The organism is Blastococcus sp. MG754426 (genome assembly GCF_021699055.1).
Lineage (GTDB): Bacteria > Actinomycetota > Actinomycetes > Mycobacteriales > Geodermatophilaceae > Blastococcus.
On the sequence record NZ_SSXC01000023.1, the window covers coordinates 1 to 51,458 of the forward strand.

Here is a 51,458-nt window from a genome sequence, read left to right on the forward strand (position 1 = left end):
GTCCGGCGCCCACCCCCGCCCCCGACCCGGCCGACCCGGTGGTGCCGCCGCCGTCCGGGCCGCAGCCGGTCTGAGGACGGTCGCCGTGCCCGGGGCCAGGTACGCCGACCGGCGCGCAGCAGGCCGGGCGCTGGCGACCGCCCTGGCCGACCGGGTGGACGCCGGCGCCCTGGTGCTCGGGCTGCCCCGCGGCGGTGCCGTCGTCGCCGCGGAGGTGGCCGTGGCCCTGGGCGCGGAGCTGGACGTCCTCGTCGTCCGCAAGCTGGGCGCACCCGGGCACCCGGAGTTGGCGATGGGGGCGCTGGCCGCGGTCGGCGACCGCGTGGAGACCGTCTGGGTGGCCTCGGTGCGCGAGCGCATCGACCCGGCGCCGGACGCGGTCGACGCGGTGCGGGACCGCGAGCTCGCCGAGCTCCGCCGCCGGAGCGAGGCCTACCGCGGCCGCCGTCCGGCCCCCGTGGTGGCCGGGCGCCACGTCGTGCTCGTCGACGACGGCCTGGCCACGGGCGCCAGCATGCGGGTCGCCGTCGCCGCCGTGCGGGCGAGCGGGCCGGCGCGGCTCACCGTCGCCGTCCCGGTGGCGCCGCGGTCGGCCCTCGCCGAGCTCTCCGGCGTCGTCGACGACCTCGAGTGCCCCTTCGTCCCGGCGGGCTTCCGTTCGGTCGGGCAGGCCTACGAGGACTTCTCGGAGACCTCCGACGAGGAGGTGCTCGAGGCGCTGCGCCGAGGGGGGACTGTCGGCTAGATCACAGCACCGCCTAGACTCGGGACCGACCACCTTGTGAACCTTTTCACAAGGTGCGCTGGACTCGGCGACGGACCGGAGGGGCGAGATGGCGCGGACCGCAGCGGCGCACGCCGCCGACGTCGTGGTCGTCGGCGCGGGTCCGGCCGGCTCCAGCGCCGCGTGGCACCTGGCCTCGGCCGGGCTCGACGTCGCGCTGCTGGAGAAGGCCGAGTTCCCCCGGGAGAAGGTCTGCGGCGACGGGCTGACCCCCCGCGGCGTGCAGGCGCTGCACGACATGGGCGTCGGCACCGACGGGCCCGGCTGGGTGCGTCGCCGCGGGCTCCGGGTGCACGGCGGCGGGCGCGTCGCCGAGGTCGACTGGCCCCGCCTGGACTCCTGGCCCGACCACGGCCTGGTCCGCACGCGCCGCGAGCTCGACGCGCTGCTGGCCGAGCACGCCCGGTCAGCCGGCGCCCGGCTGGTCACGGGGACCACCGTCACCGAGCCGCTGCTGGACGACGACGGCCGGGTGGCCGGCGTCCGGGGCGAGGCCGGGGACGGCGAGCCGGTCACCTGGCGGGCGCCGCTGGTCGTCTCCGCGGAGGGGCTCTCCGGCCGGCTGGCGAAGGCGCTCGGGCTGCTCCGGCGGACCGACCGCCCGCTCGGGGTCGCCCTGCGGGGGTACGTGCGGAGCCGGCGCAGCGACGACGAGTACCTCGACATCGCCTTCGACCTGACCCCCGACGGCCCGTCCCGGGAGACCATGCCCGGCTACGGCTGGATCTTCGGCATGGGCGACGGGACGGCGAACGTCGGCTACGGGCTGCTCGACACCCGGCGCGGCACGGGGGCGGACCGCCGCTCGGTGCTCCGCCGCTGGCTGGACCTCTTCCCCGCCGAGGAGGGGCTGGGCGAGCGGGACGCCGTCGGTCCGCTCCGGGGCGCCGGCCTGCCCATGGCGCTGAGCCGCGGCCCGGCCTACACCCGCGGGCTGCTGCTGGCCGGGGACGCCGCCGGCACGGTCAACCCCTGCAACGGCGAGGGGATCAGCGCCGCGATCGAGAGCGGCCGGATGGCCGCCGAGTCCGCCGCGGCCGCGCTCGCCCGGCCGGCGGGTGCGGCGCGGGAGGCGGTCCTGCAGCGCTACCCCGACCGGTTGCGCGCGGAGCTGGGCCGCCACCACCGGCTGGGCCTCGGCTTCCTGGCGCTGCTGGCCCGCCCGGCCGTGGTGCGGGTGGCGATGGCCCGCGGGCTGCGCCGGCCGGCCGTCACCGACGCCATGCTGCGGGTGATGGGCAACCTGTCCGACGGCCGCGACGGCGACCTCGTCGACCGCGCGCTCGCCGTGCTCCTGCGACTCACCCCGGCGACCTGAGTGGCTGCCGTGACGTCCCGCCCCGACACCGACGCCCCGTCGCCGGACCGTGACCCGTACGTGACCTCCCTCACCCTAGGGTGCCGCTGATGCTCTCGACCTACGCCCCGATCGTCGGGCTCTTCGTGCTCGCCGCGGCGTTCGCGCTGTTCTCGGTCGCCGTCGCCCCCTTCGTGGGACCGCGGCGCCACAACCGCGCCAAGCTCGCCGCCTACGAGTGCGGCATCGAGCCGGTCGACCAGCCGCTCACCGGGGGCCGGTTCCCGGTGAAGTACTACCTGACGGCGATGTTGTTCATCGTCTTCGACATCGAGATCGTCTTCCTCTACCCGTGGGCCGTCGCCAACGACGCGCTCGGCGTGTGGGGGCTGGTCGCGATGGTCCTGTTCATCGGCACCGTCTTCCTCGCCTTCGCCTACGAGTGGCGGCGCGGCGGGCTCGAGTGGGACTGACGGGGGAGGACTGATGGGACTCGAGGAGAAGCTGCCCAGCGGCGTCCTGCTGACCAGCGTCGAGAAGCTGGTCAACTGGACCCGCAAGTCGTCGCTGTGGCCGGCGACGTTCGGCCTGGCCTGCTGCGCGATCGAGATGATGGCCTCGGGCGCCGGCCGCTACGACCTGGCCCGCTTCGGCATGGAGGTCTTCCGGGCCTCGCCCCGGCAGGCCGACCTGATGATCGTCGCCGGGCGGGTCAGCCAGAAGATGGCCCCGGTCCTGCGGCAGATCTACGACCAGATGCCCGAGCCGCGCTGGGTGCTGGCGATGGGCGTGTGCGCCAGCTCCGGCGGCATGTTCAACAACTACGCGATCGTCCAGGGCGTCGACCACGTCGTCCCGGTGGACATGTACCTGCCCGGCTGCCCGCCGCGGCCGGAGATGCTCATGGACGCCATCCTCAAGCTGCACCACAAGATCCAGCACGAGCCGCTGGGCCCCAAGCGGGCGCGGGAGCTCGAGCGGGCCCGCGAGGAGGGCACCGCGCGCGACCTGCTCGTCGAGATGCCCTCGACCGTGCGCGTGGACAAGCAGCAGCGCCGCGCCTACGAGGAGGCGGCCGCCCAGGGCCGCACCGGCCAGTTCGCCATCGAGCAGCGCGGCGGCAACGCCGTCCTGCTGCCCGGGGAGAGGGGTGCCCGGTGAGCAACGACGGCGGGGCGGTCGTCCCCGGTCGCGAGGAGGCCGGGTACGACGCCAGCACGGCGCCCGCGGGGGGCTTCCGGAAGGGCGCGTTCGGCGTCACCGGCAGCGGCGACACCTCCGGTTTCGGCGGCCTCGTCCGCGTCGAGCCGGGCGGTGCGGTCGTGCTGCACTCGACCGACCGCCCCTACGGCGGCTGGTTCGACGAGGTCACCGACGCGCTGATCGACGCCGTCGGCGAGGGCACCTACGCGGCCGCGGTGCAGCGCGTGCTGGTCGACCGCGGTGAGATCACCTACTTCGTGGCGCGCGAGCACCTGCTCACCCTGGTGCAGGCGCTGCGCGACGACGAGGCGCTGCGCTTCGAGCTGTGCAGCAGCGTCTCCGGCGTCGACTACCTCGACAGCGGCGGCCCCGCCGTCGCGCCCGGCCGGCCCCGGCTGCACGTCGTCTACCACCTGACGTCGATGACCTACCGGCGCCGCATCCGGCTGGAGGTGGCGGTGAGCGCCGAGGACCCGCACGTCCCGTCGGTCACCGGGGTCTACCCGACGGCGGACTGGCACGAGCGGGAGGCCTACGACATGTTCGGCGTCGTCTTCGACGGCCACCCGGCGCTGACCCGGATCCTCATGCCCGACGACTGGGACGGCTTCCCGCAGCGCAAGGACTACCCGCTCGGCGGGATCCCGGTGGAGTACCACGACGCGACGATCCCGCCGCCGGACACGCGACGGGCCTACCGGTGACCGAGGAGGGGCGTCGATGAGCACCACCTACGACCCCGCCGACCCGTACGCGGGTTCGCGGGAGACCACCGAGGGCCGCGTCTACACCGTCACCGGCGGGGACTGGGACGTCACCCTCGGGGCCGATCCGCACGGCGAGGAGCGCCTCGTCGTCAACATGGGCCCGCAGCACCCGTCCACCCACGGCGTGCTCCGGCTGGTCCTCGACCTCGAGGGCGAGACCGTCACCAAGGCGCGGGTCGTCATCGGCTACCTGCACACCGGCATCGAGAAGAACACCGAGTACCGCAACTGGGTGCAGGGCACGACCTTCGTGACCCGCATGGACTACCTCTCGCCGCTGTTCAACGAGGCCGGCTACTGCCTCGCGGTGGAGAAGCTGCTCGGCGTCGAGGCCCCGCCGCGCGCCCAGACCATCCGCGTGCTGGTCATGGAGCTCAACCGGATCGCCTCGCACCTGGTCGCCCTGGCCACCTTCGGCATGGAGATGGGCGCCCTGACCGGCATGACGAACGGCTTCCGCGAGCGGGAGCTCGTCCTCGACCTGCTCGAGGAGATCACCGGCCTGCGGATGAACCACGCCTACATCCGCCCCGGCGGGCTGGCGCAGGACCTGCCCGAGGGCGCCGTCGAGCACATCCGCGAGTTCCTCGAGTTCTTCCCGAAGCGGGTCGCCGACTTCCACCGGCTGCTGACCGGCCAGCCGATCTGGCAGCGCCGGCTCAAGGACGTCGGCTACCTCGACGTCACCGGCTGCGTCGCGCTCGGCGTCACCGGGCCGGTGCTGCGTGCCGCCGGGCTGCCCTGGGACCTGCGGAAGGTCGAGCCCTACCTGGGCTACCAGACCTACGACTTCGAGGTGCCGACCGCGGACACCTGCGACGCCTGGGGCCGCTACCTCGTCCGCATGGCCGAGGTCAACGAGTCGCTGCGGATCATCGAGCAGGCGCTCGACCGGCTGGAGCCGGGCCCGGTGATGGTGGAGGACAGGAAGATCGCCTGGCCGGCGCAGCTCTCCCTCGGCCCCGACGGCATGGGCAACTCCCACGAGCACGTCGCGCACATCATGGGCCAGTCGATGGAGGCCCTGATCCACCACTTCAAGCTGGTCACCGAGGGCTTCCGGGTGCCGGCGGGCCAGGTGTACGTGCCGGTCGAGTCCCCGCGCGGCGAGCTCGGCTACCACGTCGTCAGCGACGGGAGCACCCGCCCGTGGCGCGTCCACGTGCGCGACCCCAGCTTCGTGAACCTGCAGGCCACGGCGGCGATGAGCGAGGGCGGCATGATCGCCGACGTCATCGCCGCGATCGCCTCGATCGACCCCGTGATGGGGGGAGTGGACAGGTGAACGAGCGTGCGAGTTCGCCCAGGAGCACGGCAGCGCCGCGAGCGGTGTCGACGAGCGCCAGCGAGGAGATGACGTGAGCGCACTGCCAGGCAGCCCCGAGGGGACGGCGGTGACCGGGCTGGACTCCAGCCCGGTCGACGCCGGCTCCCTCGCCGAGGTGCCGCCGCTGCCCGAGCGCGCCCGCCTCGAGGCGCGGGACATCATCGCCCGCTACCCGGTGGCCCGGTCGGCGCTGCTGCCGATGCTGCACCTGGTGCAGAGCTACCAGGGCTACGTGACGCCCGAGGGCGTCGCCCTGTGCGCCGAGGAGCTGCGGCTGACCAAGGCCGAGGTCGGCGCGGTCGCGACGTTCTACACGATGTACAAGCGCCGCCCGACCGGACGGCACCTGGTCAGCGTCTGCACCAACACGCTGTGCGCCGTACTGGGCGGGCAGCGGATCATGGACGCGCTCTCGGCCGACCTCGGCGTGCACCACGACGAGACCGCCGCCGACGGCTCGATCACCCTCGAGCACGCCGAGTGCCTCGCGGCCTGCGACTACGCGCCCGTGGTCACCGTCGACTACGAGTTCTACGACCAGCAGGACGTCGAGAGCGCCCGCGCCCTGGTCGCCGCGCTGCGCCGGGGCGAGAAGCCGCTACCCACCCGCGGCGCCCCGCTGACCGACTTCCGCGGTGTCTCCCGCCAGCTCGCCGGGTTCTCCCAGCACGCCGACGAGGCCGCCGCGGCCGCCGCCGTCGACGCCCCCGGCGAGTACGGGCCCACCCTGCGCGGGCTGCGGCTGGCCGCCGAGCGGGGCGAGTCCGCGCCCCCGATGCAGGGGCCGGAGCCCCGGCCGGCGGACGCGGTCGAGCCGCGCGAGACCGTCCGCCCGTCGGGGACCACCGGCGAGACCCCCGGGCAGGAGGCCGCGGACGCGCGCGTCGCCGCCGCGGACACCCCGGCGGAGGAGGCCGGCGCCGCCGGCTCCCACCCCGACGCCCCCGAGCCCGCCGGCCGGCGGCTCCCCGACGGCCGCACCGGGACCGAGACGCCCGCGGGCGCGGAGCCCGGCACCGGCGACCAGGCGCCCGACGTCCCGCCGCCGGCCGGTGAGGGCTCCGACGGGCCCTCCCGCACCATCCAGGGCCGAGCACCGAAGCGGAGGCGCTGACCGATGCCCCTCACCCCCGTCCTCACCTCCCGCTGGGGCGCCGAGAACTCGTGGCGGCTGTCGACCTACGAGCGGCTCGACGGCTACTCGGCGCTGCGCACGGCGCTGTCGATGGCGCCCGACGAGCTGGTGACCATGGTCAAGGAGTCGGGGCTGCGCGGCCGCGGCGGCGCCGGCTTCCCGACCGGCATGAAGTGGAGCTTCATCCCGCAGCCGAAGCCGGGGGAGGAGCCGACCGGCCCGGCGGCGATGCCCAAGTACCTGGTGGTCAACGCCGACGAGGGGGAGCCCGGCACCTGCAAGGACCTCCCGCTGATGATGGCCGACCCGCACTCGCTCATCGAGGGCGTCATCATCTCCGCCTACGCCATCCGCTCGGCGTTCGCCGTCATCTACGTCCGCGGCGAGGCCGTGCACGCCCACCGGCGGTTGCTCAACGCCGTCGGCGAGGCCTACGCGGCCGGCTACCTCGGCACCGACATCCTCGGCTCGGGCTACGACCTGGAGCTGGTGGTGCACGCCGGCGCCGGCGCCTACATCTGCGGCGAGGAGACGGCGCTGCTGGACTCGCTGGAGGGCTACCGCGGCCAGCCCCGGCTCAAGCCGCCGTTCCCCGCCGTCGCCGGCCTCTACGGCGCCCCGACGGTGATCAACAACGTCGAGACGCTGGCCAGCGTGCCGTTCGTCGTCCGCGGCGGCGCCGAGTGGTTCAAGGCGTTCGGGCCGGAGAAGTCACCCGGACCGAAGATCTACTCGCTGTCGGGCCGCGTGGTGCGGCCGGGCCAGTACGAGGCCCCCATGGGGACGACGATGCGCGAGCTCCTGGAGATGGCCGGCGGCGTCCGCCCCGGGCACGAGCTGAAGTTCTGGACGCCGGGCGGCTCGTCGACGCCGTACTTCACCGCCGAGCACCTCGACGTGCCGCTGGACTTCGACTCGGTGGCGGCTGCGGGCTCCATGCTCGGCACCACCGCGCTCATGGTGTTCGACGAGACCGACTCGATCGTCGAGGCCACCCTGCGGTTCACCGAGTTCTACGCGCACGAGAGCTGCGGCAAGTGCACGCCCTGCCGGGAGGGCACCTACTGGCTGGTGCAGGTCCTGGAGCGGATCGCGCACGGCCGCGGCCGCGCGGAGGACCTGGAGATCCTGCTGGACACCTGCGACAACATCCTCGGTCGTTCGTTCTGCGCGCTCGGTGACGGCGCCACGAGCTGCATCACCAGCTCGCTGAAGTACTTCAGGGACGACTACGTCGCGCTGCTGCCCCCCGAGGAGCAGGCCCGGCTCGGCCGGACCCGCCTGCCGATCGAGCCCGTCACGGCCGGAGCCGCCTGATGTCCCTCACCCCCACCAGCCCCCAGCCCGCGCCGGCCGTCCCGCCGGGCGCACCCGGCCCGCACACCCCGCCGGACGCGGTGCACTGCACGATCGACGGGTTCGACGTCGCGGTCCCGAAGGGGACGTTGATCATCCGCGCCGCCGAGATGGTCGGGATCCAGATCCCGCGGTTCTGCGACCACCCGCTGCTCGAGCCCGTCGGCGCCTGCCGGCAGTGCCTCGTCGAGGTGGAGGGCCAGCGCAAGCCCGCCGCCTCCTGCACGATGCCCGTCACCGACGGCATGGTCGTGAAGACCCAGCTCTCCAGCCCGGTCGCCGACAAGGCGCAGCAGGGCACCATGGAGCTGCTGCTGATCAACCACCCGCTGGACTGCCCGGTCTGCGACAAGGGCGGCGAGTGCCCGCTGCAGAACCAGGCGATGAGCAACGGCCGGGCCGAGAGCCGGTTCGTCGACGAGAAGCGCACCTACCCCAAGCCGCTGCCGATCAGCAGCGAGATCCTGCTCGACCGCGAGCGCTGCGTGCTCTGTGCGCGGTGCACCCGGTTCTCCCAGCAGATCGCCGGTGACCCGTTCATCGAGCTGTTCGAGCGCGGTGCGCTGGAGCAGGTGGCGATCTACGAGGACGAGCCCTTCTCCTCCTACTTCTCCGGGAACACCACCCAGATCTGCCCGGTCGGGGCGCTCACCAGCGCGCAGTACCGGTTCCGCGCCCGCCCGTTCGACCTGCGCAGCGAGCCCAGCGTCTGCGAGCACTGCGCCTCCGGCTGCGCGATGCGCACCGACTACCGGCGCGGCAAGGTCACCCGCCGGCTGGCCGGGGACGACCCGGCGGTCAACGAGGAGTGGACCTGCGACAAGGGCCGCTACGCCTTCCGCTACGCCACGGCCAACGAGCGGCTGATGACGCCCATGGTGCGGCGCGACGGTGTGCTCGAGCCGGCGTCCTGGCCCGAGGCGTGGGCGGTGGCGGCCGACGGACTGCGGCGGGCCCGCGCCGAGGGCGGCGTCGGCGTGCTGCCCGGCGGCCGGCTCACGGTCGAGGACGCCTACGCCTGGGCCACCTTCGCCCGGGTGGCGCTGGGCACCAACGACGTCGACGCCCGGGCCCGCGCGCACTCGCCCGAGGAGCTCGCCTTCCTCGCCGCGGTCGTGGCCGGCACCGGTCCCGCGACGGGAGCGGTGACTTACGAGGACCTCGGGTCCGCCCCGGCGGTGCTGCTCGCCGGGCTGGAGCCCGAGGAGGAGTCGCCGATCCTCTTCCTCCGCCTGCGGCGGGCCGTGCGCACCGGCGGCCTCGCCGTGTTCGACCTCGCGCCCTTCGCCACCCGCGCGGCCGAGAAGCTGCAGGCCACGGTGCTCACCACCCTGCCGGGCGCCGAGGCCCGCTCGCTGCACGCGCTCGCCGAGGGGAGCTGGGGCGGGCCCGCGGTCGACGCCCTCCGGCAGCCCGGGGCGGTGCTGCTCGCCGGCGAGCGCCTCGCCGAGGCCCCCGGTGCCCTGACCGCGCTGCTGGCGCTGGCCCGGGCGACCGGTGCCCGCGTGGCCTGGGTGCCCCGCCGGGCCGGGGAGCGGGGCGCCGTGGAGGTCGGCGCCCTGCCCACGCTGCTGCCCGGTGGTCGCGCCGTCGACGACCCCGCCGCGCGCGCGGAGGTGGCCGCGGTGTGGGGCGTGGACCCCGACGCGGTGCCCGCCGCGCCCGGCCGCGACCTCACCGGCATCCTCGCCGCCGCCCGCGCCGGCCGGCTGCCCGGCCTGCTCGTCGGCGGCGTCGACCCCGCGGACCTGCCCGACCCCGCGCTGGCGCTGGCGGCGCTGGACGCCGCTTCGTTCGTGGTGAGCCTGGAGATGTTCCCGACGGAGGTGACCGAGCGCGCCGACGTCGTCCTGCCGGTGGCGGCGGCGCCGGAGAAGGCCGGGAGCTACCTGGACTGGGAGGGCCGGCGACGGTCCTTCGACGCCACGCTGCACGGCACCGGGCAGCTCGGCGACGGCCGGGTGCTGCACGGGCTCGCCGACGCGATGGGCGTGGACCTGCGCCTCCCCGCGCCCGAGGTCGCACGGGCCGCGCTCGCGAGCCTGGGCGTCCGCCGCTCGGCCGCCGGCGGCGAGCTCCCCGACGTCGCCGCGCCGGGCGCACCGGCGCTGCGGGAGGACGAGGCGGTGCTCGCCTCCTGGCGCCAGCTGCTCGACGTCGGCACGCTGCAGCGCGACGAGCCGGAGCTCGCCGGCACCGCCCGGCCCCCGGTGGCCCGCGTCGGCGCCGGCACCGCCGCCCGCCTGGGCCTCACCGACGGCGACCGGCTGACCGTGAGCGGGGCGACCGGCTCGATCAGCCTCCCGGTGGCGGTCACCGAGATGCCCGACCAGGTGGTGTGGCTGCCCATGCGCTCACCCGGCAGCGAGGTGCGGACGACGCTGGGCACCGGGCCCGGCGGCGTCGTCCGGCTGTCGGCCGCCCCGGTGCCGGCCGGCGCCACGACGCACCCGCTGGGGGACGCGCGATGACTCCGTGGGCCTCGCCCGAGCAGCCGACGCTGGCCGAGTTCGGCCAGGACGTCTGGTGGATCGTGCTGATCAAGGTGGTCGGCGTCTTCGCCGTCCTGGTGCTGATGACGCTGTTCGCCATCGTCCTCGAGCGCAAGGTCGTCGCCCGCATGCAGCAGCGGGTCGGCCCCAACCGCGTCGGGCCGCGCGGCTCCCTGCAGAGCCTCGCCGACGGGCTGAAGCTGGCGTTCAAGGAAGACATCATGCCGGCGCTGGCGGACAAGCCGGTCTACTTCCTGGCCCCGGTGATCGCGACCATCCCGGCGTTCGTCGCCTTCTCGGTCATCCCGATGGGGCCGGTGGTGAGCATCTTCGGCGAGCAGACGCCGTTGCAGCTGACCGACGCCCCGATCGGCGTGCTGATCATCCTGGCCATGTCGGCCATGGGCATCTACGGCATCGTGCTCGGCGGCTGGGCCTCGGGCTCGACCTACCCGCTGCTGGGCAGCATGCGCAGCGCCGCCCAGATGATCAGCTACGAGATCGCGATGGGGCTCTCGATCGTCGCGGTCTTCCTCTACGCCGGGTCGATGTCGACCTCGGAGATCGTGGCGGCCCAGGCCGACGGCAACGAGGTCTCCCTCTTCGGGTGGGAGTTCACCGGCCCCAGCTGGTACGCCGTCCTGCTGCCGGTCTCCTTCGTCATCTACGCGATCGCGGTCGTCGGCGAGACCAACCGCGCGCCCTTCGACCTCCCCGAGGCCGAGAGCGAGCTCGTCGGCGGTTTCCACACCGAGTACTCGTCGCTGAAGTTCGCGCTGTTCTTCCTCGCCGAGTACATCAACATGGTCACGGTCTCCGCGCTGGCGGCGACCCTCTTCCTCGGGGGCTGGCGGGCGCCCTGGCCGATCTCGATCTGGGACGGCGCCAACAGCGGCTGGTGGCCGCTGCTGTGGTTCTTCCTCAAGGTCGTGGCCGCGCTGTTCGTCTTCATCTGGCTGCGCGGCACCCTGCCCCGGCTGCGCTACGACCAGTTCATGCGGTTCGGGTGGAAGGTGCTGGTCCCGGTCGCGCTGGTGTGGATCCTCGTCGTCGCCACGATGCGGACCCTCTCCCGCGAGGCGGACCTCTCCACCGGCCAGGTGGCGCTGTTCGTCGGCGTCCCCGTCGCGGTCCTGGTGCTGCTCGGCCTGGCGTTCGCCGGCCGCTCGGCCAACCGGGACACCCGGCTCATGGCCGAGGACGCCGCGGCCGGGGGCGTGCACGCCGCCGACCCCGAGCCCGAGGTGCTGCCGCCGGCCGGCGGGGGGCGGCGCCCGGCCGGCACCCCCAGCCGGTCCGAGGGCGGCTTCCCCGTCCCGCCGATGGACCTCGTGGTGCCGCCCTCCCCGAGGCTGCGCCGCGAGCCGGTCGCCACCGACGGCGCGGTCGTCGGCACCGGGCGGCGCACGAGCCCGACCACTTCCCAGGAGGACGGCGATGAGTGACGACCGCAGCGGCGAGCGGGCCCCCGCCCCGCGGGTGGGCGCCGAGGTGGACCGCCCCGCGGGTGCGACGCCCGCGCGCCACGTCGACCGGCCCGGGCTGCGCGACAAGCTGGTGCCGGCGCCCGCCCAGGGCTTCGGGGTCACGTTCGCGCAGATGTTCCGGACGGTGACCACCGAGCAGTACCCGTTCGAGCCGAAGGTGACCAAGCCGCGCTACCACGGGCGGCACGTGCTCAACCGGCACCCCGACGGGCTGGAGAAGTGCGTCGGCTGCGAGCTGTGCGCCTGGGCCTGCCCCGCCGACGCCATCTACGTGGAGGGCGGCGACAACACCGAGGACGCCCGCTACTCGCCCGGTGAGCGGTATGGCGCGGTCTACCAGATCAACTACCTGCGCTGCATCTTCTGCGGGTTGTGCGTCGAGGCCTGCCCGACCCGCTCGCTGACCATGAGCAACGACTTCGAGCTGGCCGACGACAACCGCCGCGACCTGATCTACACCAAGGAGCAGCTCATGGCCCCGCTCCTGCCCGGCATGGAGGCGCCCCCGCACGCGATGCGGCTCGGCGACGACGAGAAGGACTACTACGTGCGCGAACCGGAGGTCCGGTCGTGACGCCGGATGCCGCGGTCGTCATCGGCACCGGGGAGGCGGTCGTCTTCTGGATCCTCGGCCCGGTCGCGCTGGCCGGCGCGCTGGGCATGGTGCTCAGCCGCAACGCCGTGCACTCCGCGCTCTGGCTGGTGCTGACGATGCTCTCGCTGGGCGTCTTCTACGTCGTCCAGTCCGCGCCCTTCCTCGGTGCCGTCCAGATCATCGTCTACACCGGCGCGATCATGATCCTGTTCCTCTTCGTGCTGATGCTCGTCGGCCGGGACTCCTCGGACTCGGTGGTCGAGACCCTCCGTGGGCAGCGCGTGGCGGCGACGCTGCTGGGCATCGGGTTCGCCGCGCTCGTCGGTGCCGGCATCGCCCGGGCGACCCAGGACCTGCCCGTGGTGGGGCTGGAGGCGGTGCAGGCCGGACCGGGCGGGCCGGCGGCCGGCAACGTCGAGGCGATCGCTGCCCTGCTCTACACCCGCTACCTGCTCGCCTTCGAGGTCACCGGGGCGCTGCTGATCGTCGCCGCCGTCGGCGCGCTCGTCTTCACGCAGGTCGAGCGGGCGCCCGGCAGCCGCAGCGGTCAGAAGGAGCTGTCGCGGGCGCGCTTCCTCACCGACCGGCCGCAGACCCTCCCGGGCCCCGGCGTCTACGCGCGGGCGACGTCGGTGGCCGCGCCCGGCGCGCTGCCCGACGGCAGCATCGCGGAGGACAGCCTCGCCACCGGGATCGAGCCCCAGCAGGTGGAGCGGCTCCCACGGGGCGCCGGCCGGCACCAGCTCGGCTCCCCGGACGCCGCGCTGGGTGCGCTGGACCCCACGCTCAGCGACACCCCGGGCGGCCGCGAGGTCGGTGAGCACCGGTGAACCTCTCCTACTACCTGGTGCTCGCGGCGATCCTGTTCACCATCGGCGCCGTCGGCGTCCTGGTGCGGCGCAACGCGATCGTGGTGTTCATGTGCGTCGAGCTGATGCTCAACGCCGTCAACCTGACGCTGATCACCTTCGCGCGGTCCACCGGCACCATCGACGGGCAGATCATCGCGCTCTTCGTCATGGTCGTCGCCGCCGCCGAGGTGGTCGTCGGTCTCGCGATCATCATGTCGATCTACCGGACCCGCAGGTCCGCCTCGATCGACGACGCCAACCTGCTGAAGTACTGACGGCGAGACGGGGACACCTGTGTCTGAGACGCTGCCCGCGGACGGGCTGCTCGGCTGGTCCTGGTTGCTCATCGCGCTGCCGCTGGCCGGCGCCGCGGTGCTGCTGCTGGGCGGCCGCCGCACGGACCGCTGGGGCCACCTGCTGGGGACGGCCACGGTCGCCACCGCCTTCGTGCTGGCCGTCCTGTGCACGCTGCAGCTGGCCGGCCAGGACGGGGCGCCGGCCGACGTCGAGCTGTTCACCTTCGTCGCCACCGGCGAGCTCGACGTCACCGCCGGGCTGCTCTTCGACCCGCTGTCGGCCGTCTTCGTCCTGCTGATCACCGGGGTCGGCTCGCTGATCCACGTCTACTCGATCGGCTACATGGCGCACGACCCGGGCCGCCGCCGGTTCTTCGCCTACCTGAACCTCTTCGTCGCGGCGATGCTGCTGCTCGTCCTCGGCAACAGCTTCGTCGCCCTCTACGTCGGGTGGGAGGGCGTCGGCCTGGCGTCCTACCTGCTGATCGCCTTCTGGTACACCCGCCCCGGCGCGGCGACCGCGGCCAAGAAGGCGTTCATCATGAACCGGGTCGGCGACGTCGGCCTGGCCCTGGCGATCTTCATCATGTTCGCCCAGCTGGGGACGACCTCCTACGCGGGCGTCTTCGGCACGGTGGGCACCCTCGCCGGGGGGACGATCACCGCGATCGGGCTCCTGCTGCTGCTCGGGGCCTGCGGCAAGTCGGGCCAGTTCCCGCTGCAGGCGTGGCTGCCCGACGCCATGGAGGGCCCCACCCCGGTCTCGGCGCTTATCCACGCGGCCACCATGGTCACCGCCGGCGTCTACCTCATCGCCCGCTCGGCGCCGATCTACGACCTGACGCCGACCGCGCGGGCGGTGGTGCTGGCCGTCGGTGCGCTGACCCTGCTGATCGGGGCGATCGCCGGCTGCGCGTACGACGACATCAAGAAGGTGCTGGCCTACTCGACGGTGAGCCAGATCGGCTACATGTTCCTCGCCGTCGGCCTGGGGCCGGCCGGCTACGTCGCGGGGCTCGCCCACCTGCTCGCCCACGGCTTCTTCAAGGCCGGGCTGTTCCTCGGCGCCGGGTCGGTCATGCACGCGATGGACGACTCCGTGGACATGCGCCGGTTCGGGGCGCTGTGGAACAGGCTGCCGATCACCTTCGCGACGTTCGGCCTGGGCTACCTGGCGCTGATCGGCTTCCCGTTCCTCTCCGGCTACTACACCAAGGACGCCATCATCGAGGCGGCGCTGGACCGCGACGACGTCTGGGGCTGGGTGCTCGGCGGCGTGGCGGTGCTCGGTGCCGGGCTGACCGCCTTCTACATGACCCGGCTCATGCTGATGACCTTCTTCGGCCGCGCCCGGTGGGAGGAGGGTGTCCACCCGCACGAGGCGCCGCCGGTGATGACCGCGCCCATGGTGGTGCTGGCCGTCGGGTCGGTCGCCTCGGGTGCGCTGCTGGTCTCGGCCGCCCCGCTGTCGGGCTGGCTGGAGCCGGTGTTCGGCGAGCCGGCCGAGGCCGAGCACGTGGTCGCCCCCGCCGTGATCGGCCTGGTCGTCACCCTGGTGATGCTGCTCGGCGTGCTCGCCGCCTGGCTGTTCGTCGGCCGCCGCGAGGTGCCGGTCACCGCGCCGGTCCGGGTCTCGCCGGTTACCCGCGCGGCCCGCAACGCGCTCTACGCCGACGCGGTCAACGAGTCGCTGTTCATGCGCCCCGGCCAGTGGCTCACCCGCGCGCTGGTGTGGGTGGACAACCGCGGTGTCGACGGCGCGGTCAACGGCCTGGCCGCGGGGCTGGGTGGCTCCTCGTCGCGGCTGGGCCGGGCCCAGACCGGCTTCGTGCGCAGCTACGCCCTGGGCATGCTCGGCGGCGCGGTCGTCGTGGCCGGGGCCCTGCTGGCGGTGACCGCGGGATGAGCGCGCTGGTGGTCGGGAGCGCCGACGGGTACTTCGGAGAGGACGTGCTGCGGTGAGCGACTTCCCCTGGCTGCTGGCGATGATCGCCGTGCCGGCGATCGGGGCGGCGGTGGTCGCGGCCCTGCCCCGCGAGCGGGCGCTGCTGGCCAAGCAGGTGGCCCTGGGCGTGAGCCTGGTGGTGCTGCTCCTGGCCGTGCTGACGACGCTGGCCTTCGACGCGGGCGGGCCGCGGTTCCAGCTCACCACCTCGGTGCCCTGGATCCCCGACTTCGGCTCCGACTTCGCCCTCGGCGTCGACGGCATCGCGCTGGTGATGGTGCTGCTGGTCGGTGTCCTCGTGCCGCTGGTCGTGGCGGCCTCCTGGCACGAGGCCGACGGCGGGCACCGCCCGGTGCGGGTGTTCTTCGCCTGGCTGCTGCTGCTCGAGGCGATGATGGTGGGCGTCTTCGTCGCCACCGACGTGCTGGTGTTCTACGTGTTCTTCGAGGCGATGCTCGTCCCGATGTACTTCCTGATCGGCAGCTTCGGCGGGCCGCGCCGGCAGTACGCGGCGGTCAAGTTCTTCGTCTACAGCCTGGTCGGCGGGCTGGTCATGCTGGCCTCGGTGATCGGCCTCTACGTGGTGAGCGCCGCCGTCCTCGGCGAGGGCACCTTCGCCTTCGACACCCTGACGCGGCTGGACATCGACCCCGACGTCCAGCGGCTGCTGTTCCTCGGCTTCTTCATCGCGTTCGCGATCAAGGCGCCGCTGGTGCCCTTCCACACCTGGCTGCCCGACTCCGGGGCCGAGGCCCCGGTCGGCGGCGCGGTGCTGCTGGTGGGCGTGCTGGACAAGGTGGGCACCTTCGGCTTCCTGCGCTACTGCCTGCCGCTGTTCCCCGACGCGTCCCGCTTCTACGCCCCCTTCGTGCTGGTGCTGGCGGTGGTCGGCATCCTCTACGCCGCGCTGCTGGCGATGGGGCAGAGCGACATGAAGCGGCTGGTCTCCTACACCTCGATCTCGCACTTCGGCTTCATCGCGCTGGGCATCTTCGCCTTCACGACCGAGGCCGGCACCGGTGCGGTGCTCTACATGGTCAACCACGGCCTGGCGACCGGCCTGCTGTTCCTGGTGGTCGGCATGCTCATCGCCCGCGGCGGCTCCCGCCGGATCGCCGACTACGGCGGGGTGGCGGCGAAGGCACCGCTGCTGGCCGGCGCCTTCCTGGTGGCCGGCCTCGCCTCGCTGGCCCTGCCGGGTACCAACAGCTTCGTCAGCGAGTTCCTCGTGCTGATCGGCTCGTTCCCCGAGCGCCCGGTGTTCACGGTGCTGGCGACGCTCGGCATCATCCTGGCCGCCCTCTACGTGCTGCTGATGTACCAGCGGACCATGCACGGGCCGGCCCGCGGCGTGCTGCTGCAGGAGGACCCGGCCGAGCCCCTGCCCGCCGGTGGTGGTGGCGCGACCGCGACCGCCACGCGCACCGCCCCGCACCGCTCGCTGCGCGTCGCCGACCTCGGCCGGCGCGAGCTGGCCGTGGTCGCGCCCCTGGTGGCGCTGATCCTCGTGCTCGGCTTCTACCCGCAGCCGCTGATCGACCTGATCGAACCGGCCGTCGTCGCCACCCTCGACGACATGGGCGCCTCCGGAGGGACCGACTGATGATCGAGGCACCCGACATCTCCTGGGGGGCGCTGTCCCCCCTGCTGCTGGTGTTCGGCGCGGCCTGCGCCGGGATCCTGGTCGAGGCCTTCGTGCCGCGGTCGGTGCGGCACCCGGTCCAGGTGGGGCTCGCGCTGGTGGGCACCCTCGGCGCGCTGGCCGCGACGGTGCTGCTCGCGGGCGCCCGCGAGGTGACCGCGGTCGGGGCCCTCGCCGTCGACGGCGCCGCCCTGTTCCTGCAGGCGACGATCGCCGGGCTGGGCGCGCTGTCCCTCCTGCTGTTCGCCGAGCGGTCGCTGGACCCGGCGCGCTCGGCGTTCGTGGTGAGCGCGGCCGTCCCCGCCGGCAGCCCGCGCGACCGGGAGCTGGCCACCGTGCCGCGGGTGCAGACCGAGGTCTACCCGCTGGCGACCTTCGCCATCGGCGGCATGATGCTGTTCGTCGCGGCCAACGACCTGCTGGTCATGTTCGTGGCCCTCGAGGTGCTGAGCCTCCCGCTGTACCTGATCAGCGGCATGGCCCGCCGGCGCCGGCTGCTGTCCCAGGAGGCGGCCGTCAAGTACTTCCTGCTGGGCGCCTTCGCCTCGGCCTTCTTCCTCTACGGCCTGGCCCTGGTCTACGGGGCCGCAGGCAGCGTCCGCCTGAGCGAGGTCCGCGAGGCGGTGGGCACCGACGGCGGGGGAGTGCTGCTGGTCCTCGGGCTGGCGCTGCTCGTCGTCGGGCTGCTCTTCAAGGCCAGCGTGGCCCCGTTCCACACCTGGACCCCCGACGTCTACCAGGGCGCCCCGACCGCGGTGACGGCGTTCATGGCCGCCTGCACCAAGGTCGCGGCCTTCGGCGCGATCCTCCGCCTGCTGTACGTCGCCTTCGGCACCGCGGAGTGGACCTGGCGACCGCTGGTCTACGCCGCCGCGATCGTGTCCATGGTCGTGGGCGCGGTCCTCGGGCTCACCCAGACCGACCTCAAGCGCATGCTGGCCTACTCGTCGGTCGCGCACGCCGGTTTCCTGCTCACCGGCGTCATCGGCCTGGGCGCGGCCGGCACCGGCTCGGGGCTCGCGGCGACGATGTTCTACCTGCTCGCCTACGGCATCACCACGCTCGGGGCCTTCGCCGTCCTCACGCTGGTGCGCGACGGCGACGGCGAGGCGAGCCACCTGTCGCAGTGGGCGGGGCTCGGCGCGCGCTCGCCGATCACCGCCGCCGTGATGACGCTGTTCCTGCTGGCGCTGGCGGGGATCCCGCTCACCGCGGGCTTCACCGGGAAGTTCGCGGTGTTCCGGGCGGCGATCGAGCAGGGGGCCTGGCCGCTGGCCGTCGTCGCGCTGCTGGCCAGCGCCGTGGCCGCCTTCTTCTACCTCCGCGTCGTCGTGCTCATGTACTTCTCCGAGCCGGTCGCCGACGGGCCGACGGTGGGCGTGCCCGGCGTGCCCACCACCCTGGTGCTCGCGGTGACCGCGGCGGCGACCCTCGCGCTCGGGGTCGTCCCCGGGGCGGTGCTCGACCTCGCCGGGCGGGCGGCTATCTTCGTCGGTTGATGACCGGAGCCCGTGCCGCAGTCGACGGCACTCCCCCCGAGGTCTGGCACCGGATCTCCACCCCGGCGTCGACCATCGGCCCCTGGCTGCCCGACGGCGACCTCGGGGAGGCGCTGGCGGCGGGGCTGGCCCGGGTGGAGGCCGAGCTGGCCCTCGCCGTGGGCAGCGAGCACCCGTTCGTGCGGGAGGCGGCCGGGCACCTGATGGCCGCCGGGGGCAAGCGGTTCCGGCCGATGCTGGCGCTCCTGGCCGCGCAGCTGGGCGACGCCTCCGCCGCGGAGGTCACCCAGGGCGCCGTGGTCTGCGAGCTGACCCACCTGGCAACGCTCTACCACGACGACGTCATGGACGAGGCCGCCGTGCGCCGGGGGGCGCCCAGCGCCAACAGCCGGTGGAGCAACAGCATCGCCATCCTGACCGGCGACCTGCTCTTCGCCCGGGCCTCCGACATCCTGGCCGACCTCGGTCCGGAGGCGGTGCGCATCCAGGCGCGGACCTTCGAGCGGCTGGTCACCGGGCAGATCAAGGAGACCGTCGGTGCCCAGCCGGGCGAGGACCCGGTCGCCCACTACCTGCAGGTGCTCGCCGACAAGACCGGCTCGCTGGTCGCCACCTCGGCCCGGTTCGGCGCCTCCTTCGCCGGGGTCGACGCCGCGCTCGTCGCCGCGCTCACCGAGTTCGGCGAGGAGGTCGGCGTCGCCTTCCAGATCTCCGACGACCTCATCGACATCGTCAGCACCGACGGCGTCTCGGGGAAGGCCCCCGGGACCGACCTCCGCGAGGGGATCGCCACCCTGCCGGTGCTGTTCGCCCTGGCCGGCGACGACCCGGACGAGGCCCGGCTGCGCGAGCTCGTGGCCGGCCCGGTCACCGACGACGCGCAGCACGCCGAGGCGCTGGCGCTGCTGCGCTCCTCGCGCTCGCTGGCGCGCGCCACCGGCGTCCTGCGCGAGTACGCCGACCGGGCGCGGACCCGGCTGGACGGGGTGCCGCCCGGCGACGTCCGCGACGCCCTGTCGGCGCTCTGCGACTACGTGGTCACGCGTACCAGCTAGCGGTGCTGGGCACCGGAGGGGCATGCGTGGTGCCTCGCTCGCCGGTCCGCTCGCGCTGACCCTCCTCGTCACCGCCTGCTCGGGCGGGTCGGAGGAGGACGCCGGCTCGGTCGCCGCGCCACCGCCCACCGAGGCCCCCGCCGGCGCCCCGTCGCTGGACGTCGAGGTGGTCGCCGAGGGGTTCGACCACCCCTGGGACGTCGCCCAGGCCGAGGACGGCACGCTGCTGGTGGACGAGCGCGCGGGCGGCTTCACCGCCGTCCTCCCCGACGGCACGGTCCGGGAGGTGCAGGCCGACCTCGGCGACCTGTTCGCCACCGGCGAGACGGGCCTGATGGGGCTGGCGCTGGAACCGGGCTTCGAGGAGAACCGGCGGTTCTACACCTGCCAGGGCGTGACCGGCGGCGAGGGTGCCTCGATCGAGGTGATCGCCTGGGCCGCCGCGGACGACTGGAGCGCCGCCACCCGGGTCGAGGACCCGCTGATCGGCGGGATCCCGGTCAACCAGGGCTCCGGGCGGCACGGCGGGTGCCGGCTGGCGTTCGGGCCGGACGGGGCGCTGCTCGTCGGCACGGGCGACAACGCCGTCGGCACGACCCCGCAGGACCTCGGGACGCTGGCCGGCAAGGTGCTCCGTGCCGATCCGGCGACCGGTGAGCCGCTGCCGGACAACCCCTTCGCCGCCCCGGACGACGGCGCGGAGGACCTCATCTGGACCTACGGGCACCGGAACGTGCAGGGGCTGGCCGTCCGGCCGGGCACGGACCAGACGTACTCCGTCGAGCACGGCCCCGATCGCAACGACGAGGTCAACCTCCTGCAGCCGGGTGGCAACTACGGCTGGGACCCCGACGGTGGCGGCAGCTACGACGAGAGCGTGCCGATGACCGACCCGGCGATCGAGGGCGCGGTGCCCGCGGTGTGGGACTCGGGCGCCCCGCCGATCGCGCCCAGCGGCGGCACCTTCCTCGACGGCGACCAGTGGGGCGACTACGACGGGCTGCTCCTGCTGGGGGCGCTGCGCGGGCAGCACGTGCTGGCGCTCCGGCTGGACGACCAGGGGCAGGTGGTCGAGCAGTTCCGGCTGCCCGAGCTGGACGGGACGCACGGGCGCATCCGTGCCCTGGAGCAGGGCACCGACGGCGCGCTCTACGTCACCACCGACAACGGCGACGACCGGGACCAGCTGCTGCGCGTCACCCCGCAGGGCTGAGCGCCCGGTCCGCCACCCGCGGCGGCACCGCGGCGCCCGGCGGCAGGAGCGGGCACGGCTCCGGCTCGCCCAGCACCGTGCGCACCGGGAGCACGCCGGCCCACACCGGGCCGGCCAGGTCGCGCTCGTCGTCGCCCGGCGGGCCGGTGCGGATCTTCACGCTCGCCTCGGCGAGGTCCAGGGCGAGCACCGCGGTGGCGGCCAGCTCCTTGCGGTCGGGCCGGCGGGTCGCCGCCCACGAGCCGGGCGCCAGGTGCTCGGTCAGCACCTCCAGGGCGAGCAGCCGCTCGTCCGGGTCGGTCACGGGCCGTGCCGCGCCGTGCACCACCGCGCAGCGGTAGTTGACCGAGTGGTGGAAGGCCGAGCGCGCGTAGACGATCCCGTCCAGGTGGGTGACGGTGAAGCAGACCGGCGCCCCCGCCGCGGCTGCCCGCAGCGTGGCCGCGCCCGTCGAGCCGTGCAGGTAGAGGGTGTCGCCGCGCCGGCCGTAACCGGTCGGCAGCACCACGGGCGCCTGGCCGAGCAGCACGCCGAGGTGGCCGACCAACCCGGCGTCCAGGACGGCGTGCAGGTCGGTCCGGTCCGTGCGGGCGCGCTTCGCGCCCCGGCGCACGGTGCTGCGGGCGGTCGGGGAGAGGGGGGCGGCGGAGTCCACGACGTCGATCCTGGGCGACACGGGTGGACCGCTGGAACGGCCAATCCGCTAGATTCCGGCCAGTCCACTTCGCCTCGTCGGCAGGAGCGCCGTGATCGACGTCCCGCCGGTCCTGCTGGACCGCGGCTCGGGGAGGCCGCTGTCGGTGCAGCTGGCCGACGCGCTGCGCTCCGCGGCCGCCGACGGCAGGCTGCGCCCGGGCGACCGGCTGCCCTCGACGCGCGCGTTCGCCGCCGCCCTCGGGGTGAGCCGCACCGTTCCCGTCGCCGCCTACGACCAGCTGCTCGCCGAGGGGTGGCTCGGCGGGCGCCGCGGTGCGGGCACCTACGTCCTCGGCGCGGTGACGGCGGCCCCGGCGGCGGCCCCGGTCCCCGCCACCCGGCCGCCGGAGGCCGCGGCGCTGGTCGACCTGCACGCCGGGTCGCCGTGCCTGGAGGTGCTGGACCGGGCGGCCTGGCGCCGGGCCTGGCGGGCCGCCGGCGACGGCGCACCCGACGCCCACCCGGAGCCGGCCGGGGACCCGGCCTTCCGGTCGGCGGTCGTGGCGCACCTGCTGCGCCACCGCGGGCTGGCCGCGGGGCCCGACGACGTGCTGGCCACGGCGGGCACCTCCGCCGCGGTGGGCGAGGTGGCCGGGACCCTGCCGCCCGGCAGCCGGGTCGCGGTGGAGGACCCGGGCTACCAGCGGGTCGTCGGCGCGCTGCGCGATGCCGGGCTCGAGGTCGTGCCGGCCGCCGTGGACGACGACGGGCTGGTCGTCGAGGCGCTGCCGCCGGACCTGGCCGCCGTCTACTGCACGCCGGCCCACCAGTACCCGCTGGGCCGGCGGATGTCCGCCGCGCGCCGGCTGGCCCTGGTGGCACGGGCCCGCGCCGAGGGCTGGTGGGTGCTGGAGGACGACTACGACGGCGAGCTCCGCTACGACGTCGCGCCGCTGCCGCTGCTGGGCGCGCTGGGGCCCGACGTCGTGGTGCACCTGGGGACGACCGGGAAGATCCTCAGCCCCACGCTCGGGGTCGGCTGGGTCGTCGCCCCCGGCCCGCTGCGGGCGGCGCTGCTGGCCCGCCGCACGGCCACGGGCACCCGGCCGGCGCGGGCCGGGCAGCGGGTGTTCGCGGCGTTCGCGGCCTCGGGGGACCTCGCCCGCCACCTCCGCCGGCTGCGGCGCGAGCTGGTCGCGCGGGCGGACGAGGTGCGGGCCGCGGTCGCGGCCGCCGGCTGCCGGGCCGAGGGGGACGCCGCGGGGGCCCACGTCCTCGTGCCGCTGCCGGATCCCGCGGCGGAGGAGGAGGTGCGGGCGGCCGCCGCGGCGCGGGGCGTCGCGCTGGACGGGCTGGGCCGGCACACGGTGCACGGGGCCGGCCGCCGGTCGGGCCTGGTCGTCGGTTTCGCCGCCCCCGCGCGGGAGGAGCTGCGCCGGGCACTGCCGGTGCTCACCGCGGTGCTGCGCGAGCACGCCCGGCCCTGAGCCACCCGCCGCCCTCGACGGCCCCGACCACCCGGGGACGCCACCGGCCCGCCTCCTGGACGGAAGCGGGCCGGTAGGGCGTCCGGGCGCACCCCGGGGCCCGCGGGCCCCGGGGTGCGCCCCGTCGATCTAGTCCACGGTCCAGGTGTCGCCGCCGGCGAGCAGCGCGTCGAGGTCGCCGGGGCCCTGCAGCCGGGCCTCGTGCAGCTGCTCGGCCATCATCGCCTCGTAGCTGGGCTTCTCGACCTTCCGGAACACGCCCATGGGGGTGTAGCGGAGGTCCTGCGTGGACAGCCGCGACAGCGCGAACGCGTACGACGGGTCCTGGCGGGTGGCGTCGTGCACGACGATCTCGCCCGCGTCGACCTGGTTGGTCTCGGCCACCCGGAGGCCACCGAAGTCGTCGCGGACCACGCAGGAGGCGCCGTCCGGCCCGAACACCAGCGGCTCGCCGTGCCGCAGCGGGATCGTCCACATCGGGCCGGTGGCCGGGTCCTTCAGCAGCTCGAAGGCGCCGTCGTTGAAGATGTTGCAGTTCTGGTAGATCTCCACCAGCGACGTGCCCTTGTGCTCCGCGGCCTGGCGCAGCACGTCGGTGAGGCCCTTCCGGTCGGAGTCCATCGCCCGGCCGACGAAGGTGGCGTCCGCGCCGATCGCGAGGGACACCGGGTTGAACGGGTGGTCCAGCGACCCCATCGGCGTCGACTTGGTGACCTTGCCGACCTCGGAGGTGGGCGAGTACTGGCCCTTGGTGAGGCCGTAGATCCGGTTGTTGAACAGCAGGATCGTCATGTCGACGTTGCGGCGGAGCGCGTGGATCAGGTGGTTGCCGCCGATGGACAGCGCGTCACCGTCACCGGTGACCACCCAGACCGACAGGTCGGGGCGCGCGGCGGCCAGGCCGGTCGCGATCGCCGGGGCGCGCCCGTGGATCGAGTGCATCCCGTAGGTGTTCATGTAGTACGGGAAGCGCGACGAGCACCCGATGCCCGACACGATGACCATGTCCTCGCGGGCGATGCCCAGGCTCGGCAGGAAGCTCTGGACGGCGTTGAGGATGACGTAGTCACCGCACCCGGGGCACCAGCGCACCTCCTGGTCGGTCTTGAGGTCCTTGCCCTTGAGCTCGGTCAGCTTCGGACCGTGCTGCTCGAGCGAGCGGGCGATGGCGGCGTCGATGGGGGTCGGCGCGTCCGGCATGCCGATGTCGACGGTGGTCACTGCGGGGCTCCGTTCACAGCTGCGGAGGTCACGGCGGCTGGCTGCACCGTGTCGATCGCGTCCTGGATCACCGCGGCCAGCTCGGCCGCGCGGAAGGGCAGGCCGCGCACCTGCGTGTGGCTCTGCACGTCGACCAGGTACCTGGCGCGCAGCAGCAGGGCCAGCTGCCCCAGGTTCATCTCCGGGCAGATCACCCGGTCGTACCGGGCCAGCACCTCGCCGAGGTCGGCCGGGAAGGGGTTGATGTGCCGGAGGTGGATCTGGGCGACCTTGCGGCCCGAGCTCCGGATCCGCCGGGCGGCCGCGCCGATCGGCCCGTAGGTCGAGCCCCACCCGATGACCGCGACCCGGGCGTCGCCGTCGGGGTCGTCGACGTCGGTGGGCGGGATCGTGGCGGCGATGCCGTCGACCTTCGCCTGGCGGGTGCGGGTCATGAAGTCGTGGTTGGCCGGGTCGTAGGAGATGTTCCCCGTGCGGTCGGCCTTCTCCAGCCCGCCGATGCGGTGCTGCATCCCGGCGGTGCCCGGGATCGCCCAGGCGCGGGCCAGGGTCTCGGGGTCGCGCAGGTAGGGGAGGAACTCGCCGTCCTCGCCGTTGGGCTCGGTGGCGAACCCGACCGCTCCGCTGAGGTCGGGCAGCGAGTCGGCGTCCGGGATCGCCCACGGCTCGGCCCCGTTGGCCAGGTAGCCGTCCGACAGCAGCATGACCGGCGTCCGGTAGGCGAGCGCGATGCGCGCGGCCTCGACGGCGGCGTCGAAGCAGTCGCCGGGGGAGCGCGGCGCGATGACCGGGACGGGGGCCTCGCCGTTGCGGCCGAACATCGCCTGCAGCAGGTCGCTCTGCTCGGTCTTCGTCGGCAGCCCGGTGGAGGGGCCACCGCGCTGCACGTCGACGATGACCAGCGGCAGCTCGGTCATGACCGCCAGGCCGATGGTCTCGGCCTTGAGGGCGACGCCGGGGCCCGACGTCGTCGTCACGCCCAGCGCGCCGCCGAAGGAGGCGCCGAGCGCGGCACCGATGCCGGCGATCTCGTCCTCGGCCTGGAAGGTGCGGACGCCGAAGGCCTTGTGGCGGGAGAGCTCGTGGAGGATGTCCGAGGCCGGGGTGATCGGGTAGGCGCCCAGGAACACCGGCAGCCCGGAGCGCTGGCCGGCGGCGACGAGCCCCAGCGCCAGGGCCTGGTTGCCCGAGATGTTCCGGTAGCGGCCCGGCTTCATCGGGGCCGGCTTGATCTCGTAGGAGACGGCGAAGGCCTCGGTGGTCTCGCCGTAGTTGTAGCCGGCGCGGAACGCGGCGATGTTGGCCGCGGCGATCTCGGGCTTGCGGCGGAACTGGCGCTCGAGGAAGCGGACGGTGCCCTCGGTCGGCCGGTGGTACATCCAGCTGAGCAGGCCGAGCGTGAACATGTTCTTGCTGCGCTCGGCCTCCTTCTTGCCCAGGCCGGAGTCCGCGAGCGCGTCCAGGGTCATCGAGGTGAGCGGGACGCTGACGGTCTGCCACCCCTCGAGCGAACCGTCCTCGAGCGGGTTGGTCGCGTAGCCGACCTTCGCGAGGTTGCGGGGGGTGAACTCGTCGGAGTCGAGGATGAGCAGGCCACCGCCGGGCAGCTCGGCCAGGTTGGCCTTGAGCGCGGCGGGGTTCATGGCGACGAGCACGTCCGGGGCGTCACCCGGCGTCATGACGTCGTGGTCGGCGAACTGCAGCTGGAAGGAGCTGACGCCGGGCAGGGTCCCCGTCGGCGCGCGGATCTCGGCGGGGAAGTTCGGCAGCGTCTTGAGGTCGTTGCCGAACGACGCCGTCTCGCTGGTGAACCGGTTGCCGGTCAGCTGCATGCCGTCGCCGGAGTCGCCGGCCAGCCGGATCACCACGCGGTCGAGCTCGACGACGCTCTTCACGAGCCCGCCGGGGGCGGACGTGGGCACCGGGCTGGCCGGGGCGCCGTTCGGTCCCGACGGCGCGACGGTCGGGTTGGTGCCAGTCATCAGCGGTCTACCTCCACCGGGCGAGGTTACGTGCGTGTCCACGCGCCCGGGATGTGCAACCGGACACGCCGCAGCGGTGAGGATCCCACCGCGTCCGCCGGGGCAACGGCTGCGTGCGCCCCGTCATTCCACGGGGCACCCCCTGCCGGGGGAGCGGTCGCCCGCCGTCCGGGAACGGGGGGTGCGAGGACGGCGTTGTACGGGTCGTGCAACGCATGACCAACGGACTGAAGACCGCCCTCCTGCTGGGCCTGATGGGCGGGCTGATCCTCATGGCCGGCGCCCTGATCGGCGGCCGAGGGGGCCTGTTCATCGCCCTGGTCATCGCGTTGGCGGTCAACGGTTACGCCTACTTCAACTCGGACAAGCTCGCGCTGCGCGCGATGCGGGCCTTCCCGGTCACCGAGACGCAGGCGCCGCAGCTGTACGCGATGGTGCGCGAGCTCGCCACCGAGGCGCGCCAGCCGATGCCGCGGCTCTACGTCAGCCCGACCAACCAGCCCAACGCGTTCGCCACCGGGCGCAACCCGCGCAACGCGGCGGTCTGCGTCACCCAGGGCATCCTCGAGCTGCTCGACCGCCGGCAGCTGCGCGGCGTGCTCGCGCACGAGCTCTCGCACGTCTACAACCGCGACATCCTGATCAGCTCGGTCGCCGGCGCGATGGCCACGGTGATCACCTACCTCGCGCACATGGCGATGTTCGCCTCGTTGTTCGGTGGCCGCCCGGACGAGGACCGGGGCGGCGGCAACGCCCTCGGCGGCCTGCTGCTCATGCTGCTCGGGCCGCTGGCCGCCGGGCTGGTGCAGATGGCGGTGAGCCGCAGCCGGGAGTACCAGGCCGACGCCTCCGGGGCCCAGCTGTCGCAGGACCCGCTGGCGCTCGCCGACGCCCTGCGGGTGATCGAGCGCGGGACGGCCGCCCGCCCGCTGCCGCAGGAGGACCGGCTGGTCACCCAGAGCCACCTGATGATCGCCAACCCCTTCCGCGGGCAGGGCCTGGCCTCGCTGTTCGCGAGCCACCCGCCCATGCCGCAGCGGATCGCCCGCCTGGAGCAGATGGCCCGCGAGCTCGGCCAGCGCTGATCGGCCCGGGCCCCGGGTCAGGTCGCGCGGACCGCGTCGATCGCGTCCAGCGCCTGCTCCCGGAGGCCGTCGGAGATGGGGGCCGAGCCGGCGACCTCGGCGGCCGCCCGCTGGCCCTCGGGGCTGACCACGAAGCTCATGAAGGCCTGCAGCCGGTCGGCGACCGCCGGGTCGTCGTACTCCATGCAGCCGATGTGGTAGCTGACCAGCACGATCGGGTACTCGCCGGATCCGGTGGTGTCCCGGTTCAGCTCGATGACGACGTCGTGCGCACCGCGGCCCTCCAGGCGCGGGGAGTTCTCCACGACGGCCGCGGCGGCCTCCGGTGACGGGGCGACGAACTCCCCGCCCACGCCGATGTTCGCGATGCCGAGGTCGCCCGCCTGGCTCAGGTCGGCGTAACCGATGGTGCCCTGCCCGCCGCGGACGGCGGCCACGACGCCGGAGTTCCCCTGGGCCGCCTCACCGCCGGGCACCGGCCAGCTGCCGTCAGGCTCGTGCGGCCACGCGCCGTCCGCGGCCTCGGCCAGGTACTCGGTGAAGTTCTCGGTGGTGCCGGACTCGTCCGCGCGGTTCACCGGGGCGATCGGCAACGCGGGGAGGGCGGTGCCGGGGTTGTCCGCGGCGATCGCCGGGTCGTCCCAGGTGGTGATCCGCTGGTCGAAGATCCCGGCGAGGGTCCCGGGGGAGAGGTTGAGCTCCGCGACGCCCTCGATGTTGTAGACGACGGCGATGGGGGAGATGTAGTTGGGCAGCTCGAAGACGCCGGACGGCCCGCAGCGCTCCTGGGCCTGGGCGAGCTCGTCGGCGTCCAGCGCGGCGTCGGACCCGGCGAAGTCGGTGCCACCGGCGAGGAACTGCTCGCGGCCGCCACCGGAGCCGATCGGGTCGTAGCTGACGTCCAGCCGGGGCTGGACGGCGGTGAACCCGGCCGACCAGCCCTGCATGGCCGCCTGCTGGGCGCTGGAGCCGGCGCCGACGAGGGAGCCGGTGAGCAGCTCCGCCCCCTCGTCGACCCTCGCCCGCTCGTTGAGCGGGACGAAGTTCGCCGCGAAGACGGCGAAGCCGCCGATGGCCACCGCGCCGCCGAGGGCGGCGATCTTCCTGCGGGCAGTCACTGCGGCCTTCCACGGGTCGTCGGGCGGCCGGGACGGACGCCGGTCCACGAGGGTACGGCCCGACGCGCCGGGGCCGCGCCCGCCGCCCGGTGCCGGGTGTCCGGCCTCCGGCGTCCGTCCCGGCGGTTCAGCGGTAGTTGTCGAACTGGAGGGCGACGTCGAGGTCGGCGCCGCGGAGCAGCTGCTGCACCGCCTGCAGGTCGTCCCGCTTCTTGCCGCTCACGCGGAGCTGGTCACCCTGGATCTGCGCCTGGACGCCCTTGGGGCCCTCGTCGCGGATCAGCTTGGCGATCTTCTTGGCCGTGTCGGACTCGATGCCCTGCTTGATCTTCGCGCCGATCTTGTAGGACTTCCCGGAGGCCTGGGGTTCGCCGGCGTCGAGCACCTTGAGCGAGATGTTCCGCTTGATCAGCTTCTCCTTGAACACCTCGAGGGCCGCCGAGACGCGCTCCTCGGTGTCCGCCTGCAGCGTCACGCCGTCCTCGCCGGCCCACGCGATGGACGCGTTGGTGCCGCGGAAGTCGAACCGCTGGGAGAGCTCCTTGCCCGCCTGGTTCAGGGCGTTGTCGACCTCCTGGCGGTCGACCTTGCTCACGACGTCGAAGGATGAGTCGGCCATGTCGTTTCCTCTCCGTGCGGGACGGGCGCCGGGGCGCCCGTCGGTGGGGACCCGTCACGTGCCGGGCCCCTGGCTTGTTACTCTCTCCCGCGTACCCATCGCGGCGGGTTGCCCGAGTGGCCAATGGGAGCGGACTGTAAATCCGTCGGCTTAGCCTACGAAGGTTCGAATCCTTCACCCGCCACGCGGTACGACGGCCCCCGACCACCAGGTCGGGGGCCGTCGCCGTTCCCGGTCCGGGTCAGGGCGCCGTCGGGGCCCGAGCGCTGGAGACGGCGGTGCGCTCGAGCCGCTCCCCGCCGAGGAAGAGCCAGCCGAAGGCGATCTCCACGTGGCGGGTGCAGCGCACGGTCACCTCGGCGCCGTCGGTCTCGGCCGCCCAGCTGTCCAGCGCGGTCCCGCCGTCGGCGAGCTGGTCGCCGACCGCGGCCTGCGCGGCGGCGCGCGTCAGCGGCAGCTCGGTGCCCACCCCGTGCGGGTAGACGACCGCCTCGTCGGCCTGGTTGGCCGCCGCCAGGGCAGCGCCGTCGCAGACCGACTGCACCTCCTGCTGCTCGAGGAAGGCGTCGGAGGCGGCGATCGCACCGAAGGCCATGAGGGCCGCGACGAGCCAGCAGACCAGGACGAACGGGAGCGTCGAGCCGCGCTCGCGATCGTCCCGGTCGGGGTGCACGTGCGGGAGCGTAGGCAGCCGGCCGCCGTCGTCCACCGCCTGTGGACACGATCTGTGGACACTGTGGACGGAGGTTCACCCGTCCTCGTGTCCCCCGGTCGCCGCCTGTGGACGGCGCGGTGGGCGGATGCCGGTGGCGCGGTCGAGGACGGCCGGCGCGGTGCGGCCGCCCCGGTCGCAGCCGTGCTGCCGGACGCCCGCCGACCGGTGAAGTGGATCACTCTTCGTGTGAACAGCGTGGCGGATGGTCACGACATGGCGTCTCCCGCGGCGTGTCGTGATCGAGATGCTTGTGGCCGTCCGTGACGGGAAGGAGTGTCTCCCGCGCGGTCCGTATTCGACGACGCTCTGCCCCCGCGCGTATGGATGGCTGCCGCACCAGCCAATCAGTCGTGCCCACAGGGAGACGTCATGAACAGCACCGTGCAGCGCAACACCCAGGCCCGCGGCGTGAAGTGGACCCGCGGCGTGAAGTGGACCCGCCGGTCGTCCTGACCGTTCGCGCTCGCCTCCGGGGTGGCCGCTCCACCGAGCGGCACCCCGGAGCGTCACTGCCCATGGACGCGCTGTCCGGTTTCCGGGTCGACTGACTCTTCCGGGGCGGACGAGGCTGGTGGTGATCGCGGTCGCTGCTAGCCTTCGCCCGCCCCACGACCCGGGAGAGAGCGCAGTTGCAGGAGCCTGAGCAGGACGTTCGCGAGCCTCGCCGGCCGCCCGCGGTGCGCAGCCCGTGGATGCCGGCGCTGCTCGGGTTGTCGCTCGCCTGCCCGGTGGCCCTGCTGCTGCTCACCAGCCAGCCGCTGGTCGTCCCGTCCGCCGTCCTCCTGCTGGTGCTCGTCGCCGCGGTGGCCGCGGAAGGGGTCAACGTCCACGTCGAGTTCCGCCGGCAGAGCTTCCACAGCTCGGCGAGCGAGGTGGCCTTCGTCATCGCGCTCCTGGAGGTCGGTGGCGCGTGGACCGCCGCCACGCGCGCCGCTGCGGTCGCCGTCGTCCTGCTGGCCCACCGGCTCCCCACGGCCAAGGTCGTCTTCAACACCGCCGTGGCCGTGCTGGAGGCCGGGGTGGCCACCGCCATCCTGGCGCTCCTGCCGTCCGGTGGTCTCGCCACCCCGTCGACCTGGCTGTCGAGCCTGCTCGCCGTGTTCGCCGCGAACGTGGTCGGCGCGGGCCTCGTGGCCGGGGCGATCACCCTCACCCAGGGGTATCCCGGTCGGGCGATCTGGACGAGCCTCTTCGTCCCGGTCGTCGTCGTGCAGCCGGTCGCCGTCACGATCGGCCTGGCCATCCTCCTGCTGCTGCACACGACCGTGTGGTCGCTGCTGCTCGTCGTGCCGATGGTCGTCGCGCTCGTGCTGGTCTACCGCCGCTTCGCCGCGGTCACCCGCCAGAGCCACTCCCTCGAGCGGGTCTACGAGTTCGCCCGCCGGGTCGAGCAGGTGGAGCCCGACGACGCCGGCACCCGGCAGATCGTCCACGCCGTGCGCGAGCTGCTCAACGCCGAGCGGGTGGCCCTCTGGCTGCCGCCCTACCTCGACGAGGGGCCGCGTCTCGTGGTGGCCACCGAGGACGGTGCGGACTGGTACGACGGGCCCGGCGACTCCGACGACCCGCTGCGCCGCCGCGCGGTCGGTTCGACGGGCGGCGCGATCCGCGTCTCGGCGGGCCGCGCCGACGAGCGCGACACGGTCGCACTGGCGCGCCGGGGCGTGTCCGAGCTGCTGGGCGCGCCGGTGACCACGGCCGCCGGCGAACCGGGCTATCTCGAGGTCTGCGACCGGCGCAGCGACATCGTCTCCTTCGGCCGCAGCGAGCGGGGCGCGCTGGAGTCCATGCTCACCCACGTCAACGCGGCCATCCGGCAGCAGCAGCTGCTGACCCGCATCCGGTTCGACGCCGACCACGACCGGCTCACCGGGCTGCCGAACCGCCAGCGGCTCGCCGCGGAGGTCGACGCCCTCCTGGCCGAGGGGGCCGCCGGCGCCGGGCTCATCCTGGCCTCCCTCGGCACCTACGCCGACATCACCGACACCCTCGGGCACGCCGCCAGCGACGAGCTGCTCCTGGTCACCGCCGGCCTGCTCCGCGAGCACGCACCGCCGCGCGCCCTCCTCGCCCGCATGGAGCGCGAGCAGTTCGCGGTCCTCCTCCCCGGGCTCTCGCTCGCCGCCACCGAGCAGGCCGCCCGGCGGCTGCGCGAGGCGGCGGCGACACGGGTCCGCGTGGCCGGGCTGGACCTGGAGGTCTCGCTCACCATCGGCGTCGCCGCGGCGCCCGAGCACGGCACCGATGCGGGGACCCTGATGCAGCGCGCGGACGTCGCCCTGCTGGCCGCCGGGGGGTCCGGTGGCGTGGCCAGCTACCACCCGGTGCTCGACCAGCAGAGCCTGCGCCGCCTGCAACTGGGCACCGAGCTCGCCCAGGCGATGGCCGACGGGCAGATCGGCGTGGTCTTCCAGCCGGTCATCGACGCGCAGACCTCCGACATCGTGTCCGTGGAGACCCTCGTCCGCTGGACCCACCCGCGCTTCGGCAGCATCCCGCCCGAGGACGTGATCGGGCTGGCCGAGCAGATCGGCCGGATCGGCGCGGTGACCGACCACGTCCTGGACCTCGCGCTGGCCCGCTGCCGGCGCTGGCTGGACCAGGGGATCTCGCTGTCGGTCGCGGTCAACGTCTCGGCGTTCTCGCTCAGCGAACCCGACCTGGTCGACCGCATCCGCGGTGCCCTGGAGCGGCACGGCGTCCCCGGTGAGCTGCTCGTGCTGGAGCTCACCGAGAGCAGCGTCGTCGACGACTCGGTCCGGGAGAGCTCCGTGCTGGAGGACCTGCACGACCTGGGGCTGCGGCTGTCGATGGACGACTTCGGCACCGGCTACTCGTCGCTCTCCCAGCTCCGGCAGCTGCCGATCGACGAGGTGAAGATCGACAAGTCCTTCGTGCTGTCCATGGCCACCAGCCAGGGGGAGTCGTTCATCGCGCGGTCGATCATCGAGCTGGCCCACAACCTCGGGCTGTGCGTGGTGGCCGAGGGCGTCGAGGACGAGATGACCCGCAACCAGCTCATCGCGATGGGCTGCGACAAGCTCCAGGGCTTCCTGATCAGCCGCCCGCTGCCGGAGGACCGGCTGGAGAAGTGGCTGCTCGCGCGCACCGGCGTCCGCTCCGCCGCTCCGGGGGCCAGCCACCGGCGCCTGTTCGTCCGGACGTGACGCACCTCGCCGGGACCCCCCGCGAGGCGGCCCGGGGCATCAGGTAGAGTCTTCGACGGCTCCTCGGAGCACGCCCCTTTAGCTCAGTCGGCAGAGCGTCTCCATGGTAAGGAGAAGGTCTACGGTTCGATTCCGTAAAGGGGCTCTGGTAGTACCCGACCTACCGGTCCTGTCGCGAGACCGGCCCGCGTGGTCATCCCGGCGGTGTAGCTCAGCCTGGTAGAGCAAGCGGCTCATAATCGCTGTGTCACCGGTTCAAGTCCGGTCACCGCTACTCCCGACGGACCCGGCAAGCCGGGTCCGTCGCCGTGTCGGCTCCCGCCGGTGCGGCAGCAGGGCCCGGATCCGGGTCCTGTCCCACAAGGCTAGGAGCGCTCCCGTGGCAGCCACCGACGTCCGTCCGAAGATCACCCTGGCCTGCCAGGAGTGCAAGAACCGCAACTACATCACCCGCAAGAACCGGCGGAACGACCCCGACCGGCTCGAGCTGATGAAGTACTGCCCGCGCGAGCGCAAGCACACGCTGCACCGCGAGACCCGCTGACGGTCCGCGGCTGCTGAGCGAGGGCGGGAGCATGGCGCTGGACCGGGCACTGGTCGGGCGCAGCTACCCGCCCTCTGCCGTCTACGAGGTGGGCCGGGCGAAGATCGCCGAGTTCGCGGCGGCGGTCGGCGCGACCGACCGGGTGCACCACGACGCCGAGGCCGCCCGTGCCGCGGGCCACGCGGACGTGATCGCACCGCCCACCTTCGCCATCGTGGTGAGCCTGGAGGCCGCGTTCGTGGTGCTCGCCGACGACGAGGTGGGCCTGGACTACAGCCGGGTGGTGCACGGTGAGCAGAAGTTCACGCACCACCGCCCGATCCGGGCCGGCGACCGGCTGGTCGCCACCACCACGATCGACGCGGCCCGCACCGTTGCCGGCAACGACCTGCTGACCGCCCGGGTGGAGCTGGCGACGGAGGCGGGCGAGGCGGTCTGCACGTCCACCTCCATGCTCGTCGCGCGGGGGCCGGCGTGACTCCCGAGGCCGGCACCGCCCTCCCCGAGCTGGTCGTCCGGGTCACCCGCGCCGACCTGGTCCGCTACGCCGGTGCCTCGGGCGACTTCAACCCGATCCACTGGAACGAGCGGGTCGCCCGCGAGGTCGGCCTGCCCGGCGTCATCGCCCACGGCATGCTCACCATGGCGCTGGCCGCCCGGGCGGTCACCGGCTGGACCGGTGACCCGGCGGCGCTGCTGGAGTACCAGGTTCGCTTCGGGCGCCCGGTCGTCGTCCCCGACGACGACCGCGGTGCGGAGCTGACCGTGCGGGGCACGGTGGCCGCGCTGCTGGAGGACGGGCGGGCGCGGGTCGACCTGACCGTCACCAGCGAGGGGGAGAAGGTCCTCTCCCTCGCCCGCGCCGTCGTCCGGCTGGGCTGAACCGGGTCCCCGCCGGCCCCGCCGCTCAGCCGGCCGTGGACAGCAGCCGCTGCAGCCGCGAGACGCCTTCGACGAGGTCGTCGTCGCCCAGCGCGTACGACATCCGGACGTAGCCCGGCGTCCCGAACGCCTCGCCCGGCACCACCGCCACCTCGGCCTGCTCCAGGATCAGCTCGGCCAGCTCGGCGCTGGTCTCCGCGGTCCGCCCGCCGATCGGCCGGCCGAGCAGGCCCTTGACCGACGGATAGGCGTAGAACGCGCCGTGCGGCTCGGGGCAGGCCACGCCGGGGATCTCGCGCAGCATCGACACGATGGTCTTCCGGCGCCGGTCGAACGCCGCCCGCATCTCGGCCACGGCCGAGAGGTCGCCGGTCAGCGCGGCGATCGCGGCCGCCTGGGAGACGTTCGCGACGTTGGAGGTCGCGTGCGACTGCAGGTTGGTCGCCGCCTTGACGACGTCGGCCGGGCCCGCGATCCACCCCACCCGCCAGCCGGTCATGGCGTAGGTCTTGGCGACCCCGTTCACAACGACGCAGCGGTCGGCGAGCTCGGGCACCAGCACCGGCATCGACGGGGCGGTGAGCCCGCCGTAGGTCAGGTGCTCGTAGATCTCGTCGGTGAGCACCCACAGGCCGGCGTCGAGGGCCCAGCGACCGATCTCCTCGACCTGCTCGGCCGGGTAGACCGCGCCGGTGGGGTTGGACGGGGAGCAGAAGAGCAGCGCCTTGGTGCGCGGGGTGCGGGCGGCCTCGAGCTGCGCCGCCGAGACCAGGTAGCCGCTCTGCTCGTCGGCCACCACCGGCACCGGGACGCCGCCGGCCAGCCGGATGGCCTCCGGGTAGGTGGTCCAGTACGGCGCCGGCAGCAGGACCTCGTCGCCGGGGTCGAGCATCGTCGCGAACGCCTCGTACACCGCCTGCTTGCCACCGTTGGTCACCAGGACCTGGGCGGGGGTGAGCTGCAGCCCGGAGTCGCGCGCGGTCTTCGCGACGATCGCCTCCTTGAGCGCGGGCAGGCCGCCGGCGGGCGTGTACCGGTGCATCGACGGCGTCCGGGCGGCGGTGATCGCGGCCTCGACGACGTAGTCCGGCGTCGGGAAGTCCGGCTCCCCCGCGCCGAAACCGATCACCGGCTTCCCGGCGGCCTTCAGCGCCTTCGCCTTCGCGTCCACGGCGAGCGTCGCGGACTCGGCGATGGCGCCGATGCGACGGGAGATGCGGCGCGCGGCGGGCGGCAGCTCGGAGGTGCGGGCGGTCTCCGGGGCGGAGGCGTCGGTCATGGGCCCATCGTGTCAAAGACCACGCCCCGGGGGCCGCCCGCCCGGTCCCGCACGGGGAACCGCACGCGGCGGTGCCCTCGCCGGGGGTGTGCCCGGCGGGACGTTGGCTCCCGGCCGCCGCGGTCCCGTACACTGGCTGCACCGGGGCCTGTTGACCCCGCCACCGGCGTGCCCCGGATCCCCTCCCGGGGCCCGGCGCCACCGTGGCGGCGAGACGCCCGGGGCCCTCCCGAGGGCACAGGGGTGTAGCTCAATTGGCAGAGCAGCGGTCTCCAAAACCGCAGGCTGCAGGTTCAAGTCCTGTCACCCCTGCCAGCACGACACGGCACGACCGACCGACGGCCCTCGCGGGAGTGGCCACCACCGACGAGGCGAGCGAGGCGCAGTGAGCGACGAGAAGCCGGGCCGCGAGGACGACGCGCGCGCCGCCTCCGACGCCGAGCTCACCGACGAGCAGCTGGACCGCGAGGCGCCGGGGGTCGACGACGCCGCCGCCCTGGAGGCCGCCGAGGACGAGGTGGCCGGCGAGGCCGAGGCCGACGAGGACAAGGTCGTCGCCGCGCCGCGGGGTGACCGGGCCACCCGTCGGCGGGGCCGGATCACGGCCGGTGGCGACGAGGACGACGAGCCCGCCACGCCCTCCCGCCGTGCCGCGCGGTCGGCCGCGACGCCGGACCGCGAGGGCACCCCGACCCGGTCCCGGGCCGCGGCGGAGCGGGCGCGCTCCGAGGAGATGCGGCCGCGCCGGTCGATCATGCGCTTCCTGCGCGAGGTGGTCGCCGAGCTGCGCAAGGTCATCTGGCCCGGCCGGCGCGAGCTGATCACCTACACCACCGTGGTGATCGTGTTCGTCGCGTTCATCGTCGCGCTGGTGGCGGGCCTCGACCTGCTCTTCGCGCAGGGCGTGCTCGCCGTCTTCGGTTGACCCGCTCCGCGCCCGAACGCCCCTGACAAGGAAGAGACCCCCGTGATCGAGCTTGCGAGATCACCGATGAGCGCAGCACCGTCGGTCACGACGCCGACGAGCGCCACCGAGGAGAAGTAGTGACCGACCCCCGCGAGCCCTTCGAGACCGACAACGCGGTCGAGGGCACAGACCTGGACGACGCCCGATTCGACGAGCGCGGCACCGCCGACGTCGAGACCGGCGCCGGCGAGGCCGGTGCCGCCGAGGGGTCCGGCGACACCGCCGACCTGGCCGCGGGTGCCGCGATCTCCGACGGCGAGGTCGCCGACGCAGCGCCGGAGATCGAGACCGGTGACCCCGCCACCCTGGCCACCGACCCGCAGGTCGCGCCCGCCGAGGACTCCGACGTCGCGGCGGAGGAGGACGAGGACCCGGTGGAGGCACTGCGCAAGGCGCTGCGCATCGCCCCCGGCGACTGGTACGTCGTCCACTCCTACGCGGGCTACGAGAACAAGGTGAAGACCAACCTCGAGGCACGCATCCAGTCCCTCGACGTGGAGGACTACATCTACCAGATCGAGGTGCCCACCGAGGAGGTCACCGAGATCAAGAACGGCAAGCGCTCGCAGGTCAACCGCAAGGTCCTGCCCGGCTACCTGCTGGTCCGGATGGAGCTCAACGACGAGTCGTGGGGCGCGGTCCGCAACACCCCCGGCGTCACCGGCTTCGTCGGCGCGACCTCCAAGCCCTCGCCGCTGACGATCGACGAGGTCGTGAAGATCCTCGCCCCGGCCACCACGCCGCAGGCGCCGCGGGCCACCGAGACCGCGACGGCGAGCACGGGCGGCGCCGCCGCTGCGCCGGCCGCCGTCGTCGACTTCGAGGTGGGCGAGTCGGTCACCGTCATGGACGGCCCCTTCGCCACGCTGCCCGCCACCATCAACGAGATCAACGCCGAGCAGCAGAAGCTGCAGGTGCTCGTCTCCATCTTCGGCCGCGAGACGCCCGTCGAGCTCTCGTTCAGCCAGGTCCAGAAGTTGTAGGACCTCGGTGCTCCCGCTGCACCGAGGCCCTGCAGCACACATCACGTAGTTCCGATCGAAGGAAGAAGTCATGCCCCCCAGGAAGCGGTTGACCGCGGTCATCAAGCTCCAGATCAACGCCGGTGCGGCCACCCCCGCGCCGCCCGTGGGTCCGGCGCTGGGCCAGCACGGCGTCAACATCATGGAGTTCTGCAAGGCGTACAACGCCGCGACCGAGTCGCAGCGCGGCAACGTCATCCCCGTGGAGATCTCGGTCTTCGAGGACCGGTCCTTCACGTTCGTCACCAAGACCCCGCCGGCGGCGCGCATGCTGCTCAAGGCGGCTGGTGTCGAGAAGGGCTCGGGCGAGCCGCACAAGACCAAGGTCGCCACGGTCACCCGTGACCAGGTCCGCGAGATCGCCACCACCAAGATGGCCGACCTCAACGCCAACTCGCTCGACCAGGCCGAGAAGATCATCGCCGGCACCGCCCGGTCGATGGGCATCACGGTCGTCTGACGCACCACCACACACAGATCGCGTGGGAGGGCCTTCGCCGGCCCGTTCACCACAGGACCGGGGCACGGACCCCGGGAGAGGAACCACCATGGCGAAGCACGGCAAGAAGTTCCGCGCAGCGGCCGAGAAGGTCGACCGCGACAACCTGTACAGCCCGCTCCAGGCCGCCTCGCTGGCCAAGGAGACGTCGACGACCGCCTACGACGCCACCGTCGAGGTCGCCATGCGCCTGGGCGTCGACCCGCGCAAGGCCGACCAGATGGTCCGCGGCACGGTCAACCTGCCGCACGGCACCGGCAAGACCGCCCGCGTCATCGTCTTCGCGACCGGTGACAAGGCCGCCGAGGCCGAGGCCGCCGGCGCCGACGTCGTGGGCTCCGACGACCTGATCGAGCGCATCCAGGGCGGCTTCCTGGACTTCGACGCCGCGATCGCGACGCCGGACCAGATGGCCAAGGTCGGTCGCATCGCCCGCATCCTCGGGCCCCGCGGCCTGATGCCGAACCCGAAGACGGGCACGGTGACCCCCGACGTCACCAAGGCCGTCAACGACATCAAGGGCGGGAAGATCAACTTCCGCGTCGACAAGCAGGCCAACCTGCACCTGGTGATCGGCAAGACGTCCTTCGACGAGGCCAAGCTGGTGGAGAACTACGCCGCCGCCCTCGACGAGGTGCTCCGCGCCAAGCCGTCCTCGGCGAAGGGCCGGTACCTCAAGAAGGTCACCATCTCCACCACCATGGGCCCGGGCATCCCGGTCGACCCGAACCGCACCCGCAACCTGACGGTGGACGAGCCCAGCGCGTAAGCAGCTCGTCGCCCGACCGGGGCCCCGTTCCGCGCCGCGGAACGGGGCCCCGCGCGTTCCACTACCCTGCCGAGATCCCGCGATCTCGGGGCTTCCGGGCTCGTGACGCGCCGAGACCACGTGATCTCGGCGTCTTCCACCCGGGCGGGTACCGCCTTCCCGCGCTCATCGCGTACTCTTGCTCCCGTTCCCCCCAAGACCGCTGGTCGTCGCACGTCCGCGTGCGATCGAAGGTCCCGGAGCTCCGGGCGACCCGCGCAGGAGGACGGTTCGATCGGCAGGCGTCCGCGCCCGCCCCTCGCCCCGTGCGCCCTGCGCCGGGGCGTTCCTCGTCTCCGGGCCCTCCGTCGCACGCAGTCGTGCAGCGTCCAGCAGTCGCCCGACAGACGAGAGGAGGCCCATGCCCACGCAGGCGAAGGCCGCGGTGATCGACGAGATCACCGAGCGGTTCCAGTCGTCCAGCGCGGCGGTGCTCACCGAGTACCGCGGGCTGACCGTGGCGCAGCTGACCCAGCTGCGCCGTTCCCTCGGTGAGGGCAGCAGCTACGCCGTCGTCAAGAACACCCTGACGAAGCGGGCGGCGGACTCGGTCGGGCACTCCGACCTGGCCCCGCTGCTCAACGGCCCGACCGCGATCGCCTTCATCGAGGGCGACGTCGTCGAGGCCGCCAAGGCCATCCGCGACTTCGCGCGCGCCAACCCGCTGCTCGTCGTCAAGGGCGGCGTCGTCGAGGGCCGCACCGTCGGCCCCGCCGAGGTCACCGCCCTGGCCGACGTCGAGCCGCGCGAGGTGCTGCTGGCCAAGCTGGCCGGCGCCATGAAGGGCAACCTGACCAAGGCCGCCGGGCTGTTCCAGGCCCCGCTGTCGCAGGTCGCCCGGCTCGCCGAGGCGCTCAAGGAGAAGAAGCCCGCCGAGGCCGGCGCTCCCGAAGCCGCTGCTGCTGACACCACCCCCGACGCTGACGCCGCGGACGCCGCGGCCAGCACCGACTGACCCCAGAAGGAGACACCATGGCCAAGCTGTCCACCGCGGAGCTGCTCGACGCGTTCAAGGAGATGACCCTCCTCGAGCTGTCCGACTTCGTGAAGCAGTTCGAGGAGACCTTCGAGGTCACCGCTGCTGCCCCGGTCGCCGTCGCGGCCGCCCCCGCCGCCGGTGGTGGCGGCGGCGACGCCGGTGCCGCTGCCGAGGAGCAGGACGAGTTCGACGTCATCCTGGAGAGCGCCGGCGACAAGAAGATCCAGGTCATCAAGGAGGTGCGCGGCCTGACCTCGCTCGGCCTCAAGGAGGCCAAGGACCTGGTCGACAACGCCCCGAAGCCGGTCCTGGAGAAGGTCGCCAAGGACGCCGCCGAGAAGGCCAAGGCCGCTCTCGAGGGCGCCGGCGCCACCGTCACCGTCAAGTGACCCCCTCCCCGGCCTGACCGGGGAACGCACCACCACGGCAGGGGCCGTCCTCCTTCGGGAGGACGGCCCCTGTCGCATGTCCGGGTGGTTTGCCGCCGTCCGTGGAGACCCGCGTCACCGAAACCCCGTGACACACGTAACCTTCGCCGGGCGTGATCGTTACTGACCGGTAGTGACGCGCTGGGATCCCGCCGTACGCGGGGGGATCGAGGCGCAGGGACCGCCGGGGCCGGTGCGGCGGTGCGGGGAGCCGGTGGCAGGGCCGGGACGGGAGGCAGGGGACACGTGGGCGTCGCAGTCGAGGTCTCGGGGCTGACCAAGTCGTTCGGCAGCCAGAACATCTGGAGCGACGTCACGCTCACGCTGCCGCCCGGCGAGATCTCGGTCCTGCTGGGGCCCTCGGGCACCGGCAAGTCGGTCTTCCTCAAGTCGCTGGTCGGCCTGCTGAAGCCCGAGCGCGGCTCGATCGTCATCTCCGACACCGACATCGTGCGCACCAGCGAGGCCCGCCTCTACGAGGTGCGGAAGCTCTTCGGCGTGCTGTTCCAGGACGGCGCGCTCTTCGGCTCGATGAACCTCTTCGACAACATCGCGTTCCCGCTGCGCGAGCACACGCGCAAGAGCGAGTCCGAGATCCGGCGGATCGTCCTCGAGAAGATGGACATGGTCGGGCTGCAGGGTGCCGAGGGCAAGCTCCCGGGCGAGATCTCCGGAGGCATGCGCAAGCGCGCCGGGCTCGCCCGCGCGCTGGTGCTGGACCCGGAGATCATCCTGTTCGACGAGCCGGACTCCGGGCTGGACCCGGTCCGCGTGGCCTACCTCAACCAGCTGATCGTCGACCTCAACGCCCAGATCGACGCGACGTTCCTCATCGTCACCCACGACATCGGCACCGCCCGCACGGTGCCCGACAACCTCGGCCTGCTCTTCCGCCGCCACCTGGCGATGTTCGGCCCCCGCGAGCAGCTGCTCACCTCCCAGGAGCCGGTGGTCCGCCAGTTCCTCAACGGCCGCCGCGAGGGCCCGATCGGCATGAGCGAGGAGAAGGACGTCGCCCAGGTCGAGGCGGAGATGGCGGCCCTGGAGGCGCGCGGCGGGGACCAGCACAACGGCATCGGGCCCAAGGGCGCCACGGGTGGCGACGCCGTCCCGCCGCAGCTGGACCCGTCCCCGGGGCTGCCGGAGCGCAGGGCCGTGCGCCGCAGGCAGGAGCGGGTCGCCCGCATGCTGCACACGTTCGACCCGGCCACCGCCGCGGCCATCCGCGCCTCCCTGCCCGCGGACCTGCTCGCGCAGGCCGACGCAGGGGTCTTCGGGCCGACGCCGGTCCCGGGCGGCCGGCACTGGGCGCCGGAGCCCGGCGCGACGGCACCCACGGTCGTGCTGCCCCGGGCCGGGGGCGACGGGTGACCGCCACGGGGAAGCCGGCCGCGCCGGGGCTGCTCGACGGCAGGTACTCGCCGACCCGGCCGCTGGCGGCGAGCGGCAAGCTGTTCGCCTTCGCCCTCGACGTGCTGCGGGCCATGCCGAAGCGGCCGTTCCAGGTGCGGGAGTTCATCCAGCAGACCTGGTTCGTCGCCAGCGTGACCATCCTGCCGACGGCGCTGGTGGCGATCCCCTTCGGCGCCGTCATCGCCCTGCAGCTGGGGTCGCTCACCCGGCAGCTGGGCGCCCAGTCGTTCACCGGGTCCGCCTCCGTGCTCGCGGTCCTGCGCGAGGCCAGCCCGATCGTCACCGCCCTCCTGATCGCCGGCGCCGGTGGGTCGGCCATCTGCGCGGACCTCGGCGCGCGCAAGATCCGCGACGAGATCGACGCCATGGAGGTCCTGGGCATCAGCCCGATCCAGCGCCTCGTCGTCCCCCGCGTGCTGGCCGCGATGCTGGTGGCCACGTTGCTCAACGGCCTGGTCAGCGTCGTCGGGGTGGCCGGCGGCTACTTCTTCAACGTCGTCCTGCAGGGCGGCACGCCGGGGGCCTACCTCGCCTCCTTCAGCGCCCTGGCCCAGGTGGAGGACTTCTGGTCCGGGGAGATCAAGGCGCTGGTCTTCGGGCTCATCGCCGGCATCGTCGCCGCCTACAAGGGGCTCAACGCGGGCGGCGGCCCCAAGGGCGTCGGTGACGCCGTCAACCAGGCGGTCGTCATCACCTTCCTGCTGCTGTTCGCGGTGAACTTCGTGATGACGGCGCTCTACTTCCAGCTCGTCCCCCCGAAGGGGGCGTGATGGCGCTCCTCTCACCCACCGACCGGGTCCGGATCCGGCTGCGCCGCGTGGTCACCACCGTCTACCGGCGGCCGCTGGACACCCTCGACGACCTCGGCGACCAGCTCGGGTTCTACGGGCGCGCCCTGGGCTGGGTGCCGCGCACCCTGCGGCGCTACAAGCGGGAGGTCCTCCGGCTGCTGGCCGAGGTGACGTTCGGCTCGGGCGCGCTGTCGGTGATCGGCGGGACGGTCGGCGTCATCGCCTTCCTGTCCTTCTTCACCGGCACCGAGGTCGGGCTCCAGGGCTATGCGGCGCTGGACCAGCTGGGCACCTCGGCCTTCACCGGGTTCCTCTCCGCCTACTTCAACACCCGGGAGATCGCCCCGCTGGTGGCCGGGCTGGCCCTCTCGGCCACGGTCGGCTGCGGGTTCACCGCCCAGATCGGCGCCATGCGGATCAACGAGGAGATCGACGCCCTCGAGGTGATGGGCGTGCCGTCGCTGCCCTTCCTCGTGACCACGCGCATCGTCGCCGGCTTCGTCGCCGTCATCCCGCTGTACGTGCTCGGCCTGCTCAGCAGCTACTTCGCCACGCGCACCATCACGACCCAGGCCTACGGGCAGTCGACCGGCACCTACGACCACTACTTCAACCTGTTCCTGCCGCCGCAGGACGTGTTCTGGTCGTTCCTGAAGGTCCTGGTCTTCGCGGTGGTCATCATCCTGAGCCACTGCTACTACGGCTTCCGCGCCGGCGGCGGCCCCGCCGGTGTAGGGCTGGCGGTCGGCCGGGCGGTGCGCTTCTCGATCGTCGCGGTCATGGTCATCGACCTGTTCCTGTCGCTGGCGATCTGGGGTTCCACGACGACGGTCCGGATCGCGGGGTGAGCGGGAGATGAGCACGCGCGGGGCGGTGGTCCGCCGGCGGCTGCAGGGGCTGGCCTTCCTGGTCGTGCTCGCGCTGCTGCTGGGTCTGGCCGTGGCCGCCTACCAGAAGGCGTTCACCGAGGTGGCCCGGGTGACGCTGCAGGCGGACACGGTCGGCAACCAGCTGCAGGAGGCTTCCGACGTCAAGGTGCGGGGCGTGATCGTGGGCGACGTCCGGGAGGTGCGGGCCAGCGCCGACGGCGCCGAGATCGAGCTGGCGATCCGGCCCGAGTTCCTGGAGCAGATCCCGGCCGACGTCACCGCGCGCCTGCTGCCCAAGACGCTGTTCGGCGAGCGCTTCGTCTCCCTCGAGCTGCCCGACCGGCCCAGCGCCGAGCGGCTCGCCGACGGCGACGTGATCGGCCAGGACCGCAGCGAGAACGCCATCGAGCTGCAGCGGGTCATCGACGGCCTGCTGCCGCTGCTGCAGGCGGTCGAGCCGCAGGACCTGGCCACCACGCTCGGTGCCGTCGCCGACGCGCTGCGCGGGCGGGGTGACCGGCTGGGCGCCAACCTCGCCGCCGTGGGGCAGTACGTCGGCGAGCTGAACACCGTGCTCCCGGACCTCCAGGCCGACATCACCGGGCTGGCCGACTTCGCCGACACCTACGAGTCGGCCGCCGACGACCTGCTCGCGGTGCTCGACAACCTCGCCGTGACCAGCACGACCCTGGTCGACCAGCAGGAGCAGCTGCGCCGGACCTTCACCGTCGGGCGGGCGGCCGGCGACGCCACCGCGGGCTTCCTGGAGGCCAACGAGCGGACCATCATCTCGCTCGCCGAGACCTCGCGGCCGGTGCTGGGCGTCCTCGCCGAGTACTCGCCGGTGTACCCCTGCCTGCTGGAGGGCCTCACCCGTTTCAACCCGATGATCAGCGAGGCGTTCGGCGCAGACGGCGACCCGTCGCTGAACCTGAACATCGTCGTGACCCTTCCGCCGCGCAACCCCTACGTGCCCGGCGACCAGCCCGCCTACCTCGACCGCAGCGGCCCCGACTGCCAGGGTCTGGACGACATCGACGGGCTGATCCGGGCCGCCGAGCGCGGCGAGTACTACTGCCCGACCCCGCCGGAGGACGGCGTCGACTCGGCCGACAACCCGGTGTCGGGCAACCCCACCTGCCTCGGCGGGCGCGGTCCCGACGACGTGCCCGAGGGGGCCGGCGACCCCAACCCCCGGGCCGGCAACTCCCTGCCCCACGACCTCGCCGGATCGACGGCGGAGCTGGACTTCGTGCGCAGCATCCTCGCCCACCAGACCGGGACCGGGCCCGACCAGGTCTCCGACCTCGCGGTCTCCTCGCTGGCGCCCGTCCTGCGCGGCACCCAGGTGGCGTTCCGGTGAGGGGCGCGCTGCGCGGGATGGCCGCGCCGGTGACCAAGCTGGTGGCGTTCGCGCTCGTCACCGTGCTGGCCAGCTACGTGCTGGTCAGCACGATCACCAACGCCGGCTACGGGGACCAGCGCGCGTACCGGGCGCACTTCACCGACGTCGCCGGCCTCGTCGAGGGCGACGAGGTGCGGATCGCCGGCGTCCGGGTCGGCCAGGTGACCGCCATCGGGCTGGCCGAGGGGACCGAGCGGCCCGTCGCCGAGGTGGCCCTTGAGGTCAGCGCCGACGTCCCGCTGCCGGCCGGGGTCCGGGCCACCATCCGCTACCGCAACCTGGTGGGGCAGCGCTACGTCGCGCTCCAGGAGGGGGACGGCTCGGCCGGTCGCGTCCTGGAGGAGGACGCGTTGATCCCGCTCGCGCAGACCACCCCCGCGCTGGACCTCACCACCCTGTTCGGCGGGTTCCAGCCGCTGCTGCAGGCGCTGTCGCCGGCGGACGTCAACCGGCTCTCCTTCGAGATCATCCAGGTCTTCCAGGGCGAGGGCGGCACGGTGCAGAGCCTGCTGCGGCACATCGCGTCGCTGAGCGGCTCGCTGGCGGACAAGGACGCCGTCATCGGCAGCGTCATCGACAACCTCACGACCGTCATCGGCAGCGTCGCCGCCCGCGACGAGCAGCTGTCGGGCCTGATCGTGAGCCTGCAGCAGTTCGTCACCGGGCTGGCCGGCGACAGCCAGGCCATCTTCGACTCCCTGCAGACCGTCGACGGGCTGGCGCGGGCCACCACCGACCTGCTCGTCGACGTGCGCGCACCGCTGACCGCCGACATCCGGGGGCTGGAGGCGCTCTCGACGACCCTGGCCGACAGCGGCGAGGTGCTCGAGGACTTCCTGCAGCTCGCGCCCACCAAGCTCGACCTGGTCACCCGCACGGCGGTCAACGGCAGCTGGTTCAACTTCTTCCTCTGCGGGGCCTCGGGCAACGTCGTGCTGCCGGTGAGCAACCCCGACGGCAGCGAGAACGCGGTCGAGGTCCCGACCGGGGGCCTGCGCAACGGCGAGCGGGGGTGCGGCTGATGGCCCGCCCGTCCCGGCCCTTCCGGAGCCGAAACCCCGTGCCGATCGGCGCGGTCAGCCTGACGGTCATCGCCGTGCTGGTGCTGCTGGCGTTCAACGCGCAGTCGCTGCCGCTCGTCGGTGGCGGCACGGTCTACCGGGCGCAGTTCTCCGAGGCTGCCGGCCTGCGGCCCGACGACCCGGTCCGGGTCGCCGGCGTGAAGGTGGGCAGCGTGGAGAGCCTCGCGCTGGAGGACGGCGCGGTCACGGTCGAGTTCCGCGTCCGGGACGCGTTCGTGGGCGACCGCTCCGAGGCCGCCATCAAGATCGAGACGGTGCTGGGCGCCAAGTACCTGGCGCTCGTGCCGCGGGGGAGCGCGCCGCTGGACCCCGACGAGCGCATCCCGCTGACGCGCACCGCCGCGCCCTACGACGTCGTCGAGGCGTTCGCCGACCTCTCGACGACGGTGCAGGACCTCGACACCGCCCAGCTGGCCGGCTCGTTCGAGGTGCTGGCCGAGACCTTCGCCGAGACCCCCGACGAGGTGCGCAGCTCGCTGGAGGGGCTGGCCCGGCTGTCGGACACCATCGCCTCCCGCGACGCCCAGCTGCGGCAGCTGCTCTCGGCGACGCGGACGGTGACCGACGTGCTCGCCGACCGCAACGGCGAGTTCACCCGGCTCATCGTCGACTCGAACACGCTGCTGACCGAGGTGCAGGAACGGCGGCAGCTGATCGACGCGATCCTGACCAGCACCCAGGAGCTGTCGGCGCAGCTGTCCGGGCTGGTCGCCGACAACCGGGAGGCGCTGACGCCCGCGCTGGCGCAGCTCTCCCGGGTCACCGAGATCCTGGCGCGCAACCGGGACGACATCGCCCGGACCGTGGACCGGCTGGCGCCGTTCGTCCGGGTGTTCACCAACACCCTGGGCAACGGCCGGTGGTTCGACAGCTTCGTGGACAACCTGCTGCCCGGCGTGGTCGGCAGCATCGTGTGCGGCGGGCCGGGCGTCGTGGGCGCGCCGGTCTCCTGCCGGGAGGGGAACTGATGAGCGGCTCCCTGCAGCGCGGCGTCGCGCTCGCCGCGGCGCTGGTGCTGGTCGGCGCCCTGGGCTGGACGGTGCTCCGGCCCGCCGGTCAGTACCGGGTCACCGCGTGGTTCGGGCAGGCCGTCGGGCTCTACGCCGGCTCCGACGTCCGCATCCTCGGCATCCACGTCGGGGAGATCACCGACGTCCGGCCCGAGGGTGACCGCGTGCGCGTCGAGATGCTGATCGACGACGGCTACGACATCCCGGCCGACGCCGACGCGGTGGTGCTCGCACCCTCGCTGGTCTCCGACCGGTACGTGCAGTTCGCCCCCGTGTACTCCGGCGGTCCGACGATGCAGGACGGCGCGGAGGTGCCCGTCGAGCGCACGGCGACCCCGGTGGAGCTCGACGCGGTCTACGGCGCGCTGGACGAGCTGGCGGTGGCGCTGGGGCCGACGGGGGCGAACGCGGACGGCGCGCTGGCTGACCTGGTCGACGTCGGCGCGGCGAACCTGCAGGGCAACGGGGACGCCCTCAACCGCACGCTGGCCGGCTTCTCGCAGGCGGTGGAGACGCTCGCCGAGAACCGCGACGGGCTGTTCGACTCGGTGGAGAACCTCCAGCGGTTCACCAGCGCGCTGGCCGGCATCGACAACCAGGTCGGGCTGTTCAACGAGAACCTGGCGGCCGTCGCGGACCTGCTCGAGGAGGAGCGCGAGGACCTCGCCACGGCGATCCAGCTGCTGTCGCAGGCGCTCGGCGAGGTCGCGGGCTTCGTCCGGGACAACACCGACCTGCTGCGCACCAACGTCGACCGGCTGGCCGACGTCACGCTGGCGCTGGTGCGGCAGCGCGACGCGCTCGCCGAGGTGCTCGACGTCGCACCCGCCGCGCTGGGCAACCTGGCGCACGCCTACAACCCCGACTACGGGACGCTGGACACGCGGGACAACTCGATGGGGGCCACCAGCCCCGAGGTCATCGTCTGCCAGATCCTGGGCGCCACCGGTCGGCTGCGGCTCGACCTCGACCTGGTGCCCGACGTGCTCACCGACCCGCTGACCCAGGGCCTCCAGCTGCCGCCGATCGAGCAGATCTGCACGCGGCTGCTCTCCGGGGACGCGGACGCCGACGGGGCCCTCGACGACGTCGACGGCAACGGGGTGAGCGACCTGCAGGAGCTGCTCACCGCGCTCTTCGGCGGCGGCTCCTCCGGCGGTCGCACCGGTGGCTCGCTCATCGGGCTGCCCGAGATCGCGGGAGCGCCGCGGTGACCCGGCCCCTGGTGCGGGTCACCGCCCTCGCCGGCAGCGTCCTGCTGCTGGCCGGTTGCGGCTTCCGCGGTGCCTACTCCCTGGACCTGCCCGGCGGGGCAGACCTCGGGGACGAGCCCTGGACCGTGCAGGTGGAGTTCCTGGACGTGCTGGACCTGGTGCCGCAGTCCGGCGTGCGCGTGGCCGACGTGCCGGTCGGCCGGGTCGAGGAGATCGAGCTGGGCGAGGACTGGACCGCCGTGGTGACGCTGTCGGTCAACGGCGACGTCGAGCTGCCGGCCAACGCCGTCGCGATGATCCAGCAGACCTCGCTGCTGGGCGAGAAGTTCGTCGAGCTGGCACCCCCCGGCGGGGAGGAGCCGCGCGGCGTGCTGGCCGACGGCGCGCGGATCGGGCTGGACCGCACCAACCGCAACGTGGAGGTCGAGGAGCTGCTCGGCGCGCTGTCGCTCGTCCTCAACGGCGGGGGGCTCACCCAGCTGCAGACGATCACCCGGGAGCTCGGGACCGCGCTGGAGGGCCGCGAGACGGCGATCCGCAGCACGCTGGAGCAGCTCGACACGTTCATCGGCGGGCTGGACGCCCAGCGGTCGGAGATCAGCCGGGCGCTGGACAGCGTGGAGGCGCTCGCCACGAGCCTGGCCGAGCGCACCGGGACCATCGAGACGGCCCTGGACACCATCGGCCCCGGCCTGGACGTGGTGAACCAGCAGCGCGACCTGCTGGTCTCGATGCTCGACAGCCTGGCCCGGCTGGGCGACGTCGGCACCCGCGTCATCGAGCAGGCGGGCGCGAACACCGTCGAGGACCTCCGGCTGCTGCAGCCGATCCTCACCCAGCTCGCCTCCGCGGGCCCGGACCTGGCCGGCTCGCTGGACCTGCTGCTCACCTACCCGTTCCCCGCCAGCTCGCTGTCGGCGCTGAACTACCGTCAGGACCTGCGCACCGGGGGCTACGGCCTGTTCACCAACATGACCGCCTCGCTGGACCTCGACCTCACCGAGGTGCTCTGCCGCTACGCCGTCGACCCGCTCACCGGGGCGCTGGAGGAGCTCGCGCCCGAGGACCCCACGGGCCAGCGGTGTGGCGTCCCGGGCACCCCGCCGGGCAACGGCTCCGGTGCGCCCGCAGGCGGCACGGGCACGGCCGACCCCGGTCGGGGGGCCGGGCCGGGTGCGCTGCTGCCGGAGGGCATCGTCGGCCGGGTGCCCGGAGAGGGCGGCCTCGTCGGCCTCCCCGACCTGCTGGGAGGCCGGCCGTGATCACCCGCACCACGAAGCTGCAGCTGACCGCCTTCGCCCTGGTGGCCGTCCTCGGGATGGCCTACCTCGGTTTCACCTACGTCGGCCTGGACCGGGTGCTGCTCGGCACGGGCTACCAGGTGGCCGCCGACTTCCGGGACTCCGGCGGGATCTTCGAGAACGCCGAGGTGACCTACCGGGGGGTCTCCGTGGGCCGGGTGACGGACATGGAGCTGGTCGAGGACGGGGTCCGCGTGACGCTCACCATCGACCCCGGCGCGGAGCCCGTCCCCGCCGACACCAGGGCCGTGGTCTCCACCCGGAGCGCGGTCGGCGAGCAGTACGTGGACCTCGTGCCGGACGACGGGGAGGGCCCCTTCCTGGAGGACGGCGCGGTCATCCCGCAGGAGCGCACCGCGATCCCGGTGCCGGTCGAGCAGCTGCTGCTCGACGTCGACGAGCTGGTCGGCTCGCTGGACCAGGAGAACCTGCGGATCGTCGTCGACGAGCTGGGCCGGGCCTTCGCCGGGGCCGGGGACGACCTCGGCCGGCTCATCGACAACGGCGACCTCCTGCTCGCCCGGGCCCAGGAGTCGCTGCCCGAGACGCTGCGGCTGATCCGTGACAGCCGGACGGTGCTGGACACCCAGGTGGCCGGTCGCTCGGCGATCCAGCAGTGGGCGGCCGACCTGCGGCTGGTGAGCGACACGCTGGTGGCCAGCGACGCCGACCTGCGCGGCCTGCTGGTGACCGCCCCCGCCGCCGGCGACGCCCTGCAGCGCCTGGTCGAGGAGGCCGGCCCCGGGCTCGGCCCGCTGATCCGCAACCTCGACGTCCTCAACCGGGTCACGATCCCGCGGCTGGACGGCGTCGAGCAGCTCCTGGTGACCTACCCGGACGTGGTCTCGGGCGGGTTCACCGTCGTGCGCGACGACGGCGGCACGATGCGGGCGCACTTCGGGTTCGTCCTGAACGCCGGCGACCCGCACGCCTGCACCAGCGGCTACGTCCCCACCGGCGCCCTGCCGGGGCCCGGCGCGGTGCAGGCGCTGGACACCGACGCGGTGCGCTGCGCGGTCGTCGACGGAGCCGACCCGAACCCGGGGGACGGCGTCGACGAGACCGGCGCCAGCATCCGCGGCGAGCAGAACATCGGGCGCTCCGGCGGCGTCGCCGGCACCGGGCCGCAGAGCGGCGGTGGCACCCGCCCACCGGTGCTGGCCGGCCTGGACGAGCTGCTCGGCGAGCTGCTGGGCGCCAGCCCGTTCGCCCGCACCGCGGCCTGACCCCACCCGTCCGGGTCGGTCGCGGTCGCGCCGCGGGCCCGGGCCCCGAGCTGACAGAGGAGGATGCGCCGGTGATCAGGAACGCCTGGCCCCGGACACCGGGGGGCGGCGGTGCGCCCGCGGCCACCGCCGACGAGGAGCCCGCGGTCCCCGCCGCCGGGACGGCCGACGCGGACCCGGCGGGCGACGGCGCGCGGGCCGCCGGGCCGGCGGTCCCGGTGGTGCCGCTGCTCGCACTCCTGCTGGCCCTGCTCGTGGCCGCGACCGTCGTCCTCTGGTCCACCCGCCCGGAGCCGTCGACGATCCGGACCGGCGACTACGTCGACGCGCTGCAGGCGGCCCGGGCGCACGTCGTGGACCTGACCTCGTTCGACCACGTCACCCTCGACGACGACATCCGCGAGATCGAGCAGGTGGCGACCGGCGAACTGGGGGAGGAGACGGTCGCCCAGCTGGAGGAGCGCCGCCAGCAGATCCTCGAGTCCGAGGCCGTGGTCAGCACCGAGGTCGTCGGCGCGGGGATCACCCGGGCCGACGCCGGCGAGGCCACGGCGCTCCTGGTCATCGAGTCGACCCAGAAGAGCAACGCCGACGAGCAGGCCCAGCTGCTGCGCTACCGGATCGAGGTCGAGCTGACCGAGGTCGACGGCCGCTGGCTGCTGTCGGCCATCCGGGGAGGGTGAGGCACCGATGAGCCAGGTACCGGCAGACCGCCCGCGCCCCACGGCGCGCCCCCGGCCCGCACCCGCGACACGGGGCCGGGGG

The 51,458-nt window shown here is 73.7% G+C and carries 46 protein-coding genes, 4 tRNA genes and 1 pseudogene; 44 read left to right on the top strand and 7 right to left on the bottom strand.

What is annotated here, in order from left to right; translation table 11 throughout:
• Nucleotides 1–85 precede the first annotated feature (85 nt).
• The 18 genes and pseudogenes from E9549_RS09965 to E9549_RS10050 all read left to right on the top strand — a co-directional run bounded on the left by E9549_RS09965 (nucleotide 86) and on the right by E9549_RS10050 (nucleotide 20,944).
• Nucleotides 86–745, top strand: a complete 660-nt coding sequence (locus E9549_RS09965; protein ID WP_236826389.1) for a phosphoribosyltransferase — start codon at nucleotides 86–88, stop codon at nucleotides 743–745.
• Nucleotides 746–833: 88 nt separating this feature from the next.
• Nucleotides 834–2,102, top strand: coding sequence for a geranylgeranyl reductase family protein (locus tag E9549_RS09970; protein ID WP_236826390.1), 1,269 nt, complete (start codon nucleotides 834–836; stop codon nucleotides 2,100–2,102).
• Between the two features lie 89 nt (nucleotides 2,103–2,191).
• Nucleotides 2,192–2,554, top strand: coding sequence for an NADH-quinone oxidoreductase subunit A (locus E9549_RS09975; protein ID WP_236826391.1), 363 nt, complete (start codon nucleotides 2,192–2,194; stop codon nucleotides 2,552–2,554).
• A gap of 13 nt (nucleotides 2,555–2,567) precedes the next feature.
• Nucleotides 2,568–3,119, top strand: a pseudogene (locus E9549_RS09980) (NADH-quinone oxidoreductase subunit B family protein); the annotation flags it as partial.
• 119 nt (nucleotides 3,120–3,238) lie between these two features.
• A complete protein-coding gene (locus E9549_RS09985) occupies nucleotides 3,239–3,988 on the top strand; it encodes an NADH-quinone oxidoreductase subunit C (RefSeq protein ID WP_236826392.1) in 750 nt (249 codons plus the stop codon).
• Nucleotides 3,989–4,004: 16 nt separating this feature from the next.
• Entirely contained in the window at nucleotides 4,005–5,336 is a 1,332-nt protein-coding gene (locus E9549_RS09990; RefSeq protein ID WP_236826393.1) for an NADH-quinone oxidoreductase subunit D, read from the top strand.
• 73 nt (nucleotides 5,337–5,409) lie between these two features.
• Nucleotides 5,410–6,492 (top strand): NADH-quinone oxidoreductase subunit NuoE, encoded by a 1,083-nt coding sequence (nuoE, locus tag E9549_RS09995; RefSeq protein WP_236826394.1) that lies wholly within the window; start codon nucleotides 5,410–5,412, stop codon nucleotides 6,490–6,492.
• A 3-nt stretch (nucleotides 6,493–6,495) separates the two neighbouring features.
• Nucleotides 6,496–7,830, top strand: a complete 1,335-nt coding sequence (gene nuoF, locus E9549_RS10000) for an NADH-quinone oxidoreductase subunit NuoF (RefSeq protein ID WP_236826395.1) — start codon at nucleotides 6,496–6,498, stop codon at nucleotides 7,828–7,830.
• On the top strand, nucleotides 7,830–10,340 hold the full coding sequence (locus tag E9549_RS10005) for an NADH-quinone oxidoreductase subunit G (protein ID WP_236826396.1): 2,511 nt from the start codon (nucleotides 7,830–7,832) through the stop codon (nucleotides 10,338–10,340). Before nuoF ends, E9549_RS10005 begins: the two co-directional genes overlap by 1 nt.
• Complete coding sequence (gene nuoH / locus E9549_RS10010; protein WP_236826397.1) at nucleotides 10,337–11,806, top strand: NADH-quinone oxidoreductase subunit NuoH; 1,470 nt, start codon at nucleotides 10,337–10,339, stop codon at nucleotides 11,804–11,806. The genes E9549_RS10005 and nuoH overlap by 4 nt, the downstream gene beginning before the upstream one ends.
• Complete coding sequence (gene nuoI / locus E9549_RS10015) at nucleotides 11,799–12,422, top strand: NADH-quinone oxidoreductase subunit NuoI (RefSeq protein WP_255715213.1); 624 nt, start codon at nucleotides 11,799–11,801, stop codon at nucleotides 12,420–12,422. The genes nuoH and nuoI overlap by 8 nt, the downstream gene beginning before the upstream one ends.
• Nucleotides 12,419–13,273, top strand: coding sequence for an NADH-quinone oxidoreductase subunit J (locus E9549_RS10020; RefSeq protein ID WP_236826398.1), 855 nt, complete (start codon nucleotides 12,419–12,421; stop codon nucleotides 13,271–13,273). Before nuoI ends, E9549_RS10020 begins: the two co-directional genes overlap by 4 nt.
• Nucleotides 13,270–13,569, top strand: coding sequence for an NADH-quinone oxidoreductase subunit NuoK (gene nuoK, locus E9549_RS10025; protein WP_236826399.1), 300 nt, complete (start codon nucleotides 13,270–13,272; stop codon nucleotides 13,567–13,569). The genes E9549_RS10020 and nuoK overlap by 4 nt, the downstream gene beginning before the upstream one ends.
• Before the next feature lie 19 nt (nucleotides 13,570–13,588).
• Complete coding sequence (gene nuoL, locus E9549_RS10030; RefSeq protein ID WP_236826400.1) at nucleotides 13,589–15,496, top strand: NADH-quinone oxidoreductase subunit L; 1,908 nt, start codon at nucleotides 13,589–13,591, stop codon at nucleotides 15,494–15,496.
• 52 nt (nucleotides 15,497–15,548) lie between these two features.
• On the top strand, nucleotides 15,549–17,138 hold the full coding sequence (locus tag E9549_RS10035; RefSeq protein ID WP_236826401.1) for an NADH-quinone oxidoreductase subunit M: 1,590 nt from the start codon (nucleotides 15,549–15,551) through the stop codon (nucleotides 17,136–17,138).
• Nucleotides 17,138–18,676: an NADH-quinone oxidoreductase subunit NuoN gene (nuoN, locus tag E9549_RS10040; protein WP_236826402.1), complete on the top strand. Its 1,539-nt coding sequence runs from the start codon at nucleotides 17,138–17,140 to the stop codon at nucleotides 18,674–18,676. Before E9549_RS10035 ends, nuoN begins: the two co-directional genes overlap by 1 nt.
• Nucleotides 18,676–19,731 (top strand): polyprenyl synthetase family protein, encoded by a 1,056-nt coding sequence (locus tag E9549_RS10045; RefSeq protein ID WP_236826403.1) that lies wholly within the window; start codon nucleotides 18,676–18,678, stop codon nucleotides 19,729–19,731. The genes nuoN and E9549_RS10045 overlap by 1 nt, the downstream gene beginning before the upstream one ends.
• A gap of 22 nt (nucleotides 19,732–19,753) precedes the next feature.
• Nucleotides 19,754–20,944: a sorbosone dehydrogenase family protein gene (locus tag E9549_RS10050; protein ID WP_236826404.1), complete on the top strand. Its 1,191-nt coding sequence runs from the start codon at nucleotides 19,754–19,756 to the stop codon at nucleotides 20,942–20,944.
• On the opposite strand, the gene E9549_RS10055 is transcribed toward E9549_RS10050, so the two are convergent.
• Nucleotides 20,928–21,599 carry a pyridoxamine 5'-phosphate oxidase family protein gene (locus E9549_RS10055; protein WP_236826405.1) on the bottom strand — a complete coding sequence of 224 codons (672 nt, stop codon included), beginning with the start codon at nucleotides 21,597–21,599 and terminating at the stop codon, nucleotides 20,928–20,930. The two genes, E9549_RS10050 and E9549_RS10055, sit on opposite strands and share 17 nt — an antisense overlap.
• A 91-nt stretch (nucleotides 21,600–21,690) precedes the next feature.
• On the opposite strand from E9549_RS10055, the gene E9549_RS10060 reads away from it, so the two are divergent.
• Nucleotides 21,691–23,067 (top strand): PLP-dependent aminotransferase family protein, encoded by a 1,377-nt coding sequence (locus E9549_RS10060; protein ID WP_236826406.1) that lies wholly within the window; start codon nucleotides 21,691–21,693, stop codon nucleotides 23,065–23,067.
• A 129-nt stretch (nucleotides 23,068–23,196) separates the two neighbouring features.
• Here E9549_RS10060 and E9549_RS10065 read toward each other — a convergent pair whose 3' ends face one another.
• The gene (locus E9549_RS10065; RefSeq protein WP_236826407.1) at nucleotides 23,197–24,288 is read right to left on the bottom strand and encodes a 2-oxoacid:ferredoxin oxidoreductase subunit beta; all 1,092 of its coding nucleotides are present in this window, start codon (nucleotides 24,286–24,288) and stop codon (nucleotides 23,197–23,199) included.
• Nucleotides 24,285–26,270: a 2-oxoacid:acceptor oxidoreductase subunit alpha gene (locus tag E9549_RS10070; RefSeq protein WP_236826408.1), complete on the bottom strand. Its 1,986-nt coding sequence runs from the start codon at nucleotides 26,268–26,270 to the stop codon at nucleotides 24,285–24,287. The genes E9549_RS10065 and E9549_RS10070 overlap by 4 nt, the downstream gene beginning before the upstream one ends.
• A 215-nt stretch (nucleotides 26,271–26,485) precedes the next feature.
• Between E9549_RS10070 and htpX the strand changes: the two genes are divergently transcribed.
• A complete protein-coding gene (gene htpX / locus E9549_RS10075; protein ID WP_236826409.1) occupies nucleotides 26,486–27,355 on the top strand; it encodes a zinc metalloprotease HtpX in 870 nt (289 codons plus the stop codon).
• A 17-nt stretch (nucleotides 27,356–27,372) separates the two neighbouring features.
• On the opposite strand, the gene pstS is transcribed toward htpX, so the two are convergent.
• Both pstS and E9549_RS10085 read right to left on the bottom strand, forming a co-directional pair.
• A complete protein-coding gene (gene pstS / locus E9549_RS10080; RefSeq protein ID WP_236826410.1) occupies nucleotides 27,373–28,473 on the bottom strand; it encodes a phosphate ABC transporter substrate-binding protein PstS in 1,101 nt (366 codons plus the stop codon).
• 127 nt (nucleotides 28,474–28,600) lie between these two features.
• Entirely contained in the window at nucleotides 28,601–29,092 is a 492-nt protein-coding gene (locus E9549_RS10085; protein WP_236826411.1) for a YajQ family cyclic di-GMP-binding protein, read from the bottom strand.
• Nucleotides 29,093–29,194: 102 nt separating this feature from the next.
• On the opposite strand from E9549_RS10085, the gene E9549_RS10090 reads away from it, so the two are divergent.
• A tRNA-Tyr gene (locus E9549_RS10090) sits at nucleotides 29,195–29,276 on the top strand.
• Between the two features lie 57 nt (nucleotides 29,277–29,333).
• Here the strand turns inward: E9549_RS10090 and E9549_RS10095 are convergent.
• On the bottom strand, nucleotides 29,334–29,765 hold the full coding sequence (locus E9549_RS10095) for a pilus assembly protein TadG-related protein (RefSeq protein WP_236826412.1): 432 nt from the start codon (nucleotides 29,763–29,765) through the stop codon (nucleotides 29,334–29,336).
• Between the two features lie 734 nt (nucleotides 29,766–30,499).
• Between E9549_RS10095 and E9549_RS10100 the strand changes: the two genes are divergently transcribed.
• The 6 genes from E9549_RS10100 to E9549_RS10125 all read left to right on the top strand — a co-directional run bounded on the left by E9549_RS10100 (nucleotide 30,500) and on the right by E9549_RS10125 (nucleotide 34,400).
• The gene (locus E9549_RS10100) at nucleotides 30,500–32,974 is read left to right on the top strand and encodes a bifunctional diguanylate cyclase/phosphodiesterase (RefSeq protein ID WP_236826413.1); all 2,475 of its coding nucleotides are present in this window, start codon (nucleotides 30,500–30,502) and stop codon (nucleotides 32,972–32,974) included.
• Nucleotides 32,975–33,046: 72 nt separating this feature from the next.
• A tRNA-Thr gene (locus E9549_RS10105) sits at nucleotides 33,047–33,119 on the top strand.
• Nucleotides 33,120–33,174: 55 nt separating this feature from the next.
• Nucleotides 33,175–33,248, top strand: a tRNA-Met gene (locus E9549_RS10110).
• Nucleotides 33,249–33,353: 105 nt separating this feature from the next.
• On the top strand, nucleotides 33,354–33,518 hold the full coding sequence (gene rpmG, locus E9549_RS10115; protein WP_091770212.1) for a 50S ribosomal protein L33: 165 nt from the start codon (nucleotides 33,354–33,356) through the stop codon (nucleotides 33,516–33,518).
• A 31-nt stretch (nucleotides 33,519–33,549) separates the two neighbouring features.
• Nucleotides 33,550–33,996: a MaoC family dehydratase N-terminal domain-containing protein gene (locus E9549_RS10120; RefSeq protein ID WP_236826414.1), complete on the top strand. Its 447-nt coding sequence runs from the start codon at nucleotides 33,550–33,552 to the stop codon at nucleotides 33,994–33,996.
• Complete coding sequence (locus tag E9549_RS10125) at nucleotides 33,993–34,400, top strand: MaoC family dehydratase (RefSeq protein WP_236826415.1); 408 nt, start codon at nucleotides 33,993–33,995, stop codon at nucleotides 34,398–34,400. Before E9549_RS10120 ends, E9549_RS10125 begins: the two co-directional genes overlap by 4 nt.
• Nucleotides 34,401–34,425: 25 nt before the next feature.
• Here E9549_RS10125 and E9549_RS10130 read toward each other — a convergent pair whose 3' ends face one another.
• Entirely contained in the window at nucleotides 34,426–35,679 is a 1,254-nt protein-coding gene (locus E9549_RS10130) for a pyridoxal phosphate-dependent aminotransferase (RefSeq protein WP_304505746.1), read from the bottom strand.
• A gap of 239 nt (nucleotides 35,680–35,918) precedes the next feature.
• On the opposite strand from E9549_RS10130, the gene E9549_RS10135 reads away from it, so the two are divergent.
• From E9549_RS10135 to E9549_RS10215, 17 genes are all read left to right on the top strand, one after another.
• Nucleotides 35,919–35,994, top strand: a tRNA-Trp gene (locus tag E9549_RS10135).
• 70 nt (nucleotides 35,995–36,064) lie between these two features.
• Nucleotides 36,065–36,604, top strand: coding sequence for a preprotein translocase subunit SecE (gene secE, locus E9549_RS10140; protein WP_236826416.1), 540 nt, complete (start codon nucleotides 36,065–36,067; stop codon nucleotides 36,602–36,604).
• 119 nt (nucleotides 36,605–36,723) lie between these two features.
• Nucleotides 36,724–37,629 carry a transcription termination/antitermination protein NusG gene (nusG, locus tag E9549_RS10145; protein WP_236826417.1) on the top strand — a complete coding sequence of 302 codons (906 nt, stop codon included), beginning with the start codon at nucleotides 36,724–36,726 and terminating at the stop codon, nucleotides 37,627–37,629.
• A gap of 70 nt (nucleotides 37,630–37,699) precedes the next feature.
• Nucleotides 37,700–38,128 carry a 50S ribosomal protein L11 gene (rplK, locus tag E9549_RS10150; RefSeq protein ID WP_236826418.1) on the top strand — a complete coding sequence of 143 codons (429 nt, stop codon included), beginning with the start codon at nucleotides 37,700–37,702 and terminating at the stop codon, nucleotides 38,126–38,128.
• An 88-nt stretch (nucleotides 38,129–38,216) separates the two neighbouring features.
• Nucleotides 38,217–38,936 (top strand): 50S ribosomal protein L1, encoded by a 720-nt coding sequence (rplA, locus tag E9549_RS10155; RefSeq protein ID WP_236826419.1) that lies wholly within the window; start codon nucleotides 38,217–38,219, stop codon nucleotides 38,934–38,936.
• A gap of 400 nt (nucleotides 38,937–39,336) precedes the next feature.
• The gene (rplJ, locus tag E9549_RS10160; RefSeq protein ID WP_091929128.1) at nucleotides 39,337–39,930 is read left to right on the top strand and encodes a 50S ribosomal protein L10; all 594 of its coding nucleotides are present in this window, start codon (nucleotides 39,337–39,339) and stop codon (nucleotides 39,928–39,930) included.
• 17 nt (nucleotides 39,931–39,947) lie between these two features.
• Complete coding sequence (gene rplL, locus E9549_RS10165) at nucleotides 39,948–40,343, top strand: 50S ribosomal protein L7/L12 (RefSeq protein ID WP_236826420.1); 396 nt, start codon at nucleotides 39,948–39,950, stop codon at nucleotides 40,341–40,343.
• Between the two features lie 285 nt (nucleotides 40,344–40,628).
• Nucleotides 40,629–41,753, top strand: coding sequence for an ATP-binding cassette domain-containing protein (locus tag E9549_RS10170; RefSeq protein WP_308113110.1), 1,125 nt, complete (start codon nucleotides 40,629–40,631; stop codon nucleotides 41,751–41,753).
• Between the two features lie 29 nt (nucleotides 41,754–41,782).
• On the top strand, nucleotides 41,783–42,565 hold the full coding sequence (locus tag E9549_RS10175) for an ABC transporter permease (protein WP_255715230.1): 783 nt from the start codon (nucleotides 41,783–41,785) through the stop codon (nucleotides 42,563–42,565).
• Nucleotides 42,565–43,434 (top strand): ABC transporter permease, encoded by an 870-nt coding sequence (locus E9549_RS10180; RefSeq protein WP_236826422.1) that lies wholly within the window; start codon nucleotides 42,565–42,567, stop codon nucleotides 43,432–43,434. Before E9549_RS10175 ends, E9549_RS10180 begins: the two co-directional genes overlap by 1 nt.
• A 7-nt stretch (nucleotides 43,435–43,441) precedes the next feature.
• A complete protein-coding gene (locus tag E9549_RS10185; RefSeq protein ID WP_236826423.1) occupies nucleotides 43,442–44,818 on the top strand; it encodes an MCE family protein in 1,377 nt (458 codons plus the stop codon).
• A complete protein-coding gene (locus E9549_RS10190; protein WP_236826424.1) occupies nucleotides 44,815–45,882 on the top strand; it encodes an MCE family protein in 1,068 nt (355 codons plus the stop codon). Before E9549_RS10185 ends, E9549_RS10190 begins: the two co-directional genes overlap by 4 nt.
• 38 nt (nucleotides 45,883–45,920) lie before the next feature.
• Nucleotides 45,921–46,910, top strand: coding sequence for an MCE family protein (locus tag E9549_RS10195; protein ID WP_236826425.1), 990 nt, complete (start codon nucleotides 45,921–45,923; stop codon nucleotides 46,908–46,910).
• Nucleotides 46,910–48,166 (top strand): MCE family protein, encoded by a 1,257-nt coding sequence (locus E9549_RS10200; RefSeq protein WP_236826426.1) that lies wholly within the window; start codon nucleotides 46,910–46,912, stop codon nucleotides 48,164–48,166. Before E9549_RS10195 ends, E9549_RS10200 begins: the two co-directional genes overlap by 1 nt.
• Nucleotides 48,163–49,428, top strand: coding sequence for an MCE family protein (locus E9549_RS10205; RefSeq protein ID WP_236826427.1), 1,266 nt, complete (start codon nucleotides 48,163–48,165; stop codon nucleotides 49,426–49,428). Before E9549_RS10200 ends, E9549_RS10205 begins: the two co-directional genes overlap by 4 nt.
• A complete protein-coding gene (locus E9549_RS10210; protein ID WP_236826428.1) occupies nucleotides 49,425–50,693 on the top strand; it encodes an MCE family protein in 1,269 nt (422 codons plus the stop codon). Before E9549_RS10205 ends, E9549_RS10210 begins: the two co-directional genes overlap by 4 nt.
• Nucleotides 50,694–50,764: 71 nt before the next feature.
• The gene (locus tag E9549_RS10215) at nucleotides 50,765–51,376 is read left to right on the top strand and encodes a hypothetical protein (protein ID WP_236826429.1); all 612 of its coding nucleotides are present in this window, start codon (nucleotides 50,765–50,767) and stop codon (nucleotides 51,374–51,376) included.
• Nucleotides 51,377–51,458 lie beyond the last annotated feature (82 nt).

Coding starts and splice junctions, on each gene's coding strand:
- E9549_RS10185 (WP_236826423.1), top strand. CDS start 43,442: ATGAGCACGCGCGGGGCGGTGGTCCGCCGGCGGCTGCAGGGGCTGGCC.
- E9549_RS09970 (WP_236826390.1), top strand. CDS start 834: ATGGCGCGGACCGCAGCGGCGCACGCCGCCGACGTCGTGGTCGTCGGC.
- E9549_RS10050 (WP_236826404.1), top strand. CDS start 19,754: ATGCGTGGTGCCTCGCTCGCCGGTCCGCTCGCGCTGACCCTCCTCGTC.
- rplA (WP_236826419.1), top strand. CDS start 38,217: ATGGCGAAGCACGGCAAGAAGTTCCGCGCAGCGGCCGAGAAGGTCGAC.
- rplJ (WP_091929128.1), top strand. CDS start 39,337: ATGCCCACGCAGGCGAAGGCCGCGGTGATCGACGAGATCACCGAGCGG.
- E9549_RS10180 (WP_236826422.1), top strand. CDS start 42,565: ATGGCGCTCCTCTCACCCACCGACCGGGTCCGGATCCGGCTGCGCCGC.
- E9549_RS10200 (WP_236826426.1), top strand. CDS start 46,910: ATGAGCGGCTCCCTGCAGCGCGGCGTCGCGCTCGCCGCGGCGCTGGTG.
- rplK (WP_236826418.1), top strand. CDS start 37,700: ATGCCCCCCAGGAAGCGGTTGACCGCGGTCATCAAGCTCCAGATCAAC.
- nuoH (WP_236826397.1), top strand. CDS start 10,337: ATGACTCCGTGGGCCTCGCCCGAGCAGCCGACGCTGGCCGAGTTCGGC.
- E9549_RS10070 (WP_236826408.1), bottom strand. CDS start 26,270: ATGACTGGCACCAACCCGACCGTCGCGCCGTCGGGACCGAACGGCGCC.
- nuoF (WP_236826395.1), top strand. CDS start 6,496: ATGCCCCTCACCCCCGTCCTCACCTCCCGCTGGGGCGCCGAGAACTCG.
- E9549_RS10120 (WP_236826414.1), top strand. CDS start 33,550: ATGGCGCTGGACCGGGCACTGGTCGGGCGCAGCTACCCGCCCTCTGCC.
- E9549_RS10005 (WP_236826396.1), top strand. CDS start 7,830: ATGTCCCTCACCCCCACCAGCCCCCAGCCCGCGCCGGCCGTCCCGCCG.
- E9549_RS10045 (WP_236826403.1), top strand. CDS start 18,676: ATGACCGGAGCCCGTGCCGCAGTCGACGGCACTCCCCCCGAGGTCTGG.
- E9549_RS10130 (WP_304505746.1), bottom strand. CDS start 35,679: ATGACCGACGCCTCCGCCCCGGAGACCGCCCGCACCTCCGAGCTGCCG.
- htpX (WP_236826409.1), top strand. CDS start 26,486: ATGACCAACGGACTGAAGACCGCCCTCCTGCTGGGCCTGATGGGCGGG.
- E9549_RS10100 (WP_236826413.1), top strand. CDS start 30,500: ATGCCGGCGCTGCTCGGGTTGTCGCTCGCCTGCCCGGTGGCCCTGCTG.
- E9549_RS09975 (WP_236826391.1), top strand. CDS start 2,192: ATGCTCTCGACCTACGCCCCGATCGTCGGGCTCTTCGTGCTCGCCGCG.
- nuoI (WP_255715213.1), top strand. CDS start 11,799: ATGAGTGACGACCGCAGCGGCGAGCGGGCCCCCGCCCCGCGGGTGGGC.
- E9549_RS10085 (WP_236826411.1), bottom strand. CDS start 29,092: ATGGCCGACTCATCCTTCGACGTCGTGAGCAAGGTCGACCGCCAGGAG.
- E9549_RS09990 (WP_236826393.1), top strand. CDS start 4,005: ATGAGCACCACCTACGACCCCGCCGACCCGTACGCGGGTTCGCGGGAG.
- nuoN (WP_236826402.1), top strand. CDS start 17,138: ATGATCGAGGCACCCGACATCTCCTGGGGGGCGCTGTCCCCCCTGCTG.
- rplL (WP_236826420.1), top strand. CDS start 39,948: ATGGCCAAGCTGTCCACCGCGGAGCTGCTCGACGCGTTCAAGGAGATG.